At 56.1% G+C, this 57671-nt stretch carries 40 protein-coding genes and 2 pseudogenes (1 of these 42 running past the window's edge); 19 read left to right on the forward strand and 23 right to left on the reverse strand.

What is annotated here, in order from left to right; translation table 11 throughout:
* Positions 1-278: 278 nt before the first annotated feature.
* From FHS27_RS26845 to FHS27_RS26860, 4 genes are all read right to left on the reverse strand, one after another.
* Positions 279-1472, reverse strand: coding sequence for a DUF1573 domain-containing protein (locus FHS27_RS26845; protein ID WP_184308874.1), 1194 nt, complete (start codon positions 1470-1472; stop codon positions 279-281).
* 118 nt (positions 1473-1590) lie between these two features.
* Positions 1591-2883 (reverse strand): DUF1559 family PulG-like putative transporter, encoded by a 1293-nt coding sequence (locus FHS27_RS26850; RefSeq protein WP_315854707.1) that lies wholly within the window; start codon positions 2881-2883, stop codon positions 1591-1593.
* Positions 2884-3527: 644 nt separating this feature from the next.
* Entirely contained in the window at positions 3528-4493 is a 966-nt protein-coding gene (locus FHS27_RS26855; protein ID WP_246421022.1) for an alpha/beta hydrolase, read from the reverse strand.
* A gap of 38 nt (positions 4494-4531) precedes the next feature.
* Complete coding sequence (locus tag FHS27_RS26860) at positions 4532-6730, reverse strand: carboxy terminal-processing peptidase (RefSeq protein ID WP_184308878.1); 2199 nt, start codon at positions 6728-6730, stop codon at positions 4532-4534.
* Positions 6731-7200: 470 nt separating this feature from the next.
* Between FHS27_RS26860 and FHS27_RS26865 the strand changes: the two genes are divergently transcribed.
* Both FHS27_RS26865 and FHS27_RS26870 read left to right on the forward strand, forming a co-directional pair.
* Positions 7201-9132, forward strand: a complete 1932-nt coding sequence (locus tag FHS27_RS26865) for a hypothetical protein (protein WP_184308880.1) — start codon at positions 7201-7203, stop codon at positions 9130-9132.
* Positions 9133-9353: 221 nt separating this feature from the next.
* Entirely contained in the window at positions 9354-10154 is an 801-nt protein-coding gene (locus FHS27_RS26870; RefSeq protein ID WP_184308882.1) for an MBL fold metallo-hydrolase, read from the forward strand.
* 159 nt (positions 10155-10313) lie between these two features.
* Here the strand turns inward: FHS27_RS26870 and FHS27_RS26875 are convergent, their stop codons facing one another.
* From FHS27_RS26875 to FHS27_RS26885, 3 genes are all read right to left on the reverse strand, one after another.
* Positions 10314-12800 carry an alpha-L-rhamnosidase-related protein gene (locus FHS27_RS26875; protein WP_184308884.1) on the reverse strand — a complete coding sequence of 829 codons (2487 nt, stop codon included), beginning with the start codon at positions 12798-12800 and terminating at the stop codon, positions 10314-10316.
* Between the two features lie 186 nt (positions 12801-12986).
* Positions 12987-13232 carry a hypothetical protein gene (locus FHS27_RS26880; RefSeq protein ID WP_184308886.1) on the reverse strand — a complete coding sequence of 82 codons (246 nt, stop codon included), beginning with the start codon at positions 13230-13232 and terminating at the stop codon, positions 12987-12989.
* A 70-nt stretch (positions 13233-13302) separates the two neighbouring features.
* Positions 13303-14526, reverse strand: coding sequence for a DUF1559 domain-containing protein (locus FHS27_RS26885; protein ID WP_009103287.1), 1224 nt, complete (start codon positions 14524-14526; stop codon positions 13303-13305).
* A 304-nt stretch (positions 14527-14830) separates the two neighbouring features.
* On the opposite strand from FHS27_RS26885, the gene FHS27_RS26890 reads away from it, so the two are divergent.
* Together FHS27_RS26890 and FHS27_RS26895 are read left to right on the forward strand one after the other, a co-directional pair.
* On the forward strand, positions 14831-15346 hold the full coding sequence (locus FHS27_RS26890) for a tRNA (cytidine(34)-2'-O)-methyltransferase (RefSeq protein WP_184308888.1): 516 nt from the start codon (positions 14831-14833) through the stop codon (positions 15344-15346).
* Positions 15347-15475: 129 nt separating this feature from the next.
* Positions 15476-16282, forward strand: coding sequence for a trypsin-like serine protease (locus FHS27_RS26895; protein WP_184308890.1), 807 nt, complete (start codon positions 15476-15478; stop codon positions 16280-16282).
* 1 nt (position 16283) lies between these two features.
* On the opposite strand, the gene FHS27_RS26900 is transcribed toward FHS27_RS26895, so the two are convergent.
* The 5 genes from FHS27_RS26900 to FHS27_RS26920 form a co-directional block, all read right to left on the reverse strand.
* Positions 16284-17060 (reverse strand): polysaccharide deacetylase family protein, encoded by a 777-nt coding sequence (locus tag FHS27_RS26900; protein ID WP_184308892.1) that lies wholly within the window; start codon positions 17058-17060, stop codon positions 16284-16286.
* Positions 17057-18535: a glycosyltransferase family 4 protein gene (locus tag FHS27_RS26905; RefSeq protein ID WP_246421024.1), complete on the reverse strand. Its 1479-nt coding sequence runs from the start codon at positions 18533-18535 to the stop codon at positions 17057-17059. The genes FHS27_RS26900 and FHS27_RS26905 overlap by 4 nt, the downstream gene beginning before the upstream one ends.
* Complete coding sequence (locus tag FHS27_RS26910) at positions 18492-20180, reverse strand: GumC family protein (protein ID WP_246421026.1); 1689 nt, start codon at positions 20178-20180, stop codon at positions 18492-18494. The genes FHS27_RS26905 and FHS27_RS26910 overlap by 44 nt, the downstream gene beginning before the upstream one ends.
* 444 nt (positions 20181-20624) lie before the next feature.
* Positions 20625-21797, reverse strand: coding sequence for a Gfo/Idh/MocA family protein (locus tag FHS27_RS26915; RefSeq protein ID WP_184308897.1), 1173 nt, complete (start codon positions 21795-21797; stop codon positions 20625-20627).
* Positions 21798-21975: 178 nt separating this feature from the next.
* Positions 21976-22200, reverse strand: coding sequence for a hypothetical protein (locus tag FHS27_RS26920; protein WP_184308899.1), 225 nt, complete (start codon positions 22198-22200; stop codon positions 21976-21978).
* 482 nt (positions 22201-22682) lie between these two features.
* Here FHS27_RS26920 and FHS27_RS26925 point away from each other — a divergent pair, with 482 nt between their 5' ends.
* A complete protein-coding gene (locus FHS27_RS26925) occupies positions 22683-23120 on the forward strand; it encodes a secondary thiamine-phosphate synthase enzyme YjbQ (protein WP_184308900.1) in 438 nt (145 codons plus the stop codon).
* A 105-nt stretch (positions 23121-23225) separates the two neighbouring features.
* Here the strand turns inward: FHS27_RS26925 and FHS27_RS26930 are convergent, their stop codons facing one another.
* Together FHS27_RS26930 and FHS27_RS26935 are read right to left on the reverse strand one after the other, a co-directional pair.
* On the reverse strand, positions 23226-23567 hold the full coding sequence (locus tag FHS27_RS26930) for a hypothetical protein (RefSeq protein WP_184308902.1): 342 nt from the start codon (positions 23565-23567) through the stop codon (positions 23226-23228).
* Positions 23564-23947, reverse strand: coding sequence for a 4a-hydroxytetrahydrobiopterin dehydratase (locus tag FHS27_RS26935; protein ID WP_246421028.1), 384 nt, complete (start codon positions 23945-23947; stop codon positions 23564-23566). The genes FHS27_RS26930 and FHS27_RS26935 overlap by 4 nt, the downstream gene beginning before the upstream one ends.
* Positions 23948-24193: 246 nt before the next feature.
* On the opposite strand from FHS27_RS26935, the gene FHS27_RS26940 reads away from it, so the two are divergent.
* A complete protein-coding gene (locus FHS27_RS26940; RefSeq protein ID WP_184308904.1) occupies positions 24194-24874 on the forward strand; it encodes an RNA polymerase sigma factor in 681 nt (226 codons plus the stop codon).
* Between the two features lie 174 nt (positions 24875-25048).
* On the opposite strand, the gene FHS27_RS26945 is transcribed toward FHS27_RS26940, so the two are convergent.
* Positions 25049-25744, reverse strand: a complete 696-nt coding sequence (locus FHS27_RS26945; protein WP_184308906.1) for a hypothetical protein — start codon at positions 25742-25744, stop codon at positions 25049-25051.
* Between the two features lie 317 nt (positions 25745-26061).
* On the opposite strand from FHS27_RS26945, the gene FHS27_RS26950 reads away from it, so the two are divergent.
* Complete coding sequence (locus tag FHS27_RS26950) at positions 26062-27222, forward strand: Gfo/Idh/MocA family protein (RefSeq protein WP_184308988.1); 1161 nt, start codon at positions 26062-26064, stop codon at positions 27220-27222.
* Between the two features lie 53 nt (positions 27223-27275).
* Here the strand turns inward: FHS27_RS26950 and FHS27_RS26955 are convergent, their stop codons facing one another.
* Entirely contained in the window at positions 27276-27665 is a 390-nt protein-coding gene (locus tag FHS27_RS26955) for a TolB family protein (protein WP_184308908.1), read from the reverse strand.
* Between the two features lie 340 nt (positions 27666-28005).
* On the opposite strand from FHS27_RS26955, the gene FHS27_RS26960 reads away from it, so the two are divergent.
* From FHS27_RS26960 to FHS27_RS26970, 5 genes and pseudogenes are all read left to right on the forward strand, one after another.
* Complete coding sequence (locus FHS27_RS26960; RefSeq protein ID WP_184308910.1) at positions 28006-28896, forward strand: Nif3-like dinuclear metal center hexameric protein; 891 nt, start codon at positions 28006-28008, stop codon at positions 28894-28896.
* 85 nt (positions 28897-28981) lie between these two features.
* Positions 28982-30208 (forward strand): annotated as a pseudogene (locus FHS27_RS31790) (preprotein translocase subunit SecA); the annotation flags it as partial.
* A 57-nt stretch (positions 30209-30265) separates the two neighbouring features.
* Positions 30266-31030: pseudogene (locus FHS27_RS31795) on the forward strand (preprotein translocase subunit SecA); the annotation flags it as partial.
* Positions 31031-32695: an SEC-C metal-binding domain-containing protein gene (locus FHS27_RS31800; RefSeq protein WP_449224082.1), complete on the forward strand. Its 1665-nt coding sequence runs from the start codon at positions 31031-31033 to the stop codon at positions 32693-32695.
* Positions 32696-32852: 157 nt separating this feature from the next.
* Positions 32853-34172, forward strand: a complete 1320-nt coding sequence (locus FHS27_RS26970; RefSeq protein WP_184308914.1) for a 3-deoxy-D-manno-octulosonic acid transferase — start codon at positions 32853-32855, stop codon at positions 34170-34172.
* Positions 34173-34186: 14 nt separating this feature from the next.
* Here the strand turns inward: FHS27_RS26970 and FHS27_RS26975 are convergent, their stop codons facing one another.
* A complete protein-coding gene (locus FHS27_RS26975; protein ID WP_184308916.1) occupies positions 34187-38281 on the reverse strand; it encodes a serine/threonine protein kinase in 4095 nt (1364 codons plus the stop codon).
* A gap of 116 nt (positions 38282-38397) precedes the next feature.
* On the opposite strand from FHS27_RS26975, the gene FHS27_RS26980 reads away from it, so the two are divergent.
* From FHS27_RS26980 to FHS27_RS27010, 7 genes are all read left to right on the forward strand, one after another.
* Complete coding sequence (locus FHS27_RS26980) at positions 38398-39792, forward strand: hypothetical protein (protein ID WP_246421031.1); 1395 nt, start codon at positions 38398-38400, stop codon at positions 39790-39792.
* A complete protein-coding gene (locus FHS27_RS26985) occupies positions 39789-40310 on the forward strand; it encodes a CinA family protein (protein ID WP_184308918.1) in 522 nt (173 codons plus the stop codon). The genes FHS27_RS26980 and FHS27_RS26985 overlap by 4 nt, the downstream gene beginning before the upstream one ends.
* 191 nt (positions 40311-40501) lie before the next feature.
* Positions 40502-41782 (forward strand): hypothetical protein, encoded by a 1281-nt coding sequence (locus FHS27_RS26990; RefSeq protein ID WP_184308920.1) that lies wholly within the window; start codon positions 40502-40504, stop codon positions 41780-41782.
* A gap of 57 nt (positions 41783-41839) precedes the next feature.
* On the forward strand, positions 41840-45538 hold the full coding sequence (gene ccsA, locus FHS27_RS26995; protein WP_184308922.1) for a cytochrome c biogenesis protein: 3699 nt from the start codon (positions 41840-41842) through the stop codon (positions 45536-45538).
* A 404-nt stretch (positions 45539-45942) separates the two neighbouring features.
* Positions 45943-46281 carry a P-II family nitrogen regulator gene (locus FHS27_RS27000; protein ID WP_008684605.1) on the forward strand — a complete coding sequence of 113 codons (339 nt, stop codon included), beginning with the start codon at positions 45943-45945 and terminating at the stop codon, positions 46279-46281.
* An 87-nt stretch (positions 46282-46368) separates the two neighbouring features.
* Positions 46369-49029, forward strand: coding sequence for a [protein-PII] uridylyltransferase (gene glnD / locus FHS27_RS27005; RefSeq protein ID WP_184308925.1), 2661 nt, complete (start codon positions 46369-46371; stop codon positions 49027-49029).
* Positions 49030-49190: 161 nt separating this feature from the next.
* Positions 49191-50207: a Kelch repeat-containing protein gene (locus FHS27_RS27010; RefSeq protein ID WP_184308927.1), complete on the forward strand. Its 1017-nt coding sequence runs from the start codon at positions 49191-49193 to the stop codon at positions 50205-50207.
* Between the two features lie 397 nt (positions 50208-50604).
* On the opposite strand, the gene aspS is transcribed toward FHS27_RS27010, so the two are convergent.
* From aspS to FHS27_RS27040, 6 genes are all read right to left on the reverse strand, one after another.
* The gene (aspS, locus tag FHS27_RS27015; protein ID WP_184308929.1) at positions 50605-52383 is read right to left on the reverse strand and encodes an aspartate--tRNA ligase; all 1779 of its coding nucleotides are present in this window, start codon (positions 52381-52383) and stop codon (positions 50605-50607) included.
* Positions 52384-52674: 291 nt separating this feature from the next.
* Positions 52675-55140 carry a YidC/Oxa1 family insertase periplasmic-domain containing protein gene (locus FHS27_RS27020; RefSeq protein ID WP_184308931.1) on the reverse strand — a complete coding sequence of 822 codons (2466 nt, stop codon included), beginning with the start codon at positions 55138-55140 and terminating at the stop codon, positions 52675-52677.
* Between the two features lie 139 nt (positions 55141-55279).
* A complete protein-coding gene (locus tag FHS27_RS27025) occupies positions 55280-56011 on the reverse strand; it encodes a hypothetical protein (RefSeq protein WP_315854708.1) in 732 nt (243 codons plus the stop codon).
* 46 nt (positions 56012-56057) lie between these two features.
* Positions 56058-56939: an RAD55 family ATPase gene (locus tag FHS27_RS27030; protein WP_184308933.1), complete on the reverse strand. Its 882-nt coding sequence runs from the start codon at positions 56937-56939 to the stop codon at positions 56058-56060.
* A 5-nt stretch (positions 56940-56944) separates the two neighbouring features.
* Positions 56945-57544, reverse strand: coding sequence for a peroxiredoxin (locus FHS27_RS27035; protein WP_009103239.1), 600 nt, complete (start codon positions 57542-57544; stop codon positions 56945-56947).
* 70 nt (positions 57545-57614) lie between these two features.
* A protein-coding gene (locus tag FHS27_RS27040; protein WP_044256764.1) for a Dabb family protein crosses the window boundary here: on the reverse strand, positions 57615-57671 show its final stretch. Its footprint extends 255 nt past the window's final position; only the last 57 of its 312 coding nucleotides appear in the window; its start codon lies off the right edge, out of view — the gene reads right to left on this strand; it ends in the stop codon at positions 57615-57617.

Genomic DNA, 57671 nt, shown 5'->3' on the forward strand with positions numbered 1-57671 from the left:
TCTGGCATCGCCGAGGCCAAAGAAACGACGGCTTCCGCCATCGACGTCGCAACACCAAAATCAAAGAAACCTAACAAACCCTGTCATGCACCCCAGCTGAGCAGTGTCAATCAGACAAGTTACGTCTTCGAACCTTGTCAGCGGTTACGTCTGAAATGTGATTGGCGATCTCGCATATTTCATGTGGTCGACCGATACGTGCTGTGATCTTTTGTGTCTGCTCGCTCGTGTTTGACCCGTGCGAATCTGATCCTCAGATGTCGCACATGATGAAGAGATCAGTCGTCGATTTCAACGACGGCGCCTACAACGGGAAACCAGTTTGAGAACTGTTTGTCAGCTGGGTCGCCGACTTGAACATAGCCTCGCTGGTGATCCAGGTTAAAGATGGTCATTGGGCAGTCTTTTCCGATCTTTAGCGTCAGTCGGTAGTCGCCTTCCCGGGAGGTCGGTTCAATGGTTGCATCAAGAACTTTAGGTTCGACATCAAGGACTTCGATGTTTCTTCCTACTCCTCCGCGGACACGCACGAAGATGTGCCAAGTTGATTCTTCGCCGGCGGTTAGCGACCCGATGTGTAGCCCATCGTGCATGTGGAGAAGCGGGCTAATGAAAGAGATCGGAGGGCGTACCTTTCCGGTGTATTCGATTTCACGTGTCACATCGGGGGAGCCATCGCCTGGGCGAATTACGGCCGTCAGTGTTCCTTGAAATTGGCCAGGACGATGTCGCGGCATTGAGAGAGCAACGCGAGCCGCAGAACGCGATTGTTTGTCGGCCAGCTCAATGTCGTCGTTCTCGATTGGTGTGACTTCCCAATTTAGTGTCGTGTCGCTTTCATCCGTCGTGACGCTCATGATTGTGAAGTCGTTCCATAGTTGGCTGAATAGCACGATGTCTCCGGTTGCCACGTCGCCTACGTGTTGGGCAACCAACGCCACCGATTCAGGAGCGACCAATTGCGCGCGAACGATGCCTTCGACTTTGAGTTCAATCTCTTTTTGGAGTGGATCGCTAGTGATGATCTTTGCCGTTTGTTCATAACGTTCGGCTTGGTATCCGGTGTTCCATTCCATCGTGACGGTGGTCGTCGCGCCTGGCATTAGCAGTTGGTGTTCGAGTTTGCCGACGGTGCATTTGCAGCTCGTCCCCGCGACTTTCAGACTCAGTGGTGCTTTGCCCTCATTGCCGATCGTAAACGTGTGGCTCGCGGTAACGTGTGGGTCAATCATCCCAAAGTCATATGACTTTTCTTTGACGATCGCGATAGGCAGTTCGTCAGTTGGAACCTCTCCGTGCAGTACCTTTTGCTGTTGCGCGATCAAGGATAGCTTTTCGTCGTATTCTTCTCGGCGATGGTCCGGTACGCCGTATGGTTTGTACTCCACCGTGAGAGAGAATGCACCCGCGACGCTGATTAGCAAAATTGCCGTGATCGGTAGTGCGATGAATTTGGTTAACGGAGATCTCATGACGAACTTACAAACGTGAAATGCTCAAACTAATTGGAAAAACCTCCGCAGCCTCATCGAGACTGCGGAGGAGATTTAGGAAACGATGATCACCGTTGTGCGATCAATCGTGTGATCCTTATTCGAACGAGCCTTTGAGGTAGAGGTCGTTCAGGAAAATGCCAGCGAAGAAATCGTCACGGGCCATTTCCAAGGTGTCGTCGGCATAACCAACCGCATCGACTCGAGCGTCATCCGGGTTCAGTGCGAAACCTGGGTTCAAGAAGCCGTCGCTGTTTTGGTCGTAGAAGACTTTGACGCTGCCGTCCGCCATCAGGATGTTGCAAGAACCTTGGTGAATGGCGAACCAGTCACGAGTGTCTTGAAGATACAGACCATTTCCGGCGCTACCGCCCGCGGTCCCGGTAGGAGCATCGCATGCGGCCGTAGTCGGATTGCCACGCTCACACAAAAGTTGGGCACGAAGTGGGGCTCCCGATCCGATCAAATCGATGTCAGCACCGGCTGCAGTCGCATCGGCAACGTAGGCAGGGCCATCGTTGAATGCTTCGGTCAGAAGGTCACCTGCATTGATGTAGGTGATCGTATCGTCAGCGTTTCCTGCTGCTGCAAACACGGTGCGGCTGACGCCAGGGCCGTGAGCGATTGCAACTGCCATGATTGCTTCGTCGATATCGCCAGGGGCTGCACAACCGATCATGCCGACGTTGCTGCTGCTGACGCGACTACGATCCATGACGTTGGCGCTGAGTGGGCCGGTCGTTCCGCCGAGGCCTTTGAATCCGCCTCCCGAAGAGGTTTGCAAACCGGTGGCGCCATTTTCAGTCTTCATCATTCCACGGACCATGTGCCAACTGGCTGCGTAGTTGGTGTTGTAACCGTTGGTGAAGAAGTAGCGTGAAATCAATTCAGCGCGTTCGGCAGTCAGTTCGTCGGTCGATGCGAAGGTCGTGACGGCTCCGCTACCAGTGATGTTGTTGAAGCTCGGCTTGCCACACTGGCCGGCGGCCAAGCGGGCTGCTGGTGCACCGTCTTTGGCGTCGGTGGTATCGGCACCGTAAAGGTCGTTGATTTTTTCCGAACCTTTGAGTGGGTTCGATGGGTCGAGCGACTCGTTCATGTTGCCGTCGCCGACGTTGACGATGTCAGCAACCCAGCCGTAGGTGTCCATGCAGCCGTCGCGACGGAAGTCCGACGCACCCGAAGAGTAAGCACCGCTTGGCGAACGTCCGCTGTATTTGAACAGGCCGACGCCGATGTTCTTGAGGTTAGCTTGGCACTGGGCTTGGCGGGCGGCTTCGCGAGCCTTGGTGATTGCAGGCAGCAAGAGAGCGGCGAGCAATGCGATGATCGCGATAACGACCAACAGTTCGATCAGGGTGAAACCCTGTTTACGCATACGCGTTTGCATTTTGGTATTCCTTCAGAAAATTCGATCGGATCTCGGCAGGAGACCCGATAGCTTGTTAATATTTGGTGATGTTAGTGAGCTTCGTGGCATGTCGCTGTTAACTCCCAAGCCCCGTTGCAGCGGTGTTTGAAAAGCGATGTGTCACGACTCCTTTCTTCTTTTTCTTCTTTACGGACGCGTGCAGGAAAGTCCCGCTCGTGTCGACATGTCAGGGGACTGCCGTGCTGCCACCCGACATCTGACGTCCTTTGGCATTGAGCATGCTAAAGAGGGGAAGAACGCTCCTTTCTTGGTTAAGAGAATTGGGACAAACAGTAGGGAAGAGGCTGCTGTGGAGTCGATTGCGGGCCATTTCTTTCGCAGTGCGAAATTTGAAACTAGCCCGTGAAATGCAATCTTTTTGGCGGCGTTGCCCTCTTCGATGTGCGTGTTCTAGCGGAGCTTTGGAGTGGCGTAAGTGCTAACTAAGTCCATTCATCAACCTTTCACACAACCTGAACATGAGTCTTCGCAGAGCTTCAAAATCACAGGAAGTTTGGGCTTGTGCGGGCCCTCCCGTAGAAGGGTTTTTGTCGAGCAAGAACAATTGGGTGTTCATTTTGAGCGTTCTTGGCGCTGCGATGCGCATGATTGAGCCAGAGTGGCTACTGATCGTTGCCGAGTAGCTGCTCAGCGAAGAAGTCCCGAACCTGATTTTGGGTGTTCGGGTGCATGAGAGTGACGAGGTGGCCCTGGTTCTCGATCACAGTTAACGCAACCGAAACGCCTACGGAGCGGAGTGCAGCGGCAAATTGGCGACTGCTTTCGATCGGTACGATCAGGTCTTTCTCGCCGTGAATCAATTGCGTCGGTGGATCACCCGCCGAAGCGTGGGCTGTAGGTGATGCCGCGGTATAGAGTTCCGGGAATTGACGGCGTGATCCGTGCAGGAAGAACGATAGTGCTTCACTGTCGATGGGGACTTCCCGGAGATCGCAGGGCGGACCTCCAGCACAGACGGCAGCGATCTTGGGAAGACGTTTCCAACGTGGGTCGTCGATGGGCCAGTCACTCGACGTGATTTGGACCTCGCCGGGTTCGTCCGCCATGACGCCTACGAGTGCCGAGAGGTGGCCTCCTGCCGAGTAGCCAAACATGCCAATTCGTTGGCGGTCAATGCTGAGTTCGTCAGCGTGATCGGTGAGGAAAAGCAACGCCTCGCGAACATCGTCAACTTGAGCCGGGAACTTTGAATAAGGGGCCAGGCGGTAATTAATGTTAAGGACGCAGAGCCCCATTTCCGCGAGGTACTTGCTATAGCTGCCGAGTGACCATTTGTCGCCCACCAGCCATCCGCCACCATGCACGACAACCACCGCCGGACGAGGCCGCCCGGTGAGTTTGATTGAGCTGTTTTGCGAGTGGGCTTTGGAGGCATCATCGCTGTTGCGGGCGATGTCATCTTCGTTTTCACGAAGTGTATCGTCAGCGAAGACAGGGACGTAAAGATCGGCGAGTCCCGACTTGCCATCCTGCAGTTCGACAGAACTGCTATAGCGAATGTCCCAGAACGTTTTGACCTTCACCGATGCCGCTTCCTCCGCACTAAGAAGTGCGGGCGGAAACAGCAAGCAGGTGAGGATCGTTACGAATGATGATCGGCCGAGTATCAATTTGCACGTGCCAGATTCTGCGCCCTCAATCCATCGATGTATTGATGGGTAATATTGAGAACTTCTTGGTTGTAGTACGTGTCACGGAAGACTTCATCGCCCCCGAGTTGAGCCTCGAGTTCCTCTTCCTCCTCGTCCTTCTGTGCCTTCATTTCGGCACGTCGTTGCATGAATTTCTCTTCGTTCAGCGAGATGCTCTTCTGATCCTTTTGCTGGACGTAGAGTGCGATTCGACGCATTAGTTCAGTGAACTCGTCGTTGTTGGCAATTCGTTGTTGCGAATTGACTCGGAGGCTGTTGATGAGATCCATCGGCACCATGCTGTAAAGGTTGTGCCGTGCTGGGTTCACGCGATCATGTTCGAGGGCGTATTCCAAGTCGCCTTCGGCAACGGGCATTTTGCTGATGACGCTCGGCAAAATGATATCCGCGGCGACGCCTTTGAGTTGAGTGCTCTCACCGTCGGGCAGATAGAACTGCTGCAGCGTGACTTTCAGTGCGCCGTAGTTTGCCCGTTTGATACGGAAGAGTGATTGTCCGATATCCATCAGGGTTTGAACGGTTCCTTTGCCGTGCGTTTGCGGGTCACCCACCACAATCCCACGACGGTAATCCTTGATCGCCCCGGCGAAAATTTCGCTCGCACTTGCGCTGAGCTTGCTCGTCAGAACAACGAGTGGGCCGTCCCAAACGGTACCGCGTTGATCGTCGTCGTACTTCTGTACCGAACCGTTGGCGTCTTTGACCTGCACGACGGGGCCTTGGTCGATGAACAGTCCGGTCAGGCTGATCGCTTCGGTGAGCGAGCCACCGCCATTTCGGCTGAGGTCGAGGACCACACCGCCGACATTTTGCCGTTTGAAATCTTCGAGGATTTTAGCAACGTCCCGTGTGCTACTGCGGAAGTCGGCGTCGTTACGTTTGGCCCCTTCCATGTCCATATAGAAACTCGGCAGATTGATGTAGCCGATTTTAAGCGTGGACGATTGGCTGGGCATTTGATGTTCGATGATCTCGCCGCGTGCGGCTGAGTCTTCGAGTTCAACTCGGGCACGAACGATCTTAAAGACTTCGAGATTTCCGTTTCCGCCTGGACGGACGCCCAAACGCACCGTCGTTCCCGCTTTGCCGCGAATGAGTTTGACGACGTCTTTGAGAGGCATCTCGATGATGTCGACCATCTCGCCGTTCTCACCTTGGCCGACGGACACGATCGAATCGTCTGGTTTCAGTTTGCCGTGCAGGTCAGCAGCACCGCCGGGAATGATCGCTTTGACTTGTGTCAAACCGTCTTTCTCGCCGAGCGACGCACCGATCCCGTCGAGGTTCAGGCTCATGCTGATCGTGAAATCCTCGAGCGTGGCGGGCGACATGTACGTCGAGTGTGGGTCGTAGCTGTTGGTCACCGCGGTCAGGAAGATTTCCAGAATGTCGTCGCTGCTGGTCGTTTTCCAGCGATTGGCGTATCGGTCATAACGCCGCATTAATTGATCGCGAGCTTCTTGTCCGACGATCGGGTCATCGGAGTCCTTGAGGTCGAGCAGCGAGAGCTTCAATTGACGACGCCAGCGGTCGGTCGCTTCGTCGACGTTTTGGGCGTACTGAGCGGCGTCGCGATCGACGATGACTTGTTCATCGGCGCTAAAATCGAAGTCCGTCTTGAGAAGTTGGCGGATGGTTTCAACGCGCTCATCAACTCGCTGTGTGAATCGGCCAAAGATGTAGTATGCGAGATCGAGGTTTCCCGCTCGCACGTGATCGTCCACCACGGTCGAGTAGCGTTTGAATTGGTCGATATCGCTTTGCAAAAAGTAGAGTTTGAGCGGATCAAATGACTCGATGTACAGGTCGAGAGCCCGGGCACTCGATTCATCGTTGAGTTCTTTGCCGGAGACATGTTCGCTCGGCATCAGGCGTGCGATTAGCCGTGACACGACACCGTCTTGCGGAGCCGGTTTGGGCATTTGTGTCGGGCGAGCGGCGGGGCGGGGATTTTGCCCGTTTTGCGGGGCAGTCGCTTGGCGAGCACCTTCACTCGGGATCAATTCGACCGGTTGCTGACCCGGCGGAATGGCTTCTCGAAGAATGGTCGCGTTTTGAGCTTGGGCGGGCGGGAAACCGCAAGAAAAAGCCACCAAGAAGCCCAATGTCGCGACTGCGAACTGAGGAGCGTAGGAACGAAGGTGTTGCGACATAGAGTATCTGCGTGGGTGAAGTGGCCGCGCCCTCTCGCAGGCATTTGACACTGCTCAGCGAGTCTGAGCGGGAAATCGGATGCGAGTGAGCAAGAATTTCAGAGAGGTCATTAAGGGATAGTAGGAAAGGGCGGAAAGTCAGGCAACCGCGATTTCATAGGCAATTGATTGTACGCGAGGAGGCGAGTCGGGTTCGGATTGTGCCGAAGATTGCAGTTATCCGAGCCCAGTTAGGCCGATTGTTCGGGATTTACCGAATGTTCGCGGTAAGTTTTGCCGATAACTCTGCTTGAAGTGGTTCTGTCGATATCGGCTGACGCTTCGTTCCGAGATGTGCGGTGGGAAACGATTGAAAAGCCGGCGATCTGTCAGGTCGCGTGTTTTTCGGTTTTACCCGCCGTGCCTCGAACCGCCAACGGATCTCGACGATTGGTCCCGTACTCAGGCAGGCATTGATTCAGGAATCAGGGATGAACACTCGCTCAAAACACACCTCGATACCGACGAAAAACTCGGCGGCCGTATTCCGGTCGATTGTCGCAGCCGGCTATGTCGCTGCGATGCTAGTTGTCGTCGGCTCGCCGACAATCCTGTCAGCGGCACCGCCAACGGCGGAAGACGACATTGATTATGCCGCTAGTGGATTTGTACTGCCGCCAGGGGTTTCGCCCACGGCATGGGCGACAGCCGCCCGGGCAAGTGCTGCCGGCGGCATTAATTACGCCAGCCAACCCGCGATCGGCGGCCCAATGATGGGAGGCCCAGGAATGGGAATGCCCGGCATGGGCGGACCTGTCATGGGAGGACCCGCAATGGGAAATCCGGGAATGGCTCCTGGCATTGGTGGACCGATGATGGGCAACATGCCCATGGCACAAAAAATTCCAGCGTCGTTCCCATCGGGACCGATTCCCGGAATGCCCGTTTCCACAGGATTGCCAGGGCCGATCGGACCCGCCGCCTATCAAGCGGCGATGCAAAATCCCTACGGTCAGGTCATGCCGATTAACTACCAGGACGCCGGGGCCTACCAGGTCTACAACGGCGGCTATGGTGATTCGTACGGATGCGACTGTGGTTCATGCGACGCCGGTTCGTGTGACGGTGCTGCATGTGGCTGTGGATGCGGTTCAGGAGGCGGAGGCGGCTTCAGCGGAATTCTACCCGCATTGGCAGGAAGTTGCGGATGCTGCAACGGCAACGGCTGTGGCGTTTGCAATTCGAGCCTCTACCAGAGCGGATGTCTCGGCAAAGGCGGCATGCTGGGAGATTGGTGCAGCGGAAAATGCATGCAAGGTGATTTCGGCCTTCTGATGGGAACCATCGGCGGCAACCTCGCGGCGATCTGTGATGCGGTTCAACCTTACAGCGAAGCCGGCAAGTGTGCCCAGCGTTGGTACGACGTCTCGGTTGAGGCGATGTTCCTGGGACACAACTTCAGCCAAGGCAACGCGGTGATCAGCACGCTCGGAGTCAATGGAACTCCGGCCATCAGCCTGGGTGATGCAAAAGTCAACGACCTCGAAGCGGGTGTGCGAGTGTCTGCTGCGATGATTATGGGAGTCGGTGGGAATTTGGAAATGGTTTATGTCGGGGGACATGAATGGGGTAACACTGCTCGGGCAACCGCGACCAACACGGTGGCTCCTGACTTGTACTCCTATATCTCAGATTTCGGTGTTAATCCGGCCGGTGGCTTTGACGATCCCGATCGTTCACTCACCCACTCGGTCTCGGTTGATTCGGTCTTCCACAGTGGCGAATTGAACTATCGTCGCCGCACCGTCGGGCCAGGCTGCCGCTTCCAAGGTTCTTGGTTGGCCGGTCTTCGCTACCTGCGATTGGACAACGGATTCGGATTTGATGCGGTCGGTACGCTGACCGACGGAGCGGGCAACGTCATCGCTGGTACCGAAGGCGGTCCGGGCAACGACGAGCTGCGTTTCTACAACTCGTCGACCCGTACCAAGAACAACATGTTCTTCGGTCAAATCGGTTACGACGTGTGGTGGAACATGGTGCCCGGTATCCAACTGGGCTTCGGAATGAAGGGTGGTTGGGGCCAAAACGACTGGGAACGGTCCACCTACATCAACGCCAACTCGGCGGGCCCTGGTGCGACCGCAGGAGTTGTCAGCGTGAGCGACCGCGACCGGCTCGATACCTTCATGGGTGAGATCGAAACCAAAATCGTGTACCGATTCTCGCACTCGTGGTCACTCCGAATGGCTCACCACTTGATCGCCATGGATGAAATTCTCAACACCGTTCCTGAGGCCTCGTATATCCAGGACTCTTTGACGACGGTGGGTGCCGGGAACCCAGTTACCGACGCACCGGCTGTGAGTTTCGACTCGGTTGTGCTGCAAGGTTTCACGATCGGTGCCGAATACATCTGGTAATTCCGCCCGGATCGGCGAGTGTTGGCATGATCCTCACGGACGGTGCCAACACTCGGCAAAGCTGAAAATGGTGATGATGCGATGGGCAGTTGGCAGGAGTGGAGAGACGACGTGGCCCGATTCGAACCGTACGACGCGGTTCACACGGCTACAAAAAGTAGACAAACGATCTACACTAATAGGCCTCTTTACTCCTCGCTCCGATCTGATCTCTTTTCTTCATGATTGTTCGCAAACCACTTTTTCCCGGCCTCATCGAGCTTAATTTTCAAGCCGGCGAGGTGCTCGGGTGCAACCTCTACCTGATTTACGACCAAGACGAATGGGTTTTGATCGACATCGGGTATGAAGAAACGGTGGATGATTACATCCAAATCATTCGAGATTTGGACTTTCCACTGTCCCGTTGCAAATCTTTGATCGCCACGCATGCCGATGTCGATCACATCCAGGGACTCGCCAAGGCGAAACAGGCTCTCAAAACCACCGTGACGGCTCATCCCAATGCCGTCGAGCCGCTGAGAACCGGCGACACGCTCAAGACGTTGGCGTTGATCGAAGCGCAAAATCTTCGGATGGCGATGCCGCCGGTCGAGATCGAAACGCAAGTCAATGATGGCGATGTTATTCGGGTCGGAGATTTGGAACTCGAAGTTTGGCACACGCCTGGCCATACCGACAGCCAATTGGCATTCCGTTTGGGTGATGTTTTGTTATCCGGTGACAACGTCTATCGGGACGGTTGCATCGGGGCGATTGATGCCCACCACGGCAGCGACATCAGGGCCTTCATCAAGTCGCTGACGCGGATTCGTGACAGCGATGTCCGATGGCTCGCGCCGAGTCACGGGCCGATCTTTGCCAAAGACAACGCGATGCTCGACAAGGTGATCAAGCGTGTCGAAGGTTACCTGCACATGGCAGATTTCGGAACGCTCGCTGACGATTGGCCCTTAATGGATCAATGGGACGAGGAAGTCGCACAAGGGATTCTCCCCGAAGGCTTGCAGTTGCCAACCTAATCGATCCGATTGGGCAAACGGCTGATTACTCCACTTCGCAAGGGATCAGCGTCTCGTTTCTGCGAACAGGCAAGCGACACCGATGACACCGAAGCCAACGGCGGTTTGCTTCGGCGTGAAGTGTGAGTCCGGCGATTTTCTATTCGCAAATTGATCGTCTTACTTCGCTTCGATGGTGGCTGAGCCTTGGATCGGATCGCGAAGGATCCAGCGATCTTTTGTCTTGGTTGCCTCGACCGGTTGTCCGTCGACCCAAACCCCCGTGGCTTCATCGGTCACGGGGAGTGCGATGTCCGCGGAGACGCCACCAGGCAGATTGACCAACATCACGAAGGATGAATCCTTTTTCCATTGAATCGAAATGGGACCACGCGGCGTAGGAATCTGCCCATTGGCAAACTTCAGATCGCCTGGACATGGGCGAATCGTTGTGGTTGTCCAACCCGGGGAAAGCGGTTGGACGCCTAGGATAAAACGCGGTAAGAGATTGGCCGGTGCGGCGCCCCACGCGTGGTTCCAATCTTGATTGGGTTTGTAATTCATGCCCCAGGCTTCCCAAGTGATCGTGGTGCCACTGTTTACCATGTGCTTCCAACTGCGATCTCCATCAGCGGTCATGAGCTCGATTGCTTTACAATCACTGCCGTTGTTGAACAGCCCTTCCATGAAATACTGCGCGGCATAGACGCTGCATTGCATGTCCTGTTCTTCTAGCCATGCCAGCACACCTGGACGTTTGTCATCGGGAATCAAACCAAACGCCAGCGGGAAAAAGTTAGCGTGAATGCTGCTGTGATTGGTTCCGATTCCGTCTCGATAGATTCCTGCTTCGTCATCGAAAACCTGTTTCTGCAACGAAGACATCGCGAGTTTTGCCCGATCGGAGAACCGTTTTGCTTCGTTCGGTTTTCCAACCGCCCGGGCCAATTCGGCCATTCGCTGGAGGGCTTTGATGTGGAAAGCGTTGACCACCGTGTTGATCTCGGTGAACACAAAACCGTCACGCTCTTTCTGCGGCCAGTCAACGATGTCATGGCGTTTGCGGTCTATCTCGGCACTGCGAACGAGTCCGTCGTCGCCACTGCGGTTCAGAAGTGTTTTTGACTTCAAGGACTCATACCGGTGACTTAACCATTCGGTGTCACCCGAGTGCATCCATTCCGCATGTGCCATGAACACCATGTGAGGCGCCCATTCGGTGGGCCAGGTTCCGTTTTCCATCAGCCAATCGAACGTGCGAGCGGCCATCGTGACGTTGTCGTCCGTCGCGTAGTGACTGAGTTGATTCAGATACGCATCGGCTTCATAGGGGATGCGTTCTCGGTCTCCGTCCACGTATACCCCCGCGAACGTCGTCGCTTTGATGCTGTATTTGCACAACTCCCAAATGCGGTTGAGTGTTTCATCGGAGCACTCAAATGCACTCGCGTCGTCGTTCCAGGTTGACGAGAAAGCCGCTCTTCGACGGACGAGTTCGAAGGGATAGTCCGGGTCGAGGCCTTCGATTTCGATCCAGCGAAACGGCATCACGGACTGCCATGAGTCGGGTGATAAGACCGCAGGCGGATTTGCGTTCATCAATCCCGATTGTTGAACGTTTCGGGGGTCGATCGGAGTCGGGACGATCCAGTTTCCACGCTGTTGTCCGAGGCGGATTGGCGTGAAACCATACCGCACGGTTCCTGGCGGATCTTGGTCGATACGGCCGTCTTTGGTTTTTTCGCCAAAGTGGATTGTGGCGGTTCCACGACCAGGTGGAGCGGGCATCACGATGTTTCCAAACGCAACTTTGCCGAAATCGATTTGAGTGACCGAGTCGTTGATGCGTTTGATGGAGACTGGTTCCTGCACGGTCAGCTGGACATGTTGTTCGGCAGGGATCTGAGGAAGCTCTTTGATGAACAGGTTGCGAAAGCGATAGGTTTGATCTTTTTCGCCATGATGTTGAATCCCGATGTATCCCGTGGCGTCCATGGCGTCGCGAAAGCGAACCGTTTGGATGCCGTTGACTTCGATCGTGATAACGTCATTGACACACGTGACGACGTAGCGGTTCCAGCCGTTGCGGTTGAGTGCATTCGCGATGCGTGGATCGGCAAACGCGGCTTTGGATTCCTCTTCATGTTGAAGAAACTGGTTGAGTGACCTTCCCTTCGTGCTGGGCCAGATCCATCCACGACGCGATTCGTCAAACAGTCCGCCCGACCATCGGCGGTCAGAGCCGTCGCACTCCGCTTGATAGCCAAAGACTTTTTTCTTCGCGTCTTCGTCGACGTGACACCGAAACATCACGCCCGAGTTGGCCGGGCCTTCGGGAAGATGGATTTCGACGCTGACCCGGAAATTAGAGTACTTCTCTTTCGTGACTAAGAAGAATTTCTGGTCAGCGGTCAAATGGATTTCGCCGTCGACAACGTTGGCTTCGCCATGTGGATAAGGATTCCACCAACCAGATAAATCCTTGCCGTTGAACAAGGGCGAGTAACCGCGACTGGCCATTGCGTCGAAGCCTGCACCGTCGTCATGTTCAATTGCGGGGGCGAGAATGGGATCTAACGACGGTGCTTGTGCATCGCAAATATTCAGCAGCAGAGTCGTGGCCAGTGAGATGGAAAAGAGTCGACGCGTGCGTTGGTGGATCGTCATGTTGAAAACTGTGGATGAGATGTTTCGATGTCTATCTAAGCGTAGCAGCATGTTGTCAACCGCCGCGAATGAGGACGCATTGCGTGAACGGCCAGATTCGATCGTCGTGAACGAATACAGGCTCGCTTCTCGGGTGTGAGAAGCGAGCCCGTGAGAGGAGTTTGTCAATCATTCGATGATGGCGGCTTATTCGTTGCGGCCGAGATCGGGCTGTCCAGCCATCTGCGCGTCTTCTTTGGCAACCATGTCCAGGTAGTTTTGAACTTCTTCTTCTGATGCCCCTTCGAGTGCGTTAGTGGTTCCCTGATTCGAGCCGCAACCAATCAAAAGGCCGAGGAACAGCAACAGTAACAATGCGGGTAAATGTGGTTTCATTTTTTCAGAACTTTCTTTGATTAAGGTCGCAGGCAACCCGTGTGATACTGAATCCATTGGCTACGCTACTGAAAATACGGCCTGGGCGTGAGAGCCACAGGCCGGTGAAAGCAAATCGAATGGAGTACTAAAACTCTTGATCGATCACTTCTTTATTCGCACGCGTGCCGAGTGCTCCCCAAAGTCCATAAGGGCTGGCAGCACCGATGGGAGCGGAGTCACCGTAATAGGTCACCATGTTCGCAGTGGCGCTACCCGCCTCAATCGAGTCGGTGATGAACTTGACGGCACCGTCGCCCATTAGCACGTGACAGCCACCTTGGTGGCGACTCGACGGTGGGTTGAGCGAGTCACGCGAGATCAAACCTGCTGTGCACATGCCGCTGTTAGGAGGCAGGACCGTGTGGAATTGGGTGTGAATGTGACGAGCGTCGTACCAACGGAATCCGCGTGCATCGAGAATGCTTGATTGCGTCGCATCGGCAGGCCAAAACTGGGGACGCTCTGGGTTGAACCATCCTTGTGCCTCGGCATAGTTTGGATCACGGTAGCATTCGCGTGTACGTCCATTGTTGTTCTGTTGGTAGGGTGCGTTCGGCATTGCGGTACGACGATCCATGTCTCCCAAGTCGGTAGCGATCTCGCCAGCCATGATTGTGTTGGCGAGTCCATCGAGGAAGTCTCGGAACTTCATGTCTTTGTACATCACGAATGCACCACGGTGGACCATTCTTGATCGCTCTGCCTGGGTGGAATCGCTGTAGGAGTAGGGAAGCGTGGCGCCTGCGGAGACTTCGTCCACGTCGAGGCCACCTTCACGTGTCATGCAACTGGAGTCGCCCATGTTGGCGGCATAGTTGGTTCGCCCAAGCGAAGGGAGGCCGAATCCGGGATCACTCGGACACCGGTATGTTTTCAACTCAATTGTCCACGGTGCGTAGTCGGCTCGACCGACACCAGGCCCCATTGCCTGCCACCTCGCTGGGGTGCCACCGTTGTTATCGAGCGGGTTGCTGATTTGCTCCCAGACTGCTTGTTGTTCGATGAATGGGAGGATTCCAATCAGAAACGATCCGGCCCGATTGATCGACACCGTGGAACTGTTGTTATCCCAAGGGTCACGACCGTTGGGGTCTTCGTTGCCGCAGCCCTGAACGGGCATCTGTTTGTATGCGGAGTGATAGTTGTGAATCCCCAAGCCGATTTGCTTGAAATTGTTGCTGCAGCTCATTCGGCGGGCTGCTTCGCGGGCCGCTTGGACGGCAGGTAAGAGAAGACCAACGAGCACTCCGATGATCGCAATGACCACCAAAAGCTCGACCAAAGTGAATCCTGATCGATAACGTTTCATTTGAAAATTCCTGCAAAAGAATACTGGTAGTGCGCAATGAAGCGGCGTACGGGGCCGTTAGTGTGCGACGGCTGGCCTATAGATAGTCCCAAGACATGAGCTATTTTTGCGGGAAATGTTGAGAAGTTTCGCTTCTTTTGCCCGGTTGCTCGTTATACGCAGCCCGTTGTGGGGGAGCGTTGGCGGGAGGATGTTCGGATGAGGACGGTTACCCGAGCTAAGATGCGCGGGTCATGGTGCGCGGGGCTGAGGCAGGTATCTTGATGCAAAACGCACTGAGTCTTGCCGGCATTAGTTGAATCAGATGGATCAACCCACGTCACCTATCGACCAATCAAATGAGACGGCTTCGAGCCCGCCTCCTCCCGTCCACGTCGTGCTCTATCAGCCCGAGATTCCGCAAAATACGGGGAACATCGGTCGCAGTTGTGTTGCGGTCGGGGCCAAGTTGTGGATCGTGCAACCGGCCGCGTTCTCATTCGAAGAAAAGCGTCTGCGTCGTGCGGGGTTGGATTATTGGCAGCATCTCGACATTGAAATGGTTCCCGATTGGGAGACGCTCACCACGCGTCTTGATCCCGCCCGATTCTATTTTCTGTCGCGATTTGCCAAACGCACGCTTTGGGACGCTCCGCTGAGTGTTGGTGACGTATTTGTTTTCGGCCGAGAGACCAGTGGATTGCCCGCACAGATCATGGATCCCGAGGATGAGCGTGCGGTGCGGTTGCCGACGACCAGTAAGGTCCGGAGTTTGAATCTCGCAACGACCGCCGGAATCGTGTTGTTTGAGCACGTCCGGCAGTGTTCCTACCTGGGATGATTCTCGAAGGCGGCTTTTCGGCAATGGCAGAACGGAGCTGGATTCTGCTGCGTCTGGTAAGAAGTTTCCAATTGCGGTCCGCTTTGATTTCCGCAGACATTATCCTGGACCTTTTCGACGGGCGTTACCATGAAACCTCTTCGTGCATCGACGTGGTCGCGTGCGTTTGTTGTATCGGTTGTTTTGACGGTTTTCATGTCGGGTTCATGCAACGCGATGATTTGGCACCGCGATGCTCAATCGAGTCGATATCACGAGCCTGAAGGCGTGATGACGTCCGTGGTGAGTCTGCACTACACGCCGCTGCAGGTGTTGGGCGGTTGCGGCGTTTTATTGAATGCCGAAACGGTGCTGACAGCCGGTCACGCTGTTGACGGTTGGGCGGTTTCGTCGATTTACGTGCGGCTCGGTGATCAGGTTCGTGTCGTGCAAGAGATCATGCGCCATCCGGATACGAAGGTCGATTTGGCCGTGATCCGTTTGGCTGACTCGATCGGCCCAGAGCGTTCGCTTCCAATTGCGATGGGGGCGTTGAGTCAAGGCGAGCGTGTGTGGATGGGAGGCTACGGTATCTCGGGCCCATTGATCGAAAACGATAAGAATGCGATTGCTGCCGCGGCGGCTCGTTTGAATTTTGCGTCGGGATATCGCACTGGTCGATTCGCATCGGGATACAACCGGATCACTCATGTCGGATCACACCGCAATCAGATTGTGTTTGACGCACCGGGTGACGATAGCGAGCTTGAAGAAGTCCTGCCATCGCTTTTTGACAGCGGTTCGCCTGTGTTTGTTCAACGCGACGGGGAGTGGCGGTTGGCGGGAATCACGGTCACCGTTTCTAACCGAATGTCGCCTAATTATGGTGACCGTGGTTCGCACGAGTCGGTGCACGCAGCGCACGTGTGGCTCGTGAAGGTGCTCGCCGATCGATAGGCTATTTGGATTCGAACGCGCGACAGACCTGCGTGTTGTTCATGGTTTGAATGGCGCCGTTTTTGACATGTCGGCCCAACATCGATAGCACTCGCTCGAGAGACTGCCATTGATTGTTTTGTTCGATTTCCCAACTGTGTCCCCACAGATGAAAGACGCCACCGTGACGGATGGTTCGCTTCAGGAGGCGTTCGGTCATGGATGTCCAGTCGGACAATTTCGAGCCCATCAACGCGGTGATCGTTGATCGAACACGACGGCGTTTTAACGTGTTACGTAGATAGCGAACCCGACCATGAGGATTGGTTTGGATCGACGTGGGCAGTTCCCACAGTTCGGTTGTGTCGCCGTTATCTGCGACGACCGAGGTGGATTTTGGAGGACAGGTTCGTAGTAATTCGACGCTGCGAAAACCACGGAATCCTGCGTCGGCGATGCAGCGTACGTCAGCATCGGCGAATTTGCCTAGCGGCGGACAGAACATTTCACACGGGCGACCGGTGACGTCTTGGACCCAATCTTTGCACTGTTTTACTTGTCGTGCGGTTTCGTCATCGGAGAGCGTGGTCAGGGCGAGGTGATCGAGCGTGTGCCCACCGATCTCGAACCGGTCACTCAATGCTGCGACCTCGGATTCTCCGAGTGTAGCTAATTGAGATTGGCGAGGAATGTAAAACGTGGCGTCGATGCCGTTGCTTTCAAGCATGTCGGCGAGCTTTTGATCGAGTGGGTGCCCATCATCCCAACTCGTGGTCAGTATCGCTTTGGACGTCATCATGCGGTCTCGGTACGGCGTTCTGTTGTGGGCAAAACAGGTGACGGATGCGGCGTCCGTGTGTCGATTCCTTCGAGTGGAGCGTCCTTGATGGAGTGATGTCGATCAGGCCATCGTTTTGCTATCGCGTTGGTATAGATCTGTTGCAATCGATCGTGATTGATCGCAGCGGTGTAATACTGCTCGTATTCTAACCGCGCCAGCGGACGCATTGCGTCGAGCACTTCGTACCGACCGGGGCCGTTCGCCGCGGCGTCAGGTTGGTTGTTTGTCAGAGTGATGAGGGAGTCGATCACGCGAGCGAGATCATCGGCGTCGCCGCTTTGGAATGTTCCTCCCACGCCGGGGTGAACCAACTCTGCTTGGCCGCCTTGATTGGCACAAACGACGGGGGTTCCCTTGGCGTATGCTTCAATCACCACACGGCCGAACGATTCGGCGCAGTGTGATGGTAATATCAAGACGGCCGCATCACCGATGGCATCGTACACTGAATGTTGGTCGAGTTGTCCGAGGTGTTCGACGGCATTGCATGGTGGATTGTTTTGATCGTGACGCAATGAATTGGCCGCAACGTCCCGCACTTCATTCTCGAGCGGTCCTTTGCCGATGATTTTCAATGGCAGGTGCCCACGAAGTTTGGGCCATGCCTCCAGCAGCGTGCGAAGGCCTTTCTCTTCGCTGAGCCTGCCTACGAACAGTGCGTATCCGCCACGTCCGGCACCGGTCGCTAGCTCGACGTCAATGAAGTGTGGTTTGACCACGATGGGGGCGAACGGGAAGTTTGACGATACGTAGCGGTCACGCACGTACTTCGTCGGCGCGATGGCAACGTCGAGATAGTTTTGAAACGTCTTCTTGGCACGATGGACGAGGTTTTTCAGAACCACCGCACTCGTGGCCATCCGGCTGTCATGAAAACAGGCGTGCTGAATCGCAGGTAACGCGAATGTCTTTCCAATGCATGCGGTGCACGGTTGATGGTCGCGGTAGCAAACACCCGCGGCGCAGAGTGGGCGTGAATTGTGGAGCGTCTGAACCGTAACGGCGCCTGCTCGGTGAGCGGCACGGATGGATAGAGGCGAAATTGCCGGGAACGTGTTATGGAAGTGCGCGACATCGATCCGTTGGCTGCGAATCAGACGGGTGATGTCGTCGGCTACCTCACGATTCCAAATCGTGTTTTTGAAGTTGGCGAGTCGGCCTTGTGCGACGAGATCTTCGTTTCGCCGGGTGTAGCGAAAAACCTCGTGTCCGAAAGACTCGAGCATGTTCGCTTCTGCCTCGAAAACCACGTCCTCGCCGCCGCGCAAGCGATAGTAGCTATGGACGAGTAGAATTCGCATGCGGAGCTGGGGGTGCGGTGGGCTGAAATGAATCGGCTGCTGATACAAATAGCCCCCGGGCACAGCGGAAGAGCTTGCCAAACGATAGCTAGCGGGGAACGCCCGGTACAGACGCTGAATCAGCAAATTCATCCCGGTTCGAGGACAACGCTGGTAAGCGAACAGATGGATCGTGTGCCGATTCGTGCGACGATACGAGTTCACGTGATTCGCCGTGGGGCCGATCGAAACGAGAACTGACACGAGTGCTCGAACCGTTTTGGCGTGAAGCGGCGTTTGACGATCGATCGAATAGTAGCCCGCGGGCAATCGCCTGGAAAATTCCAAACGCGAATGCCAGGATGGTCACCAGAATTGCAAGGATTCCACGTTGGGGTTTGACCTTCTTGAGCCCCAGGCTGGCGTCTTGAACGACGGCAATTTCACTTACTCGCCCTGAAGCGAGTTGGTCAATCATCTTCGCGTTATCGCGAGCTTCGGCGGCCCGGAGGTATTCGGCTTCGGCAAGTGTGGCCTCCCAGTTCATCTGCGTCATGTCGACTTCATCGTGGTTCAGTTGGTCGAGTTCTTCGAGCAGCTTTTCCCGTTGGGCGGCCAATTGCGTTTGCTTGGATTCCAAACCTGCAAGTCGGGTCGTGGTTTGGCGATGGGCGAGTTCGAGTGATTGCCGGATCGGGTTGATCGCCTCTTTTGTTTGAGGTTGATCACCGCGTTCCGAATTGGCGATTCGAGACGACGCGTTGAGCTGTTCACGCAGTGCCCGCATTTTCGGGTGGTCGTCTTTGTATTTCGCCGCCAGCTCGCTGTAGCGAACCTCGAGGTCGTAAAGGCTTTGGCGCATCGTGCTGCCTGTCTTCTTGGGAATGCCGCGGACGACCTCGCTTTCGATCGTGTTTGGGGTCGCCGCAATTTGGCTGGTGAGCCGTTGGATCTCCGATTCAGCGGATGCGAGTTCGCTCTTGGTTTGAACCAGATCTCCTTCAATACGACTGAGTAGGGAACGCAATGCAGACTGAGACGAACCGACGTTGATCATGCCGCGGTCGGAGCGGGCTTGTCGCAGTGCTTCCTTCGCAGACATTGCTCGTTGATAAGCAGCGTCGGCTTGTTCGCAGAAGAAATCGTAGGAGCCTTCCGAACGATGCGCGGTCGCATGGTGTTCTTGGTAAACCCGAATCAACGTGCTCAAAAGGTCGCGTGACAAAAAGGGATCTTCGCTGCGTACTTCCAAATCGATCGTGTAGGAATCCGGCGCGGTGTACAGGGCCAGCGATCGTTGGAACTTCATGATCGCCATCTCTTCTTTGATCTGCTCGGAAACTTCATCCGCAGACATTTCACCGAGTGGCTTGGGGGCGCTCGAGGGGATCCAACTGGTGATCGTGTTGGTTAGCTTTGAGACCGTGCTGCGTGGTTCGAGAATCCGATCGGCACCGACTTCCCGAACGACACGTTGAGCCATCGCGCGGCTGTGCATCATTTCCCGGACGCTACTAACCTGGGAGCTGCGACTGTCTTGCAAGGCGACCGTCGGTGACAGAGACGCGGTCGGGTCGAGCGAGACGGCACCGCGCCCGAGACGCACGAGCAGTTGGGCATATGAATCGAATTGTGCGGGAATTAGATAGACGACCAGCAAAAGCAGTGGCATCAACAACAAAGCGATTGCGACGGCAGAAACGCGACGGCGCCACAATGCACCGAACAGCTCATCCAGCCGCAACGGGCGAAAATGATCGAGGTCGACGCCATCGTCTTGAGGTGGGGCGTGATTCATTGCAATAACAACAAGAATAGGCATGAACAGAAGTGCCTAGCTTAGTTGGAATTTGTATTTTCGCAGCCTCTGATCGCGGCTATGGTGCGAATTCGCACGACATTGCATGAAAAATCGGTACGCGCACAAAAAAACCGGCAGGTTGTCTCCATCGAGACGACCTACCGGTCCAATTCGGTTTCAGCCACGCGGCGGCAAATGGAGCCGCTGGGAGAAACGCGTGAGTCTCGGCGTGCTACTGCACGTGCCTTTAAGTGACTCAGGCGAACCCTAAAAATGATCCCTCTGCCGATGTGATGGGCTGATCCCTGACAAGCCTCACAAGGCTTGCTAAACGCATTCTAGGCACGAGGCCATCTGCAGCAAGGTAGATCGGGCATTTTCGTGATCGAGTTGAAGAGATTTTAGAAAAAGCCGCCGGTATGTCGCGGGTTTTCGCACTGTCTACAAATCGACGCGCCGCCCGCTTTCGCTGCTCGTCTCGGCGGCCTTCAAGATCGAGGCTGCGCGGAAGGCATCTTCGAGGCCGCTCAAATTACGCACCAGACTCGTCACCGCACGATGAAATTGGCCGAGGATTTTTTCTCCCACGGGCGATTCACTCTCGAGTGATTCTTGATGACGTCCGGCGTCGTCAAACCAAACCAACGTACCTGGCAGGTCGATGAACGCGACACCATGCTGGCAACACACCTGCATGCCTGCGGGCGGACGAAAGCCGATCGCCTCCTGCCACTTCGCGGGGATGTAGTTACCGCAACTGATTTGTGCCGTCGCGGGGCTCGACGGAACCTGGGATTTGGGTTTCGACCGATTCCGCGGGGAGCGTGTTTCCCACTGCTGTGCGGCCGCCTGTCCCAATTGGATCGGTGCGGGGTCGGATTGGGATTCGAATCGCAGGCTTAATGCACGGTAGTCCCAGGCGGTGTTAGGAAAGCAGTTCGCCGACATGACGCTGGCCGGGTTGCCGCCGACGACATAGCTGCACCAATCGATTAGCTCGATCAATTCATTTCGCATTGTCGCCTGGGCTTCGACATGTCCGTGAGAACTCATCGTGCCCGAGTCATCGCGTGATTGGTCACCCAGACGTGGGCGGACGGGGTCGGAGGGATCTCCCCGGCGGGATAAACGGGTCTGCTGCTCGACGAGACTCAGTCGTTTGTGACAGAACAGCAATCGCGGGGCGCCGAGATCCGTTGCGATCAGTTCTTTCAGTCGCAGGGTCGCGGGGGCAAAACGTCTCGGGAAGCTCGCCATGAATGCGATTCCGGCGTCCTCGACGCAGCGTTTGAAGTCGGCATCTCCGACGGGGTCGAAGTCCAACCCGCTGGCCCAGTAGATCGCTTTGCCGTGATCGCAGGCGGCTAAGGCGGGGAGGTGTTTGAGCCAAGTTTGCTCAAGGATCAACACCGCATCGATGTCGTCACGAGCGACCATCGATTGATATCCGTCGACCGGATCTGCCTGGAAATCAGAAACCGCATTCTCGGCCAACTTGGCGACCGAACAATAGATCGCTCGGACGTCAAAACGCTCGCTGAGCATCCGGAGGGCGGGTCGGTGCATGGTTTGCCATTGGTCACCCAGACCGATCAAGCCGACACGTAGCTTCACTTAAGGCGAGTCCTGACGAGTAATTCGAAGGAGAGGAGGCGAAGCAAACATCATAACAGACTGCGCGAGCAGGGGTTAGACGAGCGATCAGGCCACGAAAAAACCCCGAACGCGCGGGAGCGTCCGGGGTTTCTGGGTCGTGTGAGCTGATCGTGGGGGGATGATAAGCTGTTTCAGATTACTCGCGGGGGCGGATTGCTCCCGTCAGACCGCTGTAGTCGATGCGATCGGTGGTGTGCCACAAAGGTTGTCCCAGCTCAACGCGACGGCGGAGCACCTCGATTTTCTCGGGGCTGCCGGCAGGCGCGTCAGTGGCAACGAAGCCATCATCCTCTTGAGGGCTGAAGTCTTCGTCGTGGCCATAACGAAGGATTGCTTCGAAAACGTTTTTGCAATGAGTCATGCGTCTCTAATGTTCCAATAGGTATCGCGGTCCCATCCTGTTGGCTTCGCGATCACAAAAAGTTGGTCGACAGTCCGGTGGCGAACTCGTTTCGTCGTCGGACATCACACACGAGTGGATTATTCGCGAGATTGACGGGTAGTCAAGAAAATTCTCGCGGGCGATGGTGTTCAAGTAAGGATGAAAGTGGCGTTCGGTTCGCTTAGCAGCTTCGTCCTGGACAGGTAAGGCATGAGAAGAATTTGCGCGCCAAATCCGAAACAAATCTTCATGATTCCTTCAAGGGGGCTGAAACTCGCTTTGCTCGGCCTTTGAAGGGGGTTTAGATGGTTTTCGGATAAGCCGTTTTCGGTGCATTTTGCAGCGCGAGACACGAGGAAAACAATTGTTTTGCCCCCCAGTTACGGATAACCAGTAGGACCGGTTGGGGCGGCGAAAAAAATCAGATTTTTTTTGATGAATATCCTTTTTGAGACACTCCCATGACAGCTTGGTTCGAATACGAAGTGCGATTGCCAGCACGACCTCGAGGTTTTCACCTGATCACATCCGCGATCGAGAGAGAGGTTGTCGACCTCCACCGCGTTCGTATCGGGCTGTTGCATTGCTTCATTACGCACACCAGCGCCTCACTGACCATCAATGAGAACGCCGATCCCGACGTACGAGTCGACTTTGAAACCGCGATGAACCATGCCGTGCCCGAGAACCTTGCCTATGTTCACACGCTCGAGGGGCCGGATGACATGCCCGCGCATGTGAAGGCATCGATGATGGGCTCGAGCGTCAGCGTTCCGGTGCGAGATGGTCGTTTGCGGTTAGGAACCTGGCAGGGCATTTATCTATGCGAGCACCGAGACCGGGCATCCTCTCGCCGTCTCGTGTTGACCCTGCAAGGCGACGTCGGCCAGAGCAGGTAAGGCCAGAGCAGATGAGGCCTGAGTAAAGACCCGAGTAGATCGTTCGTGAGTTCGTGCAAAGGGCGACGACTCGGCCTGCGAAATCAGACGCGGTCGTGCATCGGTTCAGCCATCCATGATGGCTTCTTTGATCGTTCGCACGATCGCCTGACGTGACAGGCACGCGGCTTCGATCGATTCGACATCGAGACCCAAGTCCGTCGCGATCCGCTTTGCCAAATCGACGTCGCGTACGCCGTAATACTGGTTGACGATCCGGCGACCGGTTTGGGGGTCAGGGACGTAAATGGTTTGGCTGCTGACGCGGTAACTGGTCTCAAAAGCGTCGGCGAGTTCGTCGATCCAGGATTGAGGGACGCGTCGTTCGAGGCAGTGCTCAACACTCCATAAGTCGTCGCCGGTGCATTCATCGAGTAGTGCCAAGGCGACGTCGGGGCTTAGTTTCATTTTAGGAGCTCATCGATTTTTGCTGCGATGATGAAGTCGTTTTCGCTGAGGCCGCCGATGGCGTGTGTCGTGAGGACGATTTGGAGGTGGCGATAACCGGTCAAGTGAAGATCAGGGTGATGTTGCTGATCCTCGGCGATTTCCGCTATTTGGTTGAGGCACTGCACCGCTTTCGCAAACGTTTTGCAGTTGATCTTACGAGAAATGGTGGTTGCAGTCTCGTCTAATTTCCAGTCGACGAGGGCATCGGCAAAATTCCGGGCCTCTTCCGCGGCAATGGGGGCAATGCCGCCCTCGCATGCCGAGCATCGACGTTGAGCGAGCGGCAGGTTGTCGTCGTTCGGAACGTTTTCCGGTTTCGATTCGTGAGAAGAGTTCATTGCGATGGCCTCTGGTAATGTCAGGGACGGTTTGAAGGGAGTCGAAACGATCGGAGATGAAACCAGCTGGGTTTGACTATGGGGCGGGAGGTGAGTGGGAATGTTGAAGATCGGACGACCGGCGTCGTGGGGCGTTTGCTCGATCGCGGGATGGATTGGGCGGTGAGGTCGCGTTCGATCGACGCACGTTATCTTATCGCTCGGGCCAGGATCGTCGCTTGCCGCTGGGGGTGTTAGATTACCAGAATGAATGAACCGCGATCTGACGCCGCTGAGACGCCCGAGTCTGCCGAGAGTGAATTGATCGACGCGATCCAGGCCGGTGACGAGTCGGCGTGGCGTCGACTGATCGATCAATACGAGGGACGCTTGCTCGCGTACGTGCACCGTCGGTTGCAGGACCGGAGCGTGAGTGAGGACATCGTCCAGGAAACGTTGGTCGGGTTTTTGGTATCGTTGCCCAACTACGATCGGCGTCGGCGTCTGGAGAACTATCTGTTTTCGATCTGCGGCTACAAATTGACCGATCACCTCCGACGGACCGGTCGTCGTCCGACGTTGCCGTTGTACGGTCGTGGCGAGTCGCAGCGATCGTCGGGGACGGAGATGCAGATTCCAGGACGCAATCGCGGGGCGAGTTCAATCGCGCGAAGTGCCGAGCGTTTGGAGTTGGAACGCAAGGTCGTGTCCGGCGCGATTCGCGATCAAATCCAACGTTGGCAGGAAACCGGTAACTACACCAAACTGCAGACCCTGGAACTGATCTTTGTTGCCGGGCGTGGCAACCTCGAGGTTGCCGAGCGTTTGGGGATATCACAGCAGCAGGTGGCGAACCTCAAGAGCGATTTCTTGACGCGATTGAAAGCGATCATCGCTCGCCAAGATCTCGATCCTGGCGTGTTTCCTGAACTCAGCGAAGCGACGTAGTGGTGTGAGTCGGGCGCGGCGGCCAAGCGACAGGCAAAAGAAAACCTGCCGGCAATCAGGATCGCAGGCAGGTTTGGTGGCTGGCAATTTTGGCGACTGGTGAGTTTCCGCTGCCGTCGCGGCGTGGGATCACTCCAGGCACGTTGGAGCACTCCAGGCAACGATAATCGAGCGTTATCGAAGGTCGTCGCGATCGACGACCGGGTTGGCGGTGCCTTGGCCGACGAGGAACATCACGCCTTGTTGTGGGCGATTGGACTTCATCGAGATGCGATCAAACGGGATGCCATAACATGCGTAGTTGCCCGACGCGGTGTCCAAGACATAAACGACCGAAAACCCGAGCGGGCGGTTGCTACTGCTAGGGAAATCAGCCGTTCCCGTTGCCATGATGTAGTTGCCGCCTTTGGCCTCCATCCCCAACGCGTCGGCGACGTTGATGGTGTACGTCGCCATGAATCGTCCGAGTCGCGGGTAGAGCACCGAGCACTGCAGCAGACCGGAGTTGTGATCGAGAACAAACAACGCCTCGGTTTGTTCACTGATCGGGCCGGTGCACATCGAGAACTTTTCGCTGGAGACCGCTGCGGCCGCGTTGGCAATCGGTAATCCCGCCCAGTTGGCAATCGTGTTGGATTGCGACTGAGCTTGGTTTTGTTGGCTCGCCTGGCGGGCGGCACCGGCAAAGTAAGTTGCCGCGCAGGTGGCAGTAACGGCAACGATCGCGAGCAAGGCGATGCCGCATCGTTGTAAAGTTTTCGTTTCCAACAGACCACAACACGTCGCGGTTCGGGCGACCGGAAGAGCCGTCAGAGTTGGATCGCTTTGTGAAGAAGCGGAAGGAAAGTTGTCAGATGAGTTTTCGTGCATCACGGGACCGCAGGGTTGGGTTGGCAGAAAAAACGAGGCATCCCGAATGGGACACGAGTTGAACGCCTATTGGCGCTCTGATTGTACCCTTTCCTCAAGAACTTTACGATTGGAGAATCCGTCGGCCGTCTTATGATCTGGACCGCAGGCGGTGCTGAACTGCCGGCCGGGCTGAACTTACTGGCCGAGGTTGCACCTGCGTGCCGATGTTGGACGTGTTGGCAAGCCGAGTTGCGTTAGGGTTTGTACTTTCGACTACTTTTTTACATCCGAGAAATGACATGGCGTTGAATCCTCCTCTGGCTCGTAGGCTTCGCATGGGCATCGTGGGCGGCGGACTGGGCTCGTTCATTGGTCGCGTGCACACGATGGCAGCCGGACTCGATCACCGCTGCACGTTGGTGGCCGGTGCGTTTTCGAGTGACCCCGAGAAGAGCAAAAAGACTGCTCCCACCTACGGCGTCGAGGAATCGCGTGCGTATGGCAGTTTCGAAGCGATGTTGGACGCTGAATCACGTCTGCCCGCCGAAGACCGGATCGACTTCATCAGCATCACGACGCCTAACCACACGCATTACGAAATCGCGAAAGCTGCCGTTGAGGCGGGGTTCAACGTAATCTGTGACAAGCCGATGACGTTTGATTTGGCGCAAGCGGAGGCGTTGCTCAAGACGGTAGAAAACTCCGATGTTGTTTTCGCGTTGACGCACAACTACACCGGCTACCCGATGATCCGTCAGGCTCGCGAGATGATCAAAGCCGGGGAACTCGGGAGGATCAACGCGATCCGAAGTCAATACATTCAAGGGTGGCTCGCCGAACGCGTTGAAGAGGGGGACCACAAACAGGCCGCTTGGCGAACCGATCCGGCAAAGAGCGGAGTCGCTGGGGCGTTTGGTGACATCGCGACGCACGCGTTTAACTTGGGACGTTATGTAACCGGTGAGTTGCCGGAGTCGGTGAGTTGTCATCTGAAGACCTTCGTCGAAGGCCGTCGCCTTGATGATTACGGAACGGCTGTCATTCGTTATCAAAACGGAGCGCTCGGAACGGTCACCGCGTCGCAAATCAGCCACGGGCGTGAAAACGATTTCGAGCTGGAAGTGGACGGTACGCTGGGTTCCTTGAAGTGGCGTCAGGAATCACCCAATGAGATGGTCGTTCGCAAAAACGGGCAACCGCATCAAGTCTATACTCGCAGTCCCGGTTCCGAATTCATGAAGCCGCTCGCCGAGGCATCGTGCCGTTTGCCAGCGGGACACCCCGAAGGCTTCTACGGGGCGTTCTCAAACATTTATGCTGCGGCGTTTGATGACATCGCCCTGCGAGCTCAGGGGTTGCCATTCGAACGACGCGATACTGTTTATCCGAACGTGTACGACGGTGTGGAAGGCATGTTGTTCATTGAGCAGTGCGTGGCCAGTCATCAACAGAACTCGGCGTGGATGCCGCTGAGTCATCCCGCGGCACGACGATAAGACGCGCCGAATTCATTTGCTCAACGACTCTCGCGGACAACGCTCGAATGGAACTAACGATCGCTGCTGAAAGCGATGGTTTTGCCATCAGGTGAAAAGCTCATGCCGCGATTGATCGTTCCGATTCGCTCTGGTTCCAACAGCGAGATCAATCCTGGCTCAGAAACCGAGAGCGAATAGAGGTAAGAGTTCGTCCACTGTCCTGAGAGCCGTAGTTGGCCCGGCTCTTGAATCGACACGACAATCTGTTCTCCATCGGGCGACCACGCCGGCGGACCGTACAGTCGCAAACCGCGGCGATGTTCGGTATAGAGAATCTGCAGCGTATCGAGATCACCCGAGGCCTCTATGGTCGCCACGTGTTCTTTGCCGTCTCGCTTACCTACGAAAACCAACTTCGTTCCGTCGAGAGACCAGTTCCCGCCGGAGTATTCAATCTCCATCTCGTCGCCAAGGATGTCGGTCAGACGGCCGGATGCGATGTCGGGCGTAATGCGATTCGCTGTCGACGGTGGGGAAGATCACGCGGTTCGTGCCGGGGAGGGCCGATCGATCGCGATTTGTAGGGATCGGAAAAACACGGCCTCGAAAACGGGGGCTCGTTAGAGTCGTGTTCGTTGCGGGAACGCGCTCGCGGTATTGAGCGAGTTTGGCGTTTTCGAAGATATAGGACGAGTGAGGGGCCTGTTTGCGGGCGTTTACGGTTGGAATCCGGATCGATACTCTGGCGTTTTGTGTTCACCAATGCCGATTGACCGTCCTACCTCGTTCTGCAGACGACCCATGCAAGTCCATCATCTCTGTCAGGCGATGTCCGAAATCGCGCCGCTGCGGCTAGCCGAAGACTGGGACAATGTCGGTTTGCTACTGGGGCATCGTTCGGCACCGGCGGCGCGGGTAATGACGTGCCTGACGGTCACTCCAGCCGTGGTCAGCGAGGCGGAGGACGAAAACGTTGACCTGATCATCGCGCACCATCCCCTGCCGTTTAAACCGATGGGGAAGATCAATACCGATTCGGCGGCCGGCGAGTTGGTTTGGCGACTGTGTCGAGCGGGGACTGCACTATATAGCGCCCACACGGCTTATGATTCTGCGGTTGGCGGCATCAATGATCAGTGGTGTGAGGCGTTGGGCCTTTCCGGAGGCAAGCCGTTAATTCCCCAGATCACTTCTCATCCGACCGACGCTCGCACGGTGAAAGATAGGGACACCCGCGAGGTGACCATGGCGATCGGTGCGGGACGTTATGGAGATCTGCCTGAGGCTCGACCTGCGAGTGAAATCTTGGCCGCGGCGGCGGAATTTTCCAGTGCGACGCGACCTCGGATGGTCGGCGACCCCCATCGGCCGATTCGGCGGATCGGTGTCGCATGTGGCAGTGGTGGCAGCTTCGTGGGAGCGGCTCGCCGGGTCGGTTGCGATCTGCTGCTGACCGGGGAGGCAACCTTTCACACGTGCTTGGAGGCGGAAAACACGAGTTTATCGCTCGCCCTGGTCGGACATTACGCGAGCGAGAGGTTTGCGATGGAGAGTCTGGCCCGGCGTTTGCAAACCCTGCCCGATTCCCTCAAAACCAAAGCCAGAATGGCGAATGAGGCAGGACTGGAGGTCTGGGCGAGCCGCAGAGAGCATGACGTGATCGCAGTTGACCCAGTTTCTCAGAACCCGTAACGTTGAACGCTGGCACGGTTTACGTAAACCGCACGCTTTTCCGCTTTCCTGACCGCACCGTTTCGCCCTCGCCCCCTTAACATATATGTCCATCCTCGAGCGTCTCTGGGACCTTCTCGGCCTTCTTTTCGGAGGAACCTTCGAAAAAATCGGCCAGCTCGCTACCAGCGTTTTCGGTTCGGCCAACGCACGCCAAGTTGCCAAGTTGCAAGAACGCGTCGACAAAATCACCGCCCTGGAACCTACCTACGAGAAGATGACCGACGAAGAGCTTCGGGCGCAGACCGAAGCGTTCCGGAAACGGCTTCGACAGGGCGAAACTCTCGATGATTTATTGGTCGAGGCGTTTGCCGTCTGCCGCGAAGGCAGTAAGCGGTTCCTCGGTATGCGTCACTATGACGTGCAGTTGATCGGGGGGATGGTGCTGCATTCCGGAGCGATCGCCGAAATGGTGACCGGGGAAGGTAAAACGCTTTGCGCGACGCTCGCCGCCTACCTCAACGCACTCGAGGGTAAAGGCGTTCACGTGATTACGGTGAACGATTACCTCGCTCGTCGTGACATGGAATGGATGGCTCCGCTTTACATGAACCTCGGATTGACGGTCAACGCGATCCAGTCGGGGATGAGTACCGAAGCCAAGCAGGCCGCATATCAATGTGACATTACCTACGGAACGAACAACGAGTTCGGGTTCGATTATCTCCGTGACAACATGCGTCCGGCGGGCAAGGGTGACGATCGTTTCCCGAGTGACGCACAACAGTGCCAGGGGCCGTTGAACTACGCCATCATCGACGAAGTTGACAATATTCTGATCGACGAAGCTCGGACGCCGCTGATCATCAGTGGTCCCGCCGATCTTGATTTGGGCCGGTACGCCGAAGCCGATCGTGTCGCTCGCCAATTGCAGAAAGAAATTCACTTCACCGTCGACGAAAAACAGCACAACGTGACGCTGACGGACGAAGGTGTTCGTGCGGCAGAGGAACTCGCCGGTGTGGAGAGCTTCTACACGGCTGGCAACATGGAATGGCCGCACTTGATCGATAACGCGTTGAAGGCGCATTATCTCTACAAGATCGACGTCAATTACGTCATCAAAGACAAACAAATTGTCATCGTTGACGAGTTTACCGGGCGTTTGATGGAGGGCCGGCAATGGTCCGACGGGTTGCATCAGGCCTGTGAAGCCAAAGAAGGCGTGCCGATCAAGCAAGAGACGCAAACGTTTGCCACCGCGTCGTTGCAGAACATCTTCAAGATGTACAAGAAGCTCTCCGGAATGACGGGGACGGCAATGACGGAAGCGGACGAGTTTTGGAAGATCTACAAACTCGATGTCGTTGCCATTCCGACGCATCGTCACATGCAGCGGATCGAGCATCCTGACCTGATCTACCTCACTGAGAAAGACAAGTTCCGCGCGATTGCCGATGATGTCGAACGTGCCCATAAATGGGACGTGTTGACCTTCAAAGACGGCAACGAGGTTTGGGGGAAAATCGAAAGCGAAACCGACACCGAAATCAAATTCATTGCCAAGAACGAAAAGAACGTCGAGAGCATCTCACGCTCTGAGGTGACATCGGTCGAACGCGCCGGACGCCCTGTTCTCGTCGGTACCGTTAGTATCGAAAAGAGTGAACGTCTCGGTCAGATGCTCGAACGACGCGGCATCCCTCACAGCGTGCTGAACGCAAAACAGCACGGTCGCGAAGCCGAAATCGTGTCTCAGGCTGGACGCATCGGTGCCGTTACGATTGCGACGAACATGGCTGGTCGCGGTACGGACATTATCCTCGGTGGTAATCCGGAAACAATGGCGTGGGCCCAACTGCAACACACCTATCCGACTCGATTGGAAGTGCCGGACGACGTTTGGAACGATCTCGTCAAAGAGATCGACGATCGTGAAGGCATGAAGGCCGAGGGCGAAGTCGTGCGGAAACTCGGTGGGCTTTACGTCCTCGGTACCGAACGTCACGAATCGCGACGGATCGACTTGCAGCTCCGCGGTCGTTGCGGTCGTCAAGGCGATCCCGGTGGCAGTCGATTCTTCCTGTCGCTCGAAGACGACCTGATGCGAATTTTCGCAGGCGATTTCGTCAAGAGCATCATGGAACGGATGGGAATGAAGGAAGGCGAAGCGATCGAGTCAACACTCGTGACCCGCCGAATCGCCGCGGCTCAGAAGAAGGTCGAAGAACGCAACTTCGAAATTCGTAAGAGCCTGCTCGAGTACGACGAGGTTATGGACGAGCAACGCAAACGCGTTTATCGCTATCGCCAAAACCTGCTCGACGGTCACTCCTCACGCAACATGATTCTCGGTCTCATTCGTGCCGAAATTCAAACGCATGTCGACACGTTCCTCGATCCAAATTACGGCGTCGAAACGTTCGCGACGTTTGCCGGATCTCAACTGCAATGCCAACTCGACGCTCGTGATTTCCAGAACATGGAATTCGAGATGGCTGACGGGTACGCAAAAGATCAGGCTGAACGCAAAGCCGAAGTGATGGTTGCCGAAGCGGTTGAGGAAAACCTCCCTGGCGGCATGGAAGAGGAGTGGAACTGGAAGGCGATGGCGACGTGGGCCAACACGCGTCTGCAAGGAAATTACCAGGATCACAAGCTCAAACAACTCGATCGCGACGAGATGATCGACGAGTTCGTCGAGAAGGCTCACGCTCTGATCGAAAAGACTGACCTCTCCGAAGGCGAACCGCTGCTCGATGCCGAGTACGGTCTGCGAGTCCTATGCGGTTGGATGCGGCACAAGTTCGGTATCGAAACGACGCCTGAAGAATTCCGCGACGTCGAAGATCGCCGGAAGGTCACCGAGACGCTGATGCAGCGAGCCGAATCGGCCTATGCCGAGAAGGAAGCCGAGTATCCAGTGCTCACGGGGATTTCGCGTTTCACTGAGAAGCAGGGCTCGCAAGTTTCGCTCGATCGCGAAGGTCTGATTTCCTGGGTGAAGGGCCGGTTCAACACGGACCTGTCACTCGATGAGATCAAACTCAACCGCGATGACCTGAAACAACAGTTAATCCAGCATAGCAAAAAGTCCGCGAGCGAGTCTGTCGCTGCACAGGACAAGGCTCTCGAAAAAGTCGCCGAAATCTTCTCGGGCGCCGACGACGAAACCACTGCTTTGTTGGCCAGCGGAGATAGTGGCAAACTCGAAGCACTCGTCGAATGGCTCGGCACCGAATTGAATCACGAAACTGCCGTGGAAGACCTGTCGCGACTCAATCGCGCGGATCTGACATTGGCGGTCCAAGGTGCGGTCGATGACCGGTTCTATCCTGAAATGCGGCGAATGGAGCGACAGATTTTGCTCAATATCGTCGACGATTCGTGGAAGAATCACTTGCTGACGATGGATCACCTTCGCAGCAGCGTCGGACTGAAGGGCTACGCCCAAATGGATCCGAAGGTCGAATACAAACGCGAAGGCATGCGGTTGTTTGAAACCATGTGGGGAGCCATCGGCGAACGTGTGTCCGATCTGATCTTCCGTATGGAATCTTTCAATGAGGACTTCATCCGCAGCACATGGGTCGACGCGCGTGCTCGTCACGACGATGCTCACGAAGCGGGCACGGCAGCACGGATGGCCAGCGATACCGCTGCACAACGTGCCGCATCGGGTAGCGAAGGTCGAGGAGATGGTGAAGAAGCGAAACCGGAACCGATTCGCAAAGATGAGCCACGTGTCGGTCGCAACTCGCCTTGTCCGTGTGGCAGTGGCAAAAAGTACAAGTCGTGCTGCATGCGGAAAATGGTTTAACGTCGCTGAATTCAAAGCGGCGACGTGAACGTGCAGACTGATCGTCTGCGGTTCACGTTTTTGCCGAGAGCATTCGGGCGAAGACAGGGATTCACATTTTCAACTGAGACGAATCACTCGTCACCGAAAGCTAGTTTCGAAACCAAAGGGAACACGGATGTTTCTGAATTTGCTCTACGCGACCGCACTCGTGATGCTGTCGCCGGTGGTTCTTTACCGCATGATTCGTCACGGGCGTTATCGACGTGGGGGTTCGCAAAAGCTGTTCGGGTTGTCGCGGCATCACGCGGCGCAGTTGCGGGGCGACCATGGGCGAGTGATTTGGTTGCACGCCGTCAGTGTGGGCGAAGTTAATTTATTGCCCGAATTGGTCAAGCGACTTGCGGTTCGCTCACCCGATGCCGCGATCGTGATTAGTTCGTCGACTGACACCGGTTACGATCTGGCCGTCAAGCATTTTGGGGCGGATCGAGTCTTCTTCTGCCCACTCGATTTCACGTGGGCCGTTTCTCGAACGCTCCGGAATCTCCAGTGTAGCCATTTGGTTCTCGCGGAGTTGGAGTTGTGGCCAAATCTGATTGCCGCTGCGGAGCGACTGGGGTGTCCGGTTGCCGTTGTCAACGGGCGATTGAGTGAACGGAGTGCGGCCGGCTATCAGAAGTTTGCTCGTTTGTTAACGCCGACGTTTGCGCGGTTGTCGATGGTCGGATGCCAAGATGTGGTGACGGCAAAACGGTTTGTTGATTGTGGCGTTGAACGGACTCGAACCCGTGTGACCGGGTCGTTGAAATTTGACAACGCACCGCGTTCGCGTGAGACCACGGAAGTTGCTTCACGGATGAATTGGGCGGGTGTGGACGCGTGGCACCGCGTTTGGTGTTTTGGAAGTACACAATCAGGCGAAGAAGCGTTGGCGATCCGGGTTTTTCACCGTTGTCGACAAGAGCATCCCGAGTTGCGTCTGATCCTCGTTCCGCGGCATCCCGAGCGATTCGACAGCGTCGCTGACCTGATTGTCGCAAACGGTGATCGTGTGGTGCGACGAAGTCGAAATGACAGTCAATTCGATGATCAATGGGAAAGCGATGAAGTGATCTTGGTCGATACGATCGGAGAGCTAAAGCACTGGTGGGGCGTTGCCCAAATCGCGACAGTGGGTGGCAGTTTTGGTGACCGCGGCGGGCAGAATATGCTCGAACCGGCAGGTTATGGGTGTGCGGTTTCGTTCGGCCCTAATACCAAGAATTTTGACACGATCGCTGGTCGGTTACTCGATGGGGGAGGCGCCGTTCGGGTTGCCGATGAGGATGAGCTCGAACAGTTCGTACGTCGTTGTTTGGATGATATTCCGGCCGCCGATGATCTCGGACGAAACGCTCAATCGATCGTTGATGAGCATCGTGGTGCCTACGATCGCACTATCGACATGTTGGGAATTGGCGATTCACGTTCGCAATCCAAGCGTCGCGCGGCGTAGCGACGGGGCTTTCCCTAGGGATCCGTTCTGTTTGGTTCCTGTGGAAAGCGTGCTTTCGTGAACTCGCGATAGTCATCGGTTTCGCGGATCGATTCGAGATCGGCGTCAGCGTCGAAGGTTGATCGCCAAGCTGGATCGTCAAAGAGGCCTGCATCGGCGGCTTTTTCGAGTCCTTTGATGGCGTTGGTTTGATACCAGGTCGAGAGCGAATGTCGAACCGGTTCGCTGAGATGGGCGTCGTTTTGCAACGCCCGGATCGCGAGTGCGAAGTTGACCGCGAGGTTGTAGTAAGAAAGCGGTTCGAGCTCGTCAGCGCCGAGCAACGGAGCGGAACGTTCAGTGCCCGCGAGGAACGATCCGAGGCGAATCTCAGCGTCGCTGAGGTTAATCGCGATCGTGTTTCGTTGCGGACTGCGTTCACTGATCTTGTACGCTTCGGACAAAAAGTATCTCGCTTGCTCGTAGTTTTTCTTGCTGTGGAAATGCGCGGCAGTTTGTCGGTAGGCGAGCATCGCGGTGTCGCGAACATCATCCGAATGATCGTATTCATTCAGCATGGCGGTGACGGTTTGGTGCAATGAATTGACAAGGTCGTCAACGTCTTGGTCGAGGTCCAACAGGTACCCGATCAACAGGTTTTCGACCAACAACTGATACGCGAGGTTTTGGGACGTGGGCTCGCGGCGGTGTAGTTCGATTGCTGCTTGACGGGCCCGTTTGCATTGGTCGGCTGCCGTTTCCAGTTCCCCGTCGGATGAGCTGATCGTTGCCAGTTGGACTAGATCACCGACGATCGAAAGGAGTTGCGCATTGTCGAGTTCGTTGAGCGGCACTTCCTTGATCACGTCGAGACTCTTGCGTGTATAGGCGTTGCTGTTTTCTTCGGCATTCTCGAGGTCAAATTCCTTTAGCCAGTCGCCGTAATCACGGAGGGATGTGGCGAGATTTTTCCGTAATACGGGTTCGTTGGGAAAGTCGCGAACGAGCGTTTCGCGAACGGCGATTGCGTTGTCCAGGCGAGCAAACCCTGCGTCGACCTGCCCTGCCCCGAATCGGTACTGAGCTTCCGTGTCGAGGGAGTCGGCTTTCCGTTCGTTGGGAAATGGGACGTTCCAGTAGGTGTCCGGGAATTGTTCCATCATCTGTTGACGATGGGCTTCTTTGCCCGCCGCATCCGCCCAACGTTCATTGGATTGATCGAGTCGACCGAGTACCGAGTAAAGGCTTGAGCGAACTTCGGTGTAGGCGACGCGATTGGGAAGCGAGTCGAGTTGATCAAGGGTTTCCTCGGCGACATCGAAACGTCGTTTGATTTCAGACACCGCAGATTCGTCTTCGAACCACATCGAAAGCATCGCGGTATTGATCAGCGTTTTGGCAAAGAGAACCTGGATGTCTGGTATCTGGGGATATTCATGTGCGAGTTGTTCGACGGGACTCAAAACGCCAGTGGCGTCTTGGATGATTTCATCGGGAGCCTTGCCCTGGCTCAGATCAGCGAAGACGAGATTCAATCGGGATTTCAACAAACGATAGCGATACATCACCACGGATGGATGTGCGTTGACGAGTTGGCCGTAAAGTTCGATGCCCTTGGTCAGTCCGTTTCGAACCGCGTTTGGATCGGGGTTCGGTCCTGCGATCGCGAGTGTCGTGGCCATCGTGTTTTCAACGTCGATTTTCAGTTCGGCGTAGGAAAGGTTATCGGGATGTCGGTTAACGAGTTGCTGGGCGATTTTTTGTGCCTGTTCGGCGTACTCCAGTGAAGGATTTCGCAAGCGAGCGTTGCCGGTTTCTCGGGCCATCGACACCAAGACTCGCGCGCGGAATTCGAGTACGGTAATTTCGTTTTCACGCGTAATCTCAATCTCGTCGGATTGCGACAATGCCGTCTTCCAATCATCGATGGCGCCCAATACATCGCCTTCGGCAGCCCGACATTCGGCTCGCTCGGCGAGGCTGTGGTTCAGACGCAGTCGCCAATTTTCAGAAAAACGTTTGGCTGCAGATGAGCGGCGACTGATCGCTTCATCCAGGGTTGTGATGGCCGCATCGGTGTGTCCTGTGGTGAACTGAGATTTTGCCAGTTGCGTCGATGCGGCGATTGAGATTGACGCCATGTCAGCGGTGGCCACGGAGTCGGCGTACGCAATGGCCTGACGTGCATGATTCATCGATTGATCGAATTCTGCTGTTATGTCGTAGAGCGTGGCGAGTTGCAGGTGCGTGTTTGCACGGAGGCTTTCGAATTCGTTTTTGTTATTGAGGGCGAGATCCGGCGATTCAAATTCCTCGCCAAGATCGTGCAAGTTCTTCTCGACGGTCTCGTATTGTTTGATTGCATCGGTAGGCGATTGCGTGTTGTGAATGATCGCCGCGAGAAGCGATCGCCACTGGGCCTGTTCCAATCGGAGTCGCGGATCGTCGGGGTTCTGCGAGAGGAATTCGACAAAGTAGGGTTCGGGCGATTTGAGAAGTTTCATGCGAAGTTGTTCGAGCCCTTCGGCCTTGAGACGTTCGTCCTCGCTGATCTGCACGAAGGATTCTCGAACGGCCTTTCGGGCCGCGATCAGGTTGCGTTCGGCGGTATCGCGTTGAGCGGCGACCTCCGCGTTCTTCGTCGATAGCAGTGCGGCGATAACGCTCAGAGCGATGATTCCCATTAGTAATGCGGCGATTCCTGACGTCACCAACGTTCGGTGCTGACGCATCCAGCGACGCAGTCGCTCGTGCCACCGTTCTCGGTATGCGGTGACCGGTTCGTCGGCGAGCCATGCGTCGAGATCGTCTGCGAATTGCTTGGCCGTTTGGTAGCGATCCGATGGTAGTTTCGCAGTCGCCTTCTCAACGATGGCTGCGAGTGCGACGGGAATGCTGGGGTTGATCTGCGTCGGGGCAACGGCGTCTCGGTGCTTTGCCTTCTCCAGCACACGACCCGTTGACGTGCCCGGGTACATGATCGTCCCAGTGAGGATGGTGTATAGCGTTGCACCCAAACTGAAGACATCACTGCTGGGGCCCATTTCGGATTGTCGACCGTTGGCCTGCTCAGGCGACATGTAGGGTGGCGTCCCCCAGATTTTGCCCTCAGAGTCTTTGGTAAGACGAATCGATTCAAACCTCGGAGTTTGCTCGCTGAGTTGGTCGTGAAGGTTATCGGCGTCGCGCGATGAGTCGTGTTGAAAGATCGCGGCCAAGCCCCAGTCGACGACGAGGGTTTCGCCATAAGGACCGAGCATGATGTTGTCGGGTTTGATGTCACGATGAATAACGCCCCGGCTGTGGGCGTAGTGGATCGTATTGCAGACGTCGAGGAACCGGTTGAGCAGTTGCCGTAGCGCGAGCGACGGGTCGCGACCGTTTGGGAAAAGTGGTTCGCCCGAGTGCAGCGTTTTGATCGCGGTTTTGAGGCTTTTGCCACGTATGAAACGCATTGCGTAAAAAGGGCGTCCGTCTTCGTATTGGCCCATGCCGTAGACGGGGACGACGCCCGGATGTTCGAGCGAACCGGTGATGGAGCCTTCGACAATGAACATCTGCCGGCTCGCCATGTTGTCGGCGTAGTGGTTTTGGATTTCTTTCAACGCGATGTCGCGGTGCACTTCCATGTCTGTGGCAACGTAGATTTCCCCGAGTCCGCCTCGGGCATGGAAACGTTTGGATCGATAACGCGCCGGGATTCCAGGTGTGTTCGTCAACGTGGGACGCATCGATGAATTTGGCGACGCCACACGTTGTTTGGCATTCGGATTTGCGACAACGTTATGTCCCACTTCTGGGACAACGGTCTGGTAGGTGAGCAGTGCGTCGGGAGTCGCGGCGTGCGTTTCCAAGAGATGATCGAACAAGGAAAGCGGGAACGGAAGCGGATCGATCGCGGCAAGGCTCGCCGAACTGTCGTCGTGATGCTGCCGCAGATGGTCTTTGACGGCCGCGTCGATTTGTTGGCGTTTCGCTTCATCGATCATTCCGGTTTGCACCATCGTGTCGGCGATTGATCCGTGCGATTCCATCCGCGCAACGGCGCGGCCGAGTTGTTCGTTGTCAATTTTCGCGTGGCGAAACGCGAAGGCGGTGAAGAGCAATTCCAGGTCGATCGGACGGATCATGAAGTGACTCGAATCGAGGGCTGTCGAAAAGTGTGCGGGTAAGACATTTGTAGAATACCGAAATTGATTGGCATAAATGGATTGATCGTGTGGTTTTGGTCGCAGACAATGAGGGGATGCTTCGTTTTATTTACGTGATTGGGGAAAGTCCGATGCATGGCTATGCTGCCGCCCGCGTTTTGTTTTTGTCATTGGTCGCGGCGATGATTAGTACCGGATGCACGCGAAAAGTCTATGAAATTCAGCTCAAACCGGACGGGACGTCGATTGAGCGAACATTGACCGTGTGGAGCGAGACCACGAGCGCCGACAAAAAAGTATCGCCGCTTCCGGAAGGGGAACTGAGGCACTTTCGACAGTTTTACGATTCGGCCAACGATCGCTTGGAAGGTGACAAGCATGTTTTCTCAGGTCGATTCGAAGGAGAGATGCCGCAGGACGTTGGCGGGGCAGGCAGTTACACGCATTTCGAATCTCCACTCGGTTCAACGTCTTTGTACAGTGAGCGGTTTCGCGGCGAGGATGATCTGCAGGATTCGATAGCGAAACGTAACCAGGCGGTCGACAAGATCATTGCGTTGTTGCTGCATTGGGCGCGAAACGAACTGCCTGAATTAGAAACACGTCAGCGGATAGAGGTGTTCCTCGATCAAGATCTACGGCGGGATCTGATGAATCTCTCTGCGTATTGTCTGACTCACGCGATGCTCAGTGATCTCGATGAGCAGGAAATCGGAAAACGCCTGGCCGCCCGCATGGCGCAGTATCTCGTTGAACGCGACTACGTACGTTGGCAGGAGGTTCCGAGATTGTTGCGAGTATTTAGTTCCGAAGACCCTGACCAATTCGCGGGCCTGCTTCATGCGACCGTGATTCGCAAGTTGGGGATTCCCGAAGGTGAATCATTAGCGATTCTTGCCGATGCTGAGCGACTCGCGAATTCGTTGAGAGAGTCTTTCCGTGAAACGGAAATCTATCGAACCGAACTTGCTCGCTATCAAGAAGAACACCCGGCCGACGACGAGGGCGATTCGTCCGAAGAGATTGATCCGCTAGGGTTGTTGGCGGGGTTTGCGTTGGAGGCGACGCTTCCAAAATCGGGTTCGGGATGGACGGTCGTGGAGGTCGATCTGGAATGCGGCATTGAACCTTTTGCGACCAACGGGACATGGGATGAAGAATCGAAATCTGTGAGTTGGAATGATTCGATCGATGATGCGACCATTCCTGTACTGGCGTTTGCCGCCTGGAGCCAACCTGATGTCGAGAATCAAGAACGCCTCTTTGGTTCGACGGTGTTGTCGGGTGAGGAACTCGCGAAGTATGTTTTTTGGTATCGCGGACTCAACGAGAGCGAACGTGAGCAATGGGACGAGTTTTTTTCTGACGTGACGCCCGACGATGATTGGCGGGAAAGGCTCGATCGATTTGAATTCCCCGAAGCCGATCAACTGGCCGAAGTTGCGCGTCGCTTGTTGAGTGAGGCTTTGACCAAAACAAAAACAGAATGACGAATCCGATGCCATTGCCCGAAGCCGTTTCTCTCATCAAACGATTTCGCGAATCGGGGTGGCGGATCGTGTTGGCCGAAAGCTGCACCTGTGGAATGGCGGCTGCGATCATGGGCCAAGTGCCGGGGGCCAGTGACGTGTTCTGCGGAAGTGCGGTGACGTACCGCGAATCGGTCAAATCGGACTGGTTGGGTGTCGATGCGGCTACCCTGCGACAGTTTACCGCAGAGAGCCAGCAGACGACTGACGAAATGGCGAGTTGTCTGCTGCAACGTACGTCGGAGGCTCGCTGGGGAGCCGCGATCACCGGGCATCTGGGGCCTGGGGCACCGGCGGCGACCGATGGGCATATTTTTGTTTCGTTGGCTGGTCGATCGACGGGCAACAAAGTCGAGAAGGTTGCCTCGGGCGAGTTCGTTTTGACGTCGACGAATCGGACCGATCGCCAGATCGAAGCGGCGGAAAGCTTCATTCGATGGATTTCGGACCAAACATTGGGGAGTGAGGGCCGCGGATGATGTCAAATTTCTCGCTGATGGACTGAGAACAAAAGCGATGTCTGTCGCGTTGAAACCGACATAGCGGTTAGGTTTAAACGGACTCATTTGGTATTCTGGCGTCCTGGTAATGGACCTGATCCTTCCTGAAGTGCTCCGGTTGTCGAAACCTCCCGCCTCAGCCTTCCCCCATCTCACCTTGTGCTGCTCAATTGTCCACGTATTTTGATTCTTTGAATCTGTTTCTTCAGAAAACGCTCGTTCGCTTTTGCTGCATCGGAGGAGTTGCGACCTGCGTACTTCTCGCGGGATGTTCTGAAGAGGCACCGATTGTGACCTATCAGATTCCGACGACGGTTCCGGCGGCACTGGCGGCCGAGGACACTCGGATGGTTGCGGCGATTTTGCCGCAAGAAAAGCAGGCTTGGTTCTTTAAAATCATGGGGCGTGTCTCGGCGGTCGATCGGATTGCGGATGAGTTTCGTGAGTTTGTCGAGCAGATTGAATTCAAGGACGGCGAGCCGGTCATTGGGGAACTGCCCGAAAATTGGAAACGCGGCGGTGCACGGGCGATGCGGTTCGCCTCGATCGATATCAACACGCCGGAGCAGCAGCTCGATCTCAGTATTTCACAGCTCGCCCGGATGGATGATTGGGACGCGTTGGTCACGAGCAACGTGACACGGTGGCGCGGTCAGGTGGGGCTCGAGGCGACGGACGAAAAATGGTCAGGAGCCGAGGAATTGGATTGGCAAAACGGCGACTCGTCGGCTGCCGCGGTTTGGGTCGACGTTACGGGACGCCCCTCAACCTCGGGGCCGCCTGCGATGGGCAGTCCCCCTTTCGCAGGCGGGGCTCCGATTGCTGGTGGTGGCCCGTTTTCGGGGGACGCCCCGTTTGCCGGTTCTGGTGCGATGCCATCGGGGGCGAGCGGTTCTCCGGATCCACACGCGGGATTGCCTCGTTCGGCACGCGAGGCGATCGCTGCCCGCGCCAAAGAGGTGGGAGGAACGGAGAACACCGATGCGAAGCAATCCGATTCAACTACGGATGAGGAAGCCTCGAAATCGAAACTCAAATACGACCGTCCCGAGGGATGGAGAGATGGCCGCATGAGTATGATGCGATTGGCCGCGTTTAATGTCGGCCCTGAAGACAGCGCGGCCGAAGTCACGATCATTAATGCCGGTGGTGATTTGCGCGGCAACGTTGCCCGATGGATGGGGCAAATTCGTGAATCCGCCGTGCCAGACGAAGAGGTCGACGCGGCGTTAGAAAACGCAGAGAAATTTGAGGTAAGCGGTCGGCCTGCGCAGCGGTTTGTGTTATTGCCCGAGGAGCGAAGCGACGCTGGCGAAGCTACTGCCATCGATGCGACGATCATCCCTCTCGAAGAAGGATTCAGCATGTTTGTCAAAATGACCGGACCGGTCGAAACGATCAATTCACAATCCGAACAAATGAAAGCATTCTTGCAGAGCATTGAGTTCTGAGCCGTCTCAGCACCTCGAACTTAATCCTCCCTCCCTCGCCTTCAGGCCCCATCCATCATGGCTTCTGTTACTACCGATTTCCCCGCTGATCGCTCCTCTCCTGTCGGTACGAAGACGGGGCAGACATCGATAGCGTATCAATTTCTCGCCGCGATTGGCTCGCTTAAGATGACGGTCGTCTTGTTTGCATTGTCGATCGTGTTGGTGTTGGTCGGGACGTTGGCTCAAGATGAAATGAACATGCAGGAGGTGAAAGAACGGTATTTCCTTTCTTGGATCGCACCCCTGCATATTGATGACTTTTTCCCGCAGGCGTTCTATCGTCACGACACTCCGATTCCGGGTGTGATTCCGTTTACCGGTGGTGCATTGATCGGGTTTCTGTTGATGGTGAACCTGATCGCCGCCAAGATCACCCGTTTCCGGTTACAGGCAAAAGGTGGTCGACTCGCCGCGGGGCTTGCTTTCCTGGCACTCGGAATCGGGATCGCGGGCGTCGTTGTTTTCCTCGGGCATAACGACGATGGTTTGCAGGGTACGCCGCCGGAATGGTTGGGGTACGAGCGGTTGTGGGCATTGATCATGGCGACGTTGGCGGTCGGGGCTATCGCGTGCGGTGTCGCCGCGTCGAGTGCTCGATCGGTTGTGTTCCAACGATTAGGTTTCGTTGTGGCGGCGTTGCTTGGCGTCGCGGTCATCGTGTCGTTGGCAACGGGGTTTCGAATTGGCGATCCGGGTTTGCGGATCGTATGGCAGTTAGCCAAGGGGCTCGGTGCGGGCCTCGTGATGTTGGTCGGGTGTCAAATCGCGTTTGGAAAACAGGGCGGGAACGTGTTGTTGCATCTGGGCGTCGGGTTGTTGATGGTTGGTCAATTCGCATTCGGCGACCGGCAAACCGAACAGCGGCTCAGCCTTGTTGAAGGGCAGTCCACCAACACGTTTGTCAATCTCGACCAAGTCGAGTTGCAGTTGATTCGGACCGAAGACGGGATTCAAACCGTGACCGCGATTCCGGCGCAGCGGTTGGTAGACGTTGCGGGCCGTGACGACGTGCTCAGTGATCCGTCATTGCCTTTGGACGTGCGAGTGATTGAGTATTTTGAAAACTCCTCGCTCGTTGAATTGAAAAAGGACAACCCCGCAACGAAAGGCATCGGGCTGGAGGTGTCTGCGGCCGAACGTGGTAAGTCCGGCGGCGCCAAAATGGAAATGAATACACCGTCGGCGTATATCGAACTGATCAACCCCGACACGGACGAGTCGCTCGGTACGTTCTTGGTCAGCCACTCGATTAACGATCGTGCGATCTTGATGCCGGACGGCAAGAGCAAAGACATGATGGACTCCGTCACGGTCGACGGAGAAACCTACGAGTTCGGATTGCGTTTGCATCGAGAGGTCAAGCCTTACTGGGTTCAACTCGACGATGTTCGTCGTGTGAATTGGAGCGGTTCGGACACGCCTCGTGATTACTCATCGTTCATTCGCATCGTTGATGAAGAGACGGGTGATGATCGAAAAGAACGGGTTTGGATGAACAACCCGTTGCGATATCGCGGTGAAACGTTTTATCAATCCAATTACACCGAATTGCCTGGCGGTAAAGAACTGACCGGGATTCAGGTGGTTCGTAATTCGGGATGGTTGATCCCCTACGTCGCATGCAGCATTACGGCGCTGGGGATGTTGGTCCACTTCTGGGGAACGCTGACTCGATTCATTGCTCGGCGGCGACGCGAAACGAGCGGCAACGTGTCATCCCCGCTGGAGCCCGATCCGTTTGGGCGGTTCGGCGAAGATGAGCTTTCGGGCGGTGTCATCAATGGCGATGGTGCGGGAGTTGATCTCAAGCGGGGGCAAAAGAAGGAACGCGCGAGCTGGCCGGTGGCGTTGTGGATTTCGGCCGTCGTTTTGGGCGTTGTCTATTTGTTGTTGCCCGCCTCATCGATGCAGAATATGCGCCGACCGACCGAGCGCGATGCGAAGTTTGATTTCGCTGTCGCCGGTAACCTGCCGGTGCAGTACGGCGGGCGAGTGATGCCTTTGGATGCGTATGCACGCCAGACTCTGAAGGCGATGACGAACAAAGATTCGTTGCCGATCGATGGCGCCCCGTCCAAAATCCAAGAACGCGTCGACACGCGTAAAATGTCTGCCGTTCAGTGGTTGATGGAAGTCGCCATGGACAGTGAAGAGATTCGCCGATTGCCGATGTTCCGTATCGACGCCGAAGAGGTTCGCGCGGAGTTGGATCTCGAGCGACGTGAGAGCAAGCTGTATTCGTTGCAGGATATTGGCGATAACCTCGAACGGTTCACCACCTTGGTTCGTGAAGCCGGTGCGAAAGACACGCTTGAACAGGATTTCAAGGACAAGAAGCTGATCGAACTTGATATGCGGACGCGGCAATACACGCTCGCGGCAGCTTCGTTTCGGTTGCCGATCCCTGACGCGATTCCGGCTGACTTTTTCCCGGAAGGAACGAGCGAACAGACACGGCAGCTCTTTGCACTCCGGCGACTCGAAGAGCGTATGAATAGCTTGGCGAGCATGAAAGCCCCCGCGATGATTCCGCCGAAACCGAGCGAGGCGGTTTCCGATGAGATTCAGCCGAGATGGACGCCGTTCGCGCCCGCGTTCTTTGACATGGCGAAGAACGGACTCAGCGAAGGCGAAACGCCCGCGGGCATTCGCACGTTCAGTGAGATGATTCGGTCGTATGGCGCCGAAGACGCGGCGGCTTTCAATGCCGCCGTGGACAAGCACTTGGCGAGTGTGCAGTCGTATCCGATTGATGGATACGATCGCGCGGCCGTTTCGTTAGAGGGATGGATCGGAAGTGCGAGCCCAACGAACGTTGCGATCTTTATCTACACGCTCGCATTCGTGTTGGGGTTGATTGCGATGGCAATCGACGCACCGCGTTTGAACACCGCCGTGTGGGGCACGGTCGTGATTGCGTTTATTGTGCACACGATCGTGATCGGGGCGCGAGTTTATATCACCGGTCGGGCTCCCGTGATCAACCTCTACTCGTCCGCGATTTTCGTCGGTTGGGCTGCGGCATTGTTTGGTTTGGTGGTGGAGCGGATGTTCCGTTACGGGACCGGCAATTTGCTCGCTGCGTTTGCGGGTTTCATGACATTGCGGGTCGCCGATTACATCACGTTGCCGGTCGGGCAAGCGGAAACGATGGGGGTGTTGCAGGCGGTCTTGGATACTCAATTCTGGTTGTCGACTCACGTGATCACGGTCGCACTCGGTTACGTCGCCACAATGGTGTCGGGGATGCTGGGGATCGGATATCTGGTTTCGTGTTGGCTCGGCGCGAGCGATCGGGCTAAGCGTGACTTGTATCGCGTCATCTACGGAGCGTCGTGTTTCGGGATCTTGTTCAGTTTCGTCGGTACGGTGTTGGGCGGTCTTTGGGCGGACGACTCGTGGGGACGATTCTGGGGCTGGGATCCCAAGGAGAACGGTGCTTTGCTGATTGTGATCTGGAACGCTCTGATGCTGCACGCTCGGTGGGACGGGATGGTCAAGGCGAAAGGGTTTGCGATCTTGGCGATCGGTGGCAACATCATCACCGCGTGGAGTTGGTTCGGGACGAACGAATTGGGCATCGGGTTGCACAGCTACGGGTTCACCGAAGGGATGCTCAAGGCGTTGGCGGTGTTCTTTGCGGTACAACTTGCATTCATTATCGCGGGAATTTTCGTGCCGACGCGCGATCCGGCACCGCCGGCTGCTGGGTAGGTGTTTTGTCATCGTGTCTGTCGCGTTGGGCGGTTGGAAACGAGGCGTGCGAGCGTGAGAGCTGAGGGGGCGAAAGTTCGCTTACCTGGACTCTTTGGGTGCCGAAAGGCTGCCTACCGTTTTTGCGGCGTCGTGCTGACGGATCGGCGGTGTCGGTTTAGGGCGTTCAGGGTGCCGGTTAGAACGCCATGTTGGTGCGGCGACGGACCAATATCGTGATTTTTGAGCAGGATTCCGCTGGTTTCCGTTGAAATTGCCCGTCTGGTGAAGTGCCCTGCCATGCGTGTAGAATGGGGCGATACAGGAACGGTCGCCTATCAACTTCGTGCGGCGACCACAGCATGACGCCGCTATCAACCGGGTCGTCTCACGCAAACTCGTTAAATCCGCTGGAGCCCTCTGCCGTGAAAAAAGTCGAAGCCATCGTTCGCCACTTTAAGCTCGAAGATGTTAAAAACGCATTGACGGAGCAAGGCATCCACGGCATGACCGTTAGCGAAGTACGCGGTTTCGGTCGCCAAAAAGGGCATACGGAAATTTACCGCGGTACGGAATACGCGATCGATTTCGTTCCGAAAGTCAAAATCGAAGTGGTCTGCACCAGCGATAACTTGCAAACCGTAATCGACACGATTTTGCAAACTGCTCAGACCGGTCAAATCGGCGACGGTAAAATCTTCGTCACCAATCTGGAAGATTCGGTACGGATTCGAACCGGCGAGCGGGGCGAAGAGGCACTTTAAGTGCTGATGACTCGTTATCGGGTCGATATGGCGGCTCGTTGATCTTTCCTCGAGCATCCGGAATTTACGCTGTCCGATCTTAAACCCGTGGCTAAATCGATCTCGTTAGCATCCACGGCCCTACGGTACCGAGACCAACTCACGGAAGGACGGTCCCGGATCGAAGCGAGATTTCGAACCGGATTGCCGAGTTTTCAGACCGCGACAGCTCTGAGTGACCTCTACGATCAGATTGTCTGTTCGGTATTTGAGGATTCGCTTGAACAGGCTCTTGCTGGTGGTGCGAAGAGCCAGCACATCAATCGGCTGGCCTTGGTGGCCCATGGTGGCCATGGCCGTCGGGACCTGTCGCCCTATAGCGATGCGGATTTGATGCTGTTGACGCCTCGTATCAGTGCGTCGTGTGCCGCTCCGGTGGCGGGGAATTTGGTTCGCGACCTGACCGACGCGGGCATGGATGTCGGTTTTTCGGTTCGGACTCCTGCCGAAGCGTGTTCGCTGGCATGGACGGATCCAAAAATATACACGTCGTTAACTGAGTCGCGGTTGCTGTGCGGCGACGAGACGACGTATCGCCGGTTCTATGAATCATTCCGGGCCGGCGCCAAACGCCGCTGGAAATCGCTCAACCAGAAAGCGATCCAGACGCGGCGCGAAGAGCGTCGTAAATGGGGTGAAACGATCTATTTGCTTCGTCCCAATATCAAACGATCCCGAGGCGCACTTCGAGACATTCAATTGGTTCGGTGGCTCGGTTTTGCCACGCACGGTCAGACGGACCTCGCCCAGTTATCCAGTCTTGGTGCACTTTCAGGCGACGATCTGGAGACGCTGCGGCGGGCACATGGATTCATGCTTCGTCTTCGCCACGAGCTTCATTTCCGTGCCGGGCGTAGCCAAGACATCTTGGATCGACCAACGCAAATGGAGATCGCGCGTGACTGGGGATACCAGGGTGAGGTGGGGGTTTTGCCGGTCGAAGATTTCATGCAAGACTATTTCGAGCATACACGTGGAGTGCGTTATGTTTCGGCGTTTTTCGATGACGACCATCGCGCTCGGTCTCGCACCGCGACGGCGCTCGAGAAGGTGTTGTCGCGGCGTATTGATGACAAGATTCGTATGGGGCCGACGCACATTTGGGTGGTCTCTAAAAAGCTCGAATCGTTTGCGGTGAGTTTGCCCGACGTGCTGCGGTTGATGCAATTCGCCAATGAGAATCGCCGACGGATTGCTCATCCGACCTGGCAGGCGATTCGGGTGGCGATGCTGGACCGTCGCTTGAGTCCTCCGGATCCGCAGAGTGTGCAGTCTTTCTTGGCTTTGCTGAGTCAACCCGGTCGTTTGGCCTCATTGCTGCGACGTTTACATGAGCTGCGGATTATCGAGCAGTTGATTCCCGCGATGCGGCGATGTCGTGGGTTATTGCAGTTCAACGCCTACCATCAATTCACCGTCGATGCTCATTGTCTCCGCGCGGTGCAGGCGGCAACCGAGTTCGAGGACGATGACAGTGCGATGGGGCGGCGTTATCGTCGCATCAAAGACAAGACACTGTTGCACCTAGCACTTCTGATTCATGATCTGGGTAAAGGTTACGACGAAGATCACAGCGAGGTGGGACGACGAATCGCGGGTGAAGTTGCCGACGCGTTTGAGCTGGAGACGAGTCAAAAGGAGACGTTGCAGTGGCTGATACACAAACATTTGTTGATGAACACGGTTGCGTTCCGGCATGATCTCAACGACCCGGATGTCGTCCATGACTTTGCCGCCGAGGTGGGATCAGTGGGGCGGCTTGAATTGTTGCTCGTTCACAGTGTCGCTGACCTGATCGCCGTTGGGCCTGACGTGCTGACCGATTGGAAGATGAAGTTAATTGAGGATTTGTATCTGAGGACGCGTCGGTATTTCGAAACTGGAAATCTTCCCGGCGAGAACGATCCCGAACTCGACCAGCATCGGCAGGAGACCGTGGAGTTGATTCGAGCTGCAGGTGGCAGCGATTCTGTGGTGGATCTCGTCGGCGAATTGCCGCTGTCACTGCTGCGTCATCGCGCCAGCGAGGAGATTGCTCACGAGCTAATCCAGGTTGGACAATGGCTCGGCAAGGAAGAGGGCTGTTACTGTGCGGGACTGATCGAGCCCGACGGAGGCGCGGTTCGGTACAATGTGGTGGTTCGCCAAGGCGAGCGTCGGGTCGGGACGTTCGCTCGGATTACCGGGGCTCTCTATGCGTGTGGTTTGACGATCTTCCGCGCTAATATCGAGACTGTCGGTGAAGACCTCGTGTGGGACTCGTTCTGGGTCAGTGATCCAGACTTTGCCGATCAACCGCCCGTCGATCGGATTCAGAAAGTGTGTAGTGTGATCCGGAAAGCGATCGACGAACCGGACGCGCCGTTACCCGCCGCACGACGGGTTTGGAAGACGAAAGGCAACAGCGAGCCTGAGGTCGTGCACTTGTTGCCGACCAAGATCATTTTTGACAACGACACGTTTGACCATCAGACGATCTTGTCGCTCTTCACGTATGATCGGTTGGGATTGTTGTCGGAGATTGCCAAGGTGTTATTCGCCAATGATGTTTCGATTCAATTCGCAAAAATCGATACGCACCTGGATCAAATTGCGGACGTGTTCTATATCACCGACGCCAACGATCAACCGATTGTCGACTCGGACTATCAAAACCAAATTCGTGAAGCGATGCTTCAGGTGATCAACCGAGAAACAAACGCGTCGTAGCGGTGTTAGCTAGCACGCGATTGAATGCGTGCTGTGAATTGGTTCGCGAGTTGCGTCAAATGATTTGATGCGAACACCGCAGCGGGCGGTCAGTTTGGGCGTGTTGTTGCTATGATCGGTGTGTAATCGCATCGCTGTTTTGTCTGCTGAAGAGAGCTAGCATGAGTTTGTGTCGTCTCCGGGTTTGCCTGTCTGTTGTGACCGCGTTGGCGTGGGCAATCGTGTCCTTGGATGTTGCGATTGCGGAAAAAACAAGTGTGCCGATGCGGTGGCAGCCCTTGATTACCGAGGGAGCTCCGCATGCTCGACACGAGGCTGCGTTCGTCGAGTGCGACGGTCGGTTTTTCCTGATGGGAGGTCGTCGAATTAAGCCGGTTGATATCTTTCATCCGGAGACAAAGACGTGGACTCAAGGGGCCAAGCCGCCGATCGAAATTCACCATTTTCAACCAGTCGTTTGGGAAAATCGGATTTGGTTGGCCGGTGCGATGACGGGACGGTACCCGCACGAAACGCCGATCGATCGTATCATGATCTACGACCCGCGGACGGATGAGTGGTCGTGGGGGAGTGAGATTCCCGAAGACCGTCGGCGTGGCGGTGCCGGGGCAGTCATTCATGACGGCGGACTGTATTTGGTATGTGGAATCCGCAACGGACATTGGGACGGATGGGTGAATTGGCTCGATCGGCTGGATCTCAAAACCGGGCAATGGGAGCAATTGCCTGGCGCACCGAGGGTTCGCGATCACTTTCAAGTTGCCGTTGTCGGAGGCAAGCTCTACGCGGCGGGCGGTCGCAAGACCTCGGGAGTGAGCAAAGAGGTGTTCTCGCTGACGATCCCCGAAGTCGATGTTTATGACATTGAAAACGCGACGTGGACGACACTGCCCGAGGCGAGTGATATGCCGACACCGCGTGCGGGATGCTTTGCGATTTCCTTCGATGGAAAACTGCTAGTCGCCGGGGGCGAGAGTAGCGAACAGAAGACCGCATATTCGGAAATCCTAACGTTCGATCCGGGAACGCAGCAGTGGCAAACCACATCGACGTTTTCCGTTGGGCGTCATGGCACCGGCGTTATCTATTGGGACGGTGCGTTGTACACGAGTGCCGGCAGCGGTGGGCGCGGCGGAGGCCCCGAGTTGAATACCACTGAGATGTTGCGGTTGAAGTAGCTCGCGGGTTAGAGCGTTTGCAGTTTCGTTGTAGCCACCGTTGCCACACGGTGGCCCAAGTTCGGGCAAACGTAGTTGCTTCTGAAGACCTACGCATTTGCACGAAGTCTTTAAAGCGTTCTTAAAAGAGACTTAGCCGATGTCATCAGGCTTTGCGGGCCCAAGTTCTGCCTAATCCAGCGATGCTTAACGGGGCACTTCGTGAATGAAATGCTTTCGCAGATGCACGACGGTCCGCGTTTGTTGATCTTGGGGACCGGTTAATACCGGTCGTGATCGGTGTGAGTCGCGATCCGTTCGGGCTGGTGAAGCCCAGCCCGGAGTGGATTTTCTGAATGATCGAACAAAGACTATTTAACAAGCGTTTGTTCGCATCGAATTCAATTGCGATGGCGTGTTAGGTCTTTACCGAGACCGTTCGCAACTGCAGTTCGTTGAGTTGGGCGGAGTCGACTTCGCCAGGAGCCTGGGTCATCAAGTCGGTCGCCTTTTGAGTCTTCGGGAATGCGATGACTTCGCGGATGTTGTCCAATCCTGCGAACAGCATCACCCATCGGTCAACGCCGAGTGCGATTCCGCCGTGGGGTGGGGCTCCGAAACGCAAGGCATCGAGTAGGAAGCCGAATCGATCCTTGGCAGTCTCTTCGTCCATGCCTAGCAATTCGAAGACTTGTGATTGCACTTTGCTGTCGTGGATCCGAATCGTTCCACCGCCGGCTTCGCTGCCGTTGATCACCAAGTCGTATGCTTGAGCCCGGCATTTTTCGGGCGAGTCGACGAGGTGCGGGAGGTCTTCGGCCAAAGGTGCTGTGAACGGGTGGTGCATTGCGACGTAGCGGCCGCTTTCTTCGTCACGCTCGAACATTGGGAACTCGGTCACCCAGCTGCAGTTCAAATCGCCGGGTGAGTAAAGCTTCATCTCGGTAGCGAGACGTTTGCGGAGTCCCGAGAGGCCTTTGCAGGTGACTTCCCATGTGTCGGCGAGGAACATCAGGAGGTCGCCGGGTTCGCCGCCTAGCATTTCGCGAATTTCGGCGAGGTGTTCCGGATCGAAGTTCTTCGCGATCGGGCTCCACAGTGTTTGGTCGTCCTCAACGCGGAACCATGCGAGTCCCTTAGCGCCGAAGTCCTGTTGGACGTAGGCGGTCAGTTCGTCGATTTGGCGACGCGAGTAAAGGGTGGCCGCGCCTGGAACGCGAATACCACGTACGAAGTTGCCGGCGTCGGCGGTTCCGCGGAAGACACGGAATTCCGTTTTCGCAGCGACGGAGGTGACGTCAACGATTTCGAGCCCGAAGCGAAGGTCAGGGGCATCGCTGCCGAAGCGACGCATGGCTTCTTCGTAGGTCATTCGTGGCAGCGGCAGAGTGATGTCTTTGCCGAGGACCTGTTTGGCGGTCTTTGCGACGAGACCATCGATCAGGCCCATGATGTCGTCGGCGTCGATGAACGACATCTCAAGGTCGAGCTGCGTGAATTCAGGTTGACGATCGGCTCGCAGGTCTTCGTCGCGGAAACACTTGGCGACCTGCACATAGCGGTCAAATCCGGCGACCATCAGAATCTGTTTGTAGAGCTGTGGCGATTGCGGGAGAGCGTAAAAGTTGCCCGGGTGCACGCGGCTCGGCACGAGGTAATCGCGAGCTCCCTCGGGTGTGCTGCGTCCGAGAATCGGAGTTTCGACGTCGATGAAATCGTGCTCGGCGAAGTAATCTCGCATGCATTTGATGATCTCGCTGCGGCGGATTAGGGCATCCTGCATTTCTTTGCGGCGCAAATCGAGGTAGCGATACTTCAAACGCAGGTCTTCGCCGGGCAGGTCGGATTGGCCGGGAGTGAAGGGAGGCGTTTGGGCGGCAGAAAGGATTTCGAAATGCTCGCTGCGTACTTCGATTTCACCGGTGGCGAGTTTCGCGTTCACTTTGCCTTCGAGGCGATCGGCGACTTTACCGCGGATCAAGACGACGCTCTCGTTGGGAACGTGTCCGGCGGCGTCAATCAGTTCGGCGTTCGCTTCGGGTGGTCCTACAACGACTTGGGTGAGGCCGTACCGGTCTCGCAGGTCGATGAAAACGGCGCCTCCGTGGTCGCGTTTGTTTTCAACCCAACCGCAAAGGGTGACAGGCGAACCGACGTCGGATTTACGGAGTTGACCGCAGGTGTGGGTACGGAGCACAGGAGGGGAACCAAAGGCGTGTTGAAATGGAACAGGAAAACCGGACGCGTAAGATAAACGCTGGCGTGCAAACCGCAACGGGCGACACCTCACACCGGGAGAAACAGTCGCGGCTGGGCCGCCTGCTGCGAGCCCTCGACCCCGAGCTAGTCCGGCCGGAGTGCCAGCCGCGAATGGGCGGTCTTGGAAGGAGGTTTGAGGGCAGAGGCAGCACGAATGCCGCTCAGCGGCGGCAGGAATCAACCGGGCCGATACCGGCCGCCAGGGTGTGCGTACCGGGGACGAGAACGCTTAATTGCGTTTCTTGTTGGGTTTCGGGCGTTTTCGGTCGCGAGGCAGCGGTGCGGCGGGCTCTTCCGGATTCATCCGCTGACGCAGCCGATCGGCCCACGATCCGCCGCCATTGGGTGAATCAGTCGGCTTGCTCGGGGTGACCAGATCGCCGCCAGAATCATTGCCGCCGCGACGGTTGACTTTGCCTTCCAAGACGGTTTTGTCGAAATGGGGTGTCTTGGGCAGGGTTTTCTTAACCAGGATTCGCTCGCCGATGCCCCAGATGCTGCTCGTGATGAAGTAGATGCACAAACCAGCGGGGACGCGGAAGAAGAACAGACCCATGATGAGCGTCATGTAGCTCATCATTTTCTGTGTCATCGCGGTCTGTTCGTCCGTCGCCGGAGGCATGAACAGTTTTTGCTGGGCCAAGAACAGACCCATCACGATCACAGGCAGGATATTGAAGTACGGGCCGAGCCATCCGGTTCCGCGACCGGCCATGTAGTCCCACATCCAATCGCCCCAGTAGTACAACATGTCGGGGGCGGCGAGGTTCGATGCCCATGACGTCCAAGACGAGAATGCGGCTTGGCGGAGCTCGATATCGACCGACAGGGTGCGATAGAGACCGATGAAGATCGGCAGTTGTAGGAACATTGGGAGGCAGCCCGACATCGGGTTGAACCCGACCCGCTGCTGGAGTTCACGTTGGGCTCGAACGCGGCCCTCCATGTCGTCTTTGTATTGCTCCGAGATCTTCTTCAGTTCCGGGGCGAGTTCTTGCATGCGTTGAGCGTTGACGGCTGCTTTCCGCGAGAGCGGGAACATGGCTCCACGAACGATCACGGTGAGCAGGAAAATGGCCAACGCGTAGTTGCCGACGCCCGAGAGCACGTGCAAGAGTTTGCCGAGAAGTTTGGCAGGCCACGAGAACCAACCGTAGTAGATACAGTCATCGAGGCCGTACTGCGTGAACAGTTCAGGTTGTTTCGGGCCGGCGAACAATCGGAGGCTTTGTTTCAAGCTCGAACCGGCCGGGACTTCAGCAACGCCACTGTCGAGATAGAACGTTGTATTGACCGCACGTTCCTTGTTCTTTGGAATCTCGGAAGGCGAGGCAGCCAGGGTTGCGATCGCGCGGCGGAACGTATTGAGGGTTTGCTCGCCTTCCTTGGGGAGGTAAGCGACCGTGAAGTATTGAGCGTCGACACCGATGTAGGAAAGTTCGCGTTCGGGAGCCTGAGAATCGGGGGCGAACAGGTTTTGATCATCGGGGACTGAATCGTTGCGTGCCCGTTTGAGCAGTCCGAATCCGGAGACCAGTTCGTGGCCTTCGGCTTTGGTGCGGTAGACGAGATCGCGGGCAGCCGAGCCGCCCCAGTTAGGACTGATCTTGTTGCTGTACCACCAACCTTCGAGCGTGACGCCGTTGATGCCTTCGAGTCGATAGGCGAGTTGTTGAGACTCATCGGACCGGTTGTCGATTTGCACGTCCATGTCGAGCACAAAACTGCCCGGATGCAACGTGTAGGAACGCCGCAAACCGATCGCGTGACCGCCCGCGGCTTGGACTTCCTTTTCGCTCAGTTGGACGTCGAAGGAAACCGTTTGCGAGTTGGCGTTCGCGTTGTCGTCGTTGTTGACGTTCCAAACCAGATTGCTCGGGTCGTTGAGTGCGGCGATCGAACGTTCGCCAGGAGCGATTTCTCGGCGACCGATCTTTCCAACCGTGAGCAAAGATGACAACCGAGATAGGTTCCCTGGGACTTGATCGTCACCTGCGGTGTCGGCCAGGCGGACGAGGTCGAGAGGATGCTCACTCAGAGTCGCGTCAAATTGGATAACGGGACCGTCGCCTCGAATCACGTCGAGCGTGACGACGTCACCCGGTTTTGTATCTTCCAATGCATTTTGCAGGCCCGTGATGTTACTGACCGCGGTCGCGTTGATGGCGACGATTTCGTCACCGGCACGCAAGCCATTGGCAGTGCCTGATGATTTCGAAACGGCATTGGCGGCGGGCGTCCCCGGTCCGACAACGTTGACGACGACGCCATTGGCGGTTTCGGTCGGATCGGCGGCAAAATAGCCGAGGTATCCGCTGCGGACGTCGACCCGGCGATATTTCAGTCGTCCGTTCTCTTTGCGTTCGGTGACTTCGATGCGTTCGATGCCGGCGCCGCGACTATTGAGCGTGACGAGCAGCACATGTCCGCTCGTCGGATCCATCGATCCGAGAGTCGTCCATTGCGGCGATTCCGGGCGGACGACGGGGGCGTCCGATTCGTCGTCGGAATCAGCGTCCGTGTCGGTAGCATCCGGTGTTACTTGGGCAACCTCGGCGGGTTCGACAAGGCCCGCGGCCTCCGGTTCCGGTGGAGGTGCAATCGGCTGCGGCGGCACGAACATCGTCCGCAGCGACATGTAGATCAGGAAAAACGCTGTGGAAGCGAGAAGGAATGAGGAAAAGCGACGATCCACGAAATTATTGGCCGATCGAGATGGGCGGATGTTGGACGCCAATCGGCCATTGGAGGCACGGTTGGTGAAACCCGCATTCTGCCCGCTGGGGAGATTTTTGAAAAGGCAAACCGACTGAAGAACCCAAGATTGCTGTGAATCAGGCGGTCAGTGGTAACGGCGTGTTGCATAGTTCGTTGCAATATCGTGACAGGTCCTCAGACGAAACGCCCGCGTCGGTGCGGTCAAGGATGACCCAAGGCCGGGCTTTTCGAATGACGCCTTTTTCAAGAAATTCGCCGAAAACGCGTAAGTCGAGGCGTTTGCCGCTCGAGCGATGCTTCGTAAAAGGGGCGTCTTGAGGGCCGAGCAGAACCAATAGCTGGCCGTTGCCGTCGCCCGCACGGATCGCCGAGACGGAAACGTCATCGGGCAAATCGGCGGGGAGATTCGCGTTGGCGGTCTCGTCGAAACGGCCGATCGCGGTCAATTCCAGCGATGGGTCCGTGTCGAGGAGCGACGTTTGGATCGAAAAAGTCGGCTCCCACACGATACGCGTGGCCGATGCGTGCACGACTCGAATCGACAGACGTAGGCGGTATTGTCCTGTTACTTGTGGATAGTCAATTTTCCACGAATCGCCGCTGACGTATTGTTCACCCGAAACCGGCAGGGTATCGCTGCCAACATTGGCGACGCTGAGTTGGAAGCTACTGTCGGCGTCGCCGAGTGTGATGCCCCGTGCACCACCGGAGGCAGAGCAGATCCAGTCCTTGCCGTCGGATGACCAGGTTCCGGTCAAATCCGGTATGGCCGCTGTTTTCGGATCAGCGGTCGGTTCTTGAATCTGCCACATCGTGCGGTAACTCGGGCGAAGGGAGTGGGGAATCACGTCAACGTCACCGTTGATGATAACGGCATCGGACGTCGGCGAGAAACTAGGGAGCCAGCCGGAGTCCGTTTTCTTCGATCACGTATGGCACGATCGACTCGTCGCAGGCACTGCCGCGATGTTTGGTAATGTAAAGTGCGCGTCCCATTCGATTGCCTTCCCGCATTTTACCCATCAGGATGATCGTGTTCGCGTTGGACAGCAGGTCTCCGCTCTCGATCGGACGGGTGATCAAATCGTCGAGCATAACTTCGTGGCTGGTTGCGAGCAGCATGCCACCGATCGACTCGTGGTCGTAAGCTTTTTCGGCGACCTTTTCAGCATTCTCGCGATAGTGAACTCGGAATAGGTCTCGAGCGAGCCAATCGTGTTCTTTGCGAATGATTTGCTGATAGACGTATTCGAACAATTCGAGCTGGATCGATTCGGCAGCACGGTCGACCGGTTCGATGCCGTCGATGACAGCGCGGCGGACACCATGGACGAAGTTGCCATAGAAGAACGCGATGGCTTGGTCCAGTTTTTTGATCTGTTCGCTTTTCCAAAGTCGCCATTCGTCGGCGTCCATGTCCGCGGACGTCACGCGGCGACCGGCGTCTTGAAAAAGGTGCATCACGTCGCGTCGGGTTTGGTCGCGATTCCAAACTTGTTCCGCGTTGACGCGGCCGTTGATTGTCGCCGGAGCGAGGTCCCAGTCGAAGAGCCGGCGGGCGTAGTCGCGATGGTTTTGGGAATCGCCTCGCGAGGTGAGGTCAAAGAAGATTCCGCGTTCGCCTTCTTGCGCAGCACCTTGGTTGGCAAAACTCACACCGAGTTGCGTTTTGCCGATTCCCGTGGCGCCGAGCACCACGGTCAATTTTCCAGGCAACAACCCACCACCCAACATGTCGTCGAGTGGTGGGATACCTGTTTTCAATCGTTTAGACATTCAGTTCAGCTGGCTGAGTATTCAGCGCCGAAAAACTCTTTGCTGCCTTCGACGTCCGCCTTGATCGTGCGCGAGCCTTCTTGCCAGTTGGCGGGGCAGACCTCACCGTTGGCTTCGAAGTACTGCAGAGCCTGTACCATGCGAAGTGCTTCATCGACGCTACGGCCCAGTGGCAAGTCATTGACGACTTGGTGACGCACGACGCCGTCTTTGTCGATCAAGAACAATCCGCGAAGTGCGACGCCGCCGTCGAGCAGCACGTCGTAGTCTCGCGAGATTTGTTTGTTCAAATCCGAAACCAGTGGGTAGTCGGTTTTGCCGATGCCGCCTTGGTTGCGTGGCGTGTTGGTCCACGCGAGGTGCGAGAAGTGGCTGTCGACGGAAACGCCGATGATGTTCACGCCGAGCGCTTCGAACTCTTTGGCTCGGTCGCTGAATGCGATGATTTCAGTCGGGCAAACGAACGTGAAGTCCAAAGGCCAGAAGAACAGCAACACATACTTGCCCTTGTAATCGCTGAGCGAAAAATCATCTTTGAAGGTGCCGTTGGGCATGACGGCGGTTGCTGTGAAATTGGGGGCTTGCTGCGTGACCAAAACGCTCATTGTATGTCTCTCTGTAAAGTCTCTTGAAGGAATGGTTGGTTAACGTAACGGGATGGGGTCGCCGAGGCGATCAGTCACGGAGGTTGGTGTCGAAAACCTGGACTGAATCCCAGTTGTCTTTTTGTTG

It is taken from the genome of Aporhodopirellula rubra, assembly GCF_014192335.1.
GTDB classification, from domain to species: domain Bacteria; phylum Planctomycetota; class Planctomycetia; order Pirellulales; family Pirellulaceae; genus Rhodopirellula; species Rhodopirellula rubra.

What these genes read in the sequence shown, in the direction of transcription:
- FHS27_RS26845 (WP_184308874.1), bottom strand. Translation starts at nt 1,472, where the DNA reads ATGAGATCTCCGTTAACCAAATTCATCGCACTACCGATCACGGCAATT.
- FHS27_RS26850 (WP_315854707.1), bottom strand. Translation starts at nt 2,883, where the DNA reads ATGCAAACGCGTATGCGTAAACAGGGTTTCACCCTGATCGAACTGTTG.
- FHS27_RS26860 (WP_184308878.1), bottom strand. Translation starts at nt 6,730, where the DNA reads ATGTCGCAACACCTTCGTTCCTACGCTCCTCAGTTCGCAGTCGCGACA.
- FHS27_RS26865 (WP_184308880.1), top strand. Translation starts at nt 7,201, where the DNA reads ATGAACACTCGCTCAAAACACACCTCGATACCGACGAAAAACTCGGCG.
- FHS27_RS26870 (WP_184308882.1), top strand. Translation starts at nt 9,354, where the DNA reads ATGATTGTTCGCAAACCACTTTTTCCCGGCCTCATCGAGCTTAATTTT.
- FHS27_RS26875 (WP_184308884.1), bottom strand. Translation starts at nt 12,800, where the DNA reads ATGACGATCCACCAACGCACGCGTCGACTCTTTTCCATCTCACTGGCC.
- FHS27_RS26880 (WP_184308886.1), bottom strand. Translation starts at nt 13,232, where the DNA reads ATGGATTCAGTATCACACGGGTTGCCTGCGACCTTAATCAAAGAAAGT.
- FHS27_RS26885 (WP_009103287.1), bottom strand. Translation starts at nt 14,526, where the DNA reads ATGAAACGTTATCGATCAGGATTCACTTTGGTCGAGCTTTTGGTGGTC.
- FHS27_RS26890 (WP_184308888.1), top strand. Translation starts at nt 14,831, where the DNA reads ATGGATCAACCCACGTCACCTATCGACCAATCAAATGAGACGGCTTCG.
- FHS27_RS26895 (WP_184308890.1), top strand. Translation starts at nt 15,476, where the DNA reads ATGAAACCTCTTCGTGCATCGACGTGGTCGCGTGCGTTTGTTGTATCG.
- FHS27_RS26900 (WP_184308892.1), bottom strand. Translation starts at nt 17,060, where the DNA reads ATGATGACGTCCAAAGCGATACTGACCACGAGTTGGGATGATGGGCAC.
- FHS27_RS26905 (WP_246421024.1), bottom strand. Translation starts at nt 18,535, where the DNA reads ATGAATTTGCTGATTCAGCGTCTGTACCGGGCGTTCCCCGCTAGCTAT.
- FHS27_RS26910 (WP_246421026.1), bottom strand. Translation starts at nt 20,180, where the DNA reads ATGAATCACGCCCCACCTCAAGACGATGGCGTCGACCTCGATCATTTT.
- FHS27_RS26920 (WP_184308899.1), bottom strand. Translation starts at nt 22,200, where the DNA reads ATGACTCATTGCAAAAACGTTTTCGAAGCAATCCTTCGTTATGGCCAC.
- FHS27_RS26925 (WP_184308900.1), top strand. Translation starts at nt 22,683, where the DNA reads ATGACAGCTTGGTTCGAATACGAAGTGCGATTGCCAGCACGACCTCGA.
- FHS27_RS26930 (WP_184308902.1), bottom strand. Translation starts at nt 23,567, where the DNA reads ATGAAACTAAGCCCCGACGTCGCCTTGGCACTACTCGATGAATGCACC.
- FHS27_RS26935 (WP_246421028.1), bottom strand. Translation starts at nt 23,947, where the DNA reads ATGAACTCTTCTCACGAATCGAAACCGGAAAACGTTCCGAACGACGAC.
- FHS27_RS26940 (WP_184308904.1), top strand. Translation starts at nt 24,194, where the DNA reads ATGAATGAACCGCGATCTGACGCCGCTGAGACGCCCGAGTCTGCCGAG.
- FHS27_RS26945 (WP_184308906.1), bottom strand. Translation starts at nt 25,744, where the DNA reads ATGCACGAAAACTCATCTGACAACTTTCCTTCCGCTTCTTCACAAAGC.
- FHS27_RS26950 (WP_184308988.1), top strand. Translation starts at nt 26,062, where the DNA reads ATGGGCATCGTGGGCGGCGGACTGGGCTCGTTCATTGGTCGCGTGCAC.
- FHS27_RS26955 (WP_184308908.1), bottom strand. Translation starts at nt 27,665, where the DNA reads ATGGAGATTGAATACTCCGGCGGGAACTGGTCTCTCGACGGAACGAAG.
- FHS27_RS26960 (WP_184308910.1), top strand. Translation starts at nt 28,006, where the DNA reads ATGCAAGTCCATCATCTCTGTCAGGCGATGTCCGAAATCGCGCCGCTG.
- FHS27_RS31800 (WP_449224082.1), top strand. Translation starts at nt 31,031, where the DNA reads ATGAAGGAAGGCGAAGCGATCGAGTCAACACTCGTGACCCGCCGAATC.
- FHS27_RS26970 (WP_184308914.1), top strand. Translation starts at nt 32,853, where the DNA reads ATGTTTCTGAATTTGCTCTACGCGACCGCACTCGTGATGCTGTCGCCG.
- FHS27_RS26975 (WP_184308916.1), bottom strand. Translation starts at nt 38,281, where the DNA reads ATGATCCGTCCGATCGACCTGGAATTGCTCTTCACCGCCTTCGCGTTT.
- FHS27_RS26980 (WP_246421031.1), top strand. Translation starts at nt 38,398, where the DNA reads ATGCTTCGTTTTATTTACGTGATTGGGGAAAGTCCGATGCATGGCTAT.
- FHS27_RS26985 (WP_184308918.1), top strand. Translation starts at nt 39,789, where the DNA reads ATGACGAATCCGATGCCATTGCCCGAAGCCGTTTCTCTCATCAAACGA.
- ccsA (WP_184308922.1), top strand. Translation starts at nt 41,840, where the DNA reads ATGGCTTCTGTTACTACCGATTTCCCCGCTGATCGCTCCTCTCCTGTC.
- FHS27_RS27010 (WP_184308927.1), top strand. Translation starts at nt 49,191, where the DNA reads ATGAGTTTGTGTCGTCTCCGGGTTTGCCTGTCTGTTGTGACCGCGTTG.
- FHS27_RS27030 (WP_184308933.1), bottom strand. Translation starts at nt 56,939, where the DNA reads ATGTCTAAACGATTGAAAACAGGTATCCCACCACTCGACGACATGTTG.
- FHS27_RS27035 (WP_009103239.1), bottom strand. Translation starts at nt 57,544, where the DNA reads ATGAGCGTTTTGGTCACGCAGCAAGCCCCCAATTTCACAGCAACCGCC.